The organism is Pararhizobium sp. DWP1-1-3 (genome assembly GCF_049896125.1).
Taxonomy (GTDB): Bacteria; Pseudomonadota; Alphaproteobacteria; order Rhizobiales; family Rhizobiaceae; genus Pararhizobium.
On record NZ_JAFCTR010000008.1, the window covers coordinates 115,344 to 173,014 of the forward strand.

The following is a 57,671-nucleotide window of genomic DNA, read 5'->3' on the forward strand; positions in this document are numbered from 1 at the left end:
TCGCCTGGCATATGGAAGACATCGCCGAACTCTATGAGTCGGCCGTGCGTGAAGCAAAGGCGGCCTTTGGCCGCGGCGAGTGTTTCCTGGAACGGTTCCTCGACCGTCCGCGCCATATCGAGGCACAGGTCATCGCTGACAAGCACGGCAATGTCGTCGTGCTCGGTACCCGCGATTGCTCGCTGCAGCGGCGCAACCAGAAGCTCGTCGAAGAGGCCCCCGCCCCCTTCCTCAGCGACGCGCAGCGCCAGTCGATCCATGATGCCGCGAAAAAGATCTGCGCTGCTGCCGGCTATTCCGGCGCCGGCACGGTCGAATTCCTGCTCGGGGTCGATGGCACGATTTCCTTCCTCGAGGTCAACACCCGCCTGCAGGTCGAGCACCCGGTTACCGAAGAGACGACCGGCATCGATTTGGTCATCGAGCAATTCCGCATCGCCGACGGCCTACCGCTGCTGGTCACTGAGACGCCAGCCCCGCGCGGCCATTCGATTGAGTTCCGCATCAATGCCGAAGATCCCGGCCGTGGCTTCCTGCCGACGCCGGGCACCATTACCACGTTCGAAGCTCCGTCCGGTCCCGGCGTGCGGCTCGACAGCGGCGTCGTGTCCGGCTCGACCATTCCCGGCACGTTCGATTCCCTGATGGCGAAGCTGATCGTCACTGGCGCCACCCGCGAGCAGGCACTGACCCGCGCCCGCCGGGCACTCAAGGAGTTCAAGATCGAAGGCATCGCAACGGTCCTGCCATTCTACCGCGCCGCGATGGAAGCCGCTGATTTTATCGGCGAAGACGGGTTCAAGGTTCACACGCGCTGGATCGAGACCGAATTTGCAGACACCCTGACGGCTGAAGCCCGGCCCGACCCGGGCGCCGATACATCGCTCATCCGCACCCATGTCGAGATCGACGGAAAACGTCACGCGCTCGGCATTCCGGCCTCGCTGCTTGCCGGCCTTGGTGGCCTGAAAGCACAGGATTCCGATCCGGCGAAAACCGCGGATGTTGAGGACGCCTCAACCGTTGTGGCTCCCATTTCCGGTACGCTGCAAGCCTGGAAATGCGCCGATGGCGACACCGTCAAAGAGGGCGATCTGATCGCCGTGATGGAAGCGATGAAGATGGAAACGCAGATTCTCTCGACCCGCTCCGGCGTGTTGCGGATCAAGGCTGCGGAAGGCGCTTACGTGAATGCCGGATCCGCACTCGCCCGGGTCGAGTAAGGCCCGGCCCTGCAGGTCAGTCTGAAGAGCGCTCGCAGCTTACATCAAGCCGCGAGCGTTTATTGTTTGTGATGCGCCTCGCTTGCAGCGACACTCTCGGTCGTACCCGCCGTTCCCGTCGCCGTCATGGCGCTCATCCTCGGCATCGACCGCGTCATGTCCGAATGCCGGGCGCTGACCGATCTCGTAGACAATGCCGTTGCAACCATCGTCGTCGCCCGCTGGGAAAATGAGCTCGATACGGAGCAATTGGCAAGTGCGTTGCAGGGGAATGCCGGCCAGGCACCATCGATAGGTGCTTTGCAGCCCGCAGAATAAAGACCAGACCGCAATCGCATCAGCGAGACACGACACGCAGACAACACGCCGATTATGGTGGGACATTTCGTGTTGCATCGCCGCAAAAATGCGGTCTATAAACCCTGTAATCACCACGGACCCGGTGAAACTCCGGGTGGCTCTTCTGGCCGCCGATCCGCCAGACAACGCAAAACCCGCGTGCCAACTCGATAACCGCTTTGAGAAGCGCGTTGGTCATGCTTTGCGAGAACTCATCCCATGCAATTTTCATCCATCCGCCGGGATTGGTCCGCCAATCCCATGCGCGACATGCTCGCGGGAGCGGTCGCGACATTCGCACTGATTCCCGAGGTCATCGCGTTTTCGTTCGTTGCCGGCGTCGATCCGCAGGTCGGCCTGTTTGCCTCGTTTGTCATCGGCATCGTCATCGCGTTTACCGGTGGGCGTCCCGCAATGATTTCCGCCGCCGCAGGCTCGGTTGCGCTGGTTGCGGCACCTCTGGTCCACGCACACGGGCTGCCATACCTGTTCGCCGCCGGTTTGCTGGCCGGCGTTTTCCAAATTCTGTTTGGGATATTGCGCCTTGGCGTTCTCATGCGGTTCGTTTCAAATTCCGTTCGCACCGGCTTTGTTAACGCGCTGGCCATCCTGATCTTTGCGGCCCAGCTCCCACACATAATCGGCGGGGACTGGATTGCCTATGCGATGCTGGCCGCAGGACTGGCAGTCATCTACGGTGTTCCAAGGATCACCACCGCGATCCCGTCGCCGCTGATCTGCATCCTTGTTCTGACCGTTGCCTCGGTCACATTACAGCTGCCGGTCATGACTGTTGCAGACCTCGGGAAGTTGCCGGATACACTTCCGATCTTTGGCTGGCCCGCAGTAACGCTGAATTTGGAAACGCTGGCAATCATTGCCGGGCCAGCGCTTGCCATCGCCATGGTTGGCCTGCTCGAATCGATGATGACCGCCAGCGTCGTGGACGACCTCACCGGCACTGCAAGTTCAAAGAACAGGGAGTGTACCGGTCTCGGTATCGCCAATGCTGCAGCCAGCCTGTTCGGCGGGATCGCCGGATGCGGCATGATCGGCCAGACCGTCAGCAACGTGAAATACGGTGGACGCGGCCGTCTCTCCACCCTGTTTGCCGGTGCCTTCCTGCTGATTTTGATGGTCTTGCTCAAGCCATGGGTTTCTCACGTTCCGGTGGCGGCCTTAGTTGCCATCATGGTGATGGTGTCGATCGATACGTTCGACTGGTCGTCATTGCGCTCGGTGGTCGTTCATCCCAAGATGTCGAGTGCCGTCATGGTGGCGACCGTTCTGGTGACCGTGTTGAGCTCCAATCTGGCGCTGGGCGTAACGGTGGGCGTCCTTCTGAGCGGTGTGTTCTTCACGTTCAAGGTCGCCCGTCTGCTGCAGGTGGAGACAGAGACAGATGCGCAGGCTGACCGCGTGTCGTATCGCGTATCGGGCCAGGTCTTCTTTGCATCCGCAGACATCTTCATCGAGGCGTTTGAAATTCAGGATGCCGTGGGCATGGCAGTTCTGATCGATGTGACGGAAGCTCACTTTTGGGACATCACCGCAGTCGCAGCGCTCGACAAGGTGGTGCAGCGGTTCAAACTGCATGACATCCCCGTGGACGTCGTCGGCCTCAATCAGGCAAGTTCGGCGCTGATCGGCAGCCTCGACGGCGCGGTGGAGCCGAAAGCGGTTTGAGCCGAGCCGGAGCTCCGGCGGCATTGTTTCAAAAGCGGGACGTACGGCAAGCGAGGCGTCCCTCTTCACCCGTTTTCGCCATCTCGCCCAGCCTTGGCCAAGATCGCGCGGGCGCGTGACAGTACCGGTGCATCGACCATTCTGCCTTCGAATGCAAAGGCTCCACGGTTCTCTGTGGCTGCCTTGTCGGCTCCAGCAATCAGACGCCTTGCCCAATCGCATTCCGCTTCGGTGGGCGAAAAACCAGTGTTCAGAAACGGAATGGCGGACGGGTGGATGCAGGTTGCGCCGTCAAATCCGAAGGTCTTGGCTTCAATGGTTGCCGTCTGCATGGCGCCGCTATCGGCGTAATCTGCGATGCTGCGGAGAAGACCGAAGGATAGTTTGCCATGCGCCTTGGCCGCCATATGGACAAGGAGTTTGGGTAGCCGCAGGACATCCGGGCTCGGCTCGGCGCCCATCATCGTGGCAAAGTCCTCACTGCCGAGCGCCATGCCAAGCACACGGGGATGCGCGGCCAAGGCCCGCGCGTCAAACACCGTGGCCGGATCTTCGATAAGGCAAATGAACGGCAGGGGATTGCGGCCCAGGTCATGCTCCAGCGGCGCAAGATGGGCAACGAGGCGGTCAAGCCCCTCCACACTCTGTACTTTTGGAACAACGATCCCACAGGCGCCGGCTTGGCATGCCACCGCCGCATCATCCAACTGCAGATCGGGCTCGGAATTGATCCGCACGAAGATTGCTGCGCCCGATTGCCCGGTTTTACGGACGGAGTCGGCCAGCGATTGGCGAGCGCTAAGCTTGCTCGCTGCGGGTACCGAATCCTCGAGGTCGAGGATAATTGCATCCGCGCCGCGTTGATGCGCCTTGTCGATAAACCGGGCGACATGGGCCGGGACGTAAAGCTGCGAGCGCAATTTCATTGAGCAGCTCCGGCAACGATTGAAGCTATGGCTTCAGGGGAAACGCCCGCCTCCACCAGAACCTCGGCAGTATGTTCGCCAAGCGCGGGGGCCGGGCGCCGGAAACCTCCGGGGGTTGCCGACATACGCGGGACGATGTTGTGCATCGGCAGCACGCCGTGGTCCTCGTCGTCCAGCGAAACGATCACCTCGCGCTTGGCGAAATGCGCGTCGACGGCTGCATCGGCGATGCTGTAGATCGGCCCGACGGTCGCGCCGCTGTCGCGCATGATCGCCAGTGCCTCGTCATGCGACCGGGCTGAAAACCAGGCGCCGATGGCTTCATCGACGAGGTCCCGATGTTTCAGCCTTTCGCTATTGGTGGAAAAGCGCGGGTCTTCATTCATATCCGCCCGGCCGATGATCTCGAAAATGCGCCGGGCGACGGCCGGCGTCGAGCCGGAGAGCGCCACATACTGGCCATCGGCACAGCGATAGACATTGCGCGGGCATGCGGTGTTGGAGGCACTGCCGGTGCGCTCCTTGACCTTGCCGGTCAGCGCGTAGATGCCCGCTTCCGGGCCGAGCACGGAGAAGATCGGTTCCAGCAGCGACAGATCGATCACCTGTCCGCGTGCTTTGCCCTGCTGCCGGGCGAAAAGTGCCGTGACCGTGGCCGACATGCCGTAGATGCCGGCGATCATGTCGGCCAGCGCCAGCGGTGGCAGAACCGGCTCGCGGTCCGGAAAGCCGGTGCGATAGGCATAGCCGCTCATGCCCTCGACGATGGTGCCGAAGCCTGGAAATTCGGCATAGGGACCCGTCTGGCCAAAACCTGAAATACGAACGAGGACCAGATCGGGATTGCGCGCAAGCAGGAGGTCCGGGCCGAACCCCATCTGTTCCAGCGTCCCGGGGCGATAGTTTTCGATCAGCACATCGGCACCGTCGATCAGTGTCCAGAGGGCCTCGCGATCCGCTACTTGGCGCAGGTTGAGCACTACGGACCGCTTGTTGCGGCCATAGGTCTTCCAGAATAGCGACAGGCCCTCCTCCTTCCATTCACGCAAGGGGTCGCCGATCGGCGGCTCTATCTTGACGACATCGGCACCGAAATCGGCGAGTTGCAGCGACAGCATGTTCCCGGCCACGAGCCTTGAAAGATCAAGCACCTTGATGCCTTCCAGCGGACCTTCAGCACTTGGATCCCAATGCTTCCGCGAAAAGCCGGTCATTGGATGCGTTCGCCGGAGGATTCATCAAACAGGAGCACATTGCCGGGGTCGATGCCGATCCTGACGTGTTCACCCGGCAAGAGTGGCGGGTCGTCGCCCAGCACCATGGTGATGTCGGCCGCAGCCAGCCGGAGCGTGACTTCCTGTGTGTCGCCGGTTGGCTCGACCAGCGCGATCTCGGCGGCGATGCCGTCGTCGCTGAGGCGGATATGCTGCGGGCGGATGCCGTAAGTAACTCTACGCCACTGCGCCAGATTGAGGCCGGGCGGCAGCGGCAGTGCGGTGCCATCGGCAAGCCGCAGCATCGCGCCGTCGATCTCGCCTTTCAAGAGATTGATTTCCGGCGATCCGATGAACCCGGCGACAAAGAGATTGCACGGATTTTTGTAGAGCTCCAGCGGCGGCCCCATCTGCTCGATCTTGCCGCCGTTCAGCACGACGATCGTGTCAGCCATGGTCATGGCTTCGGTCTGATCGTGGGTGACGTAGATGGTCGTCTTGCCAAGGCGCTGGTGCAGCTTCTTGATCTCGCCACGCATCTTGACGCGCAGCTTGGCATCGAGATTGGACAGCGGCTCATCGAACAGGAAGGCGCGCGGATCACGCACGATGGCGCGCCCCATGGCAACGCGCTGGCGCTGCCCGCCGGAAAGCTCACGCGGCAGACGGCTAAGAAGATGCTCAAGGCCGAGGATTTCGGCGGCGTCGTTGACGCGCCGGGTGATCTCCGCCTTGGATACGCCAGCGAGTTTGAGCGCAAAACTCATATTGTCGGCGACCTTCATATGCGGATAGAGCGCATAGCTCTGGAACACCATTGCAAGGTCGCGCTCCTTTGCCGGCATGTCATTGACGATCTTGCCGCCGATGGTGATCTCGCCGGCGCTGATATCCTCCAGCCCGGCAATCATCCGCAACAGCGTGGACTTGCCGCAGCCCGACGGACCGACCAAGACCACGAACTCGCCGCTGCTCATGTCCAGCGAGATATCGTTGAGTACGGACAGGCTGCCGTAGCTTTTGCCGACGTTCCTGAGTTCGATCTCAGACATGCATGTTCCTCCCAGTTGATCCGCCAAGGCTACCATCGCCCGCCCTTCTCGGTGTTGAGAAGGGCGGGCACGGCTTACTCAGACGGCTTCGACGATCTCGACCGTGCCCACGCTCATGCGCCCCAGCGCACCCAGACGAAGACCGGCCATGCCATAGATGTACTGATCGTCTTTTGCCTCGATCAGCGTCTTGCCATCGACCGAGAATGACAAGGCATCGCCTTGCACCGAAAACGCGAACGCATAGTTGCGGCCGAATTCACGCTTGAATGGCGCCCGGGCCAGAACGGTGGTGCCGAAATCTTCCTTCAGGATCACCACGTCATCGCCATCGAACCCGGCCGCATAGAACTGGCTGGTGCCCTGAACGCGGGCGGTGACCAGGTGTGATGTTCCTGCCAGCGGCTGGATATCGGCCGAAACGGTAACGGAGCGGGCATAATAGTGCCCCGTCCAGATATCGGCATCGCTGGCCGTGTGGGCGTGAATGCGACCATTCTGCAGGGTCCAGTGGCCACGGTTCCAGGTAAAGCGCGAAATCGCGCCCCATTCCTGCACTTCGGTCTTTGGGTAGATCACCGTGTGCCCGGCACCCTCGACCTTGAAATCGGCAAGGAACAGACGGCCGAGAAATTTCAACCGGCCGAAATATTCCACCTGGATGCCGATTTCGTCGATGGCTTCCAGGCCGTCCGGCACGGTGAACGCATAGTCCTGCCAGCCCTGATGATCCGGCACATGCCAGCCGCCGATTTCCTCGATTGTTCCGGACATGGCGCGGCGAACATAAGGAACGGCGCGCAGATTACCGTCGCCGTTCCACGGATCGAGCAACAGCTTGAACGAGACTTTCTGTCCCGCATCGACCAGTGGCGTGAACATCGGACGATAACGCTCGTCGTCAAAATCCTCGCGGCGATAGAACGGCTTCCAGAAGATGCGGCCGCCGTGCCCGCGCTCAAGCCGGTCGAGCTGGATTTCCAGCGAACCGCGTGAGCCTTCGACATGTCTTTCGGTTGATGCCTTGACGCTGATCTGGTTGAAACCCGCGGTGCGGAAGGCATGGGTGGAGCCGGGCAGATCGAAGTCGAAGCGAACGCCACGGCGGGTGAAGTCTTCGAGCCAGAGAGCCGGCACCTCTTCGCCGCGAAGCTGCAGCGCCAGCACCGTCAGTTCGCGCGCGAAGGACGGAATATCGACGATGTTGATCGAGCCGACGACGCCGGATGCGATGACGAAATCGTTGATCGGCGTCCGGTAGCGATCCCAACCCGGCTGCACACCCTGGAACGTGCCGACGATGGCACCGGCATTGCCGGCATTGCAGTCGGTATCCCAGCCGGCCATCGTGGCAATCTCTGCGGTGCGCGGCAGATCGCCCTCGCCGTAGAGGATCGCCATCACGGTGACGCCCGCATTCGGGATGATGTGGCAGACGCCCGGATAACGGTCATAGCCCCATTCGGCCATCAGCATGTCGCGGCAGGCGCGCCAGTTGCCGGGATTGGCCTTGTGGAAATCGATGACTGCCTGGGCGACACGGGCATAGGTGGATTTTGCCGATATCGTCGCCATGGCAGTGGCGACGATATCGGCAATCGACGTTGCTTCAAACGCCGCAGCAATCGCGGCAGCGCAGAAGCGAGCGCCATTCAAACCCTCGCCGTCATGGGCGACGCTTGCCGCGCGAGCGGAGGCGTCGGCAGCTTTCTGCGGTTCGCCCGGATGTACCCAGCCCCAGCTGTCGATGAAGATCTGTCCGCCGATCTGCTCGGCGACGGATGCGCCGTTCTGGGCGATCGAGCCGGACTGCGGTGCTGGTATCCCGGCACGCAGGTTGCGATAGGCCGTGTGTTCGGTGGATACGCCGAAGCCGCCCCACCAGTACATGCCATGTTCTTCTGCTGCATAGTTTACCCAGGTCCGGCCGACATCGGCAGCACTCGCCTTCAGGCCGTAGTCGCGCAATGCGCGGATGAAGTAGACCGGGCCATTGGTATCGTCATCGGCAGCGAAATTCTTGAAGTCCCGGAGATATTGTGTGACTTCGCCATAGGTCTTCTGGATGCGCTCATAGCTCCAGATCGTCGGTTCGACCGGCGCGCCGAGACGAACGCCAATCGCCTTGCCGATAAAGCCGGCATAGATCTTCTCGTAAATCATCTCTTTGGTCAGCTTGGACATTATGGGTCTTTTTTTGCAGTTCTAATTCAGGAGAGCAGCGCGGCTTGCGGCGCGGCTGTCGGCAGCAGTCTGGTCGGCGGCGAGGATGGCTTTGACGGTTTCGGTAAACGCATCGGCCGATGCGATGAGGTCGAGCCGGTTTGCCGCGTCGAGCAATTGGCAATCGGCCTTGCCGATAACCTCTTCGCCATGCATGGCGCCGAGGATGGCGCCGGCCATCACGCCGATCGAGTCGGTATCGCGGCCGGAATTGATCCCGTCTTCGATCGATCGGCGGAAATCGCCGTCATTGACGAGGCAGAAGCCCAGCGCCAGCGGCAGCTCCTCGATCGAACCCAGGCGGTTTGGCTGATAGGCAGCGGTCAACCGCCCAGCCTTGGCGGGCGTGTGGTTGACGTCGTCGCCCATCGGCGAATAGGGCGCGATAATCCGGTGGAAGTCGGCAACGACGCTTGAATGGTCCGCACCCTGTGTTTTGAGCTGACGGGCACTCTGCGCGATATCGGCGATGGCATTGCGGGTGCCGTCCTTTGCCAGTGCCAGCGCTGTTTCGACCACGGCATCGATGGTCGTCTCCGGAACGAAGGCCGCCGCGACTGCGGCCGCAAACACGCCCGCCGCTTCGAGGCCATAGCTTTCCTGGTGACCAGAGGCAAAGGCGATCGCCTCGTCATAGGCTGCCTTCGGATCGCAGGCATTGACCACGCCGATCGGCGCCACGTACATGGCTGCGCCGCAATTGACCATGTTGCCGATGCCACCCTGCCGGGGATCGCAGGAGGTCAGCTGGTGACGCTGGAAGATCCATTTTTCCGGATAAAACAGCCGCTCGATCAGCATCGCCTCGCGCTGCAATTCCGGCACGTAGCGGGGTATCCAGGCGATCTGCCGCACCATGCCATCGGCCATGTCCCAGGCGTCCAGATGCCTTCCGACCTCGGCATAGATATCCATCAGGCAGAGCGTCATCAGCGTATCGTCGGTGACGATGCCGTTGCCGCGCACCCTGCCGTTGCGCGCCGTGTCGTCGAGCGACATCTTGTGCCATTGCGTGTCGAGCGAGGAAACCCGGCCATACCGGGCCGCGATATCGGCCACCGGCAGTTTTTCGACCGGAGCCCCCATGGCGTCGCCTAACGCGACGCCATGGATGAGCGCGCGGACTCTCCCCTTGAGAGAGAGCCCGGAAGCACTATTTTTTTGCATCGAGAACAGTCCTTGCATAGTCGTTGAGACGTGTGCCGCCAGCGGCTTCCCATTCGGCAATATATTGATCCCACTGATCCATTGTCGCCGCGCCGGAGATGAACTTGAAGACCCAGGAGCGGTAGACGTTTTCCGTGGCATCGAGATCGGCGGCATAATCGGCCGGCCAGACGAATGTGTTGTCCGGCTTGAAATCCTTCTGGATCGTCGCCAGCGACTGCTGGGCGGCCTCCGATTGCCAGACCACCGGTGGCGTCCAGTTTGCCGCTACCATGAAGCGCGCATACCAGGTGGCGATCTTGTCGGTCACCTTGTAGGTGTCGCCCTCCTTTGTGAATTCCTGGCCTTCAAAACCCAGCCGGTCGAACATCTGCCCTTCTGGGCTTGCCATGAAGTCCAGGAGCTTCATCACTTCGGCCTTGTGTTCTGAGGTCGTCGAGATGGCAAAGCCGCGCGATTCCTTCGACACATCAACGGCAGACAGACCCTGACCGCCCGGCCCCTTCGGGGGTGCCAGAAGAACGAGTTCGGTGCCCGGATGAACCTGCCGCATCTTGCCGCCGTAGATGTCGATGACTTCACCGGAGGAGCCGAAGATCACGCCGGCCTTGCCGGTGTAGAACTTGTCTTCCTTCACATCGAACTTGGTGGTGATGTATTCCGGATCATAGAGCCCCTGTTCGCGTAGCGAGGCATAGAAGGCGATCTTGTCCTTCTCCTGGCTGGTGATCCGGGCGCTGACCCATTCGCCGGCCGGGTTCTTCATCCATGTGCCGGTGATCCCGAACGCCTGGTTGAAGATCGAATCCAGTTCGTTGGTGTTGTCGGCCGTGGTCACGCCATAGGTATCTGCGACGCCGTTGCCGTCGAGATCGCCGTCCTTGATCGCCTTGAACAGGGTCACGTAGTCTTCGACGGTTTCAGGTGCCTTGAGGCCGGTCTTTTCCAGCCAATCCTTGCGGATCACCGGCTGCGGGCCACGGACCGGATAGACGTAGAGAAGGTATGGGTAGTTCTTCAGCCGCTCGACATTGTGCGGCCAGAACGCATCCTTGAGATAGGTCGTATCTGCGATCATCGGGCCCAGATCTTCAAGCACGCCCTGCTCGACCATCTTGGCATCGCCACCCTGGAAATAGATCAGGTCCGGGATATCGCCCGACAACAGCATGACTGAAAGCTTGTCGGCATAACCAGACGACGGCAGGTCGACGAGTTCGATGTCCAGATCGGTGCCCTGCGCCTTCAGCGCTTCCTCAATGCGCTTGATATGCTTGACATCGTCCGGATTGTTCGGGCCGAAATCCTTGGACACGATCCGGATCTTGATCGGTTCGGCCATGGCAGGCACGGTGATGCCAAGGCACAGCGCCAGGGCGGTCGAGGTCGTCAGGACCAATTTTCTAAGCATTTCGTCTCCTCCGTTAGATTTGCTTTTTTGGTTATTGCGTCGTCACGATCATCCCTTGAGCGCGCCGCTCATGGTGCCCTTCGTGAAGAATTTCAGAATCAGCGGGTAGATCGCCAGGATCGGAGCGATGGTCAAAAGGATCATGCCAGCCTTGAGCGCCCGCAGATTGAGCTGGCCCGCACCGGTATTGTTGTTGGCGCTGTCTGCGCCAACGATGGCGATCTTGTCGCCATCGATGACGAACTGGCGCAGCACCACCTGCAGCGGCCATTTCCCCTGGTCGTTGAGATAGATCATCGCCCGGAAGAACTCGTTCCAGTGAAAGACCAGATAAAACAGCGAGATCGTTGCCAGCGCCGGCTTGGCGAGCGGCAAAACCAGATGCCAAAAGACCTGGAAGGGATTGGCGCCGTCGAGTTCGGCCGCTTCCAGAAGCTCCTTTGGGATTTCCTCGAAGAACCGGATGAGAATGATCAGGTACCAGGCGTTGACCGCCTTGAAGAGGATCACCGACCAGTAGCTGTCGAGCAGCCCAAGCCGCTTGTTGACGAAATAATCCGGAATGATGCCCGGTTCGAAGACGATGGTGACGAGCACCAGGATGAACAGCGCCTTGCGTCCCGGCAGGTTCGGCCGTGAAAGCCCCCAGGCCATCAGTGCCGTGCCGACCACGCCGATCAGCGTGCTGACGCCAGTAATGAAGATGGAGTTGATGATGCCGCGCTGAACATTGGGATGCTGCAGCAGGACGCTCCACACCTCGAACGACAAACCGTCCGGCAGGATAGCCAATCCGCTCATGCCCGGCACTTTGCCCGGCGCCGACAGCGAAACCGCCAGAAGGTTGAGGATGGGCTGAACGGTCACGACGACCAGCAGCAGCAGTGTTGAAACGATGATCGCGTATTCGATGCGTTCGATCGGGGTCTTGCGCGACAGGGCCATTACCAAACTCCCTTTCCGGTCAGGCGTTTGGAGATGAAATGCGCGACGACGATCATCATCGTCCCGAGCACAGCCTTGAACAGGCCGGCCGCCGTCGCCAGCGAATATTCGCCGGTCTGCAGGCCGATCCGGTAGACATAGGTATCGACGATATCGATCTTGCTGCGCACCACGTCATTGGACAGGTTGATGACCTGATTGAGATCGGCATTGAGGAACATCCCGGCATTGAGGATGAACAGGGTGGCAATCGTCGGAACGATGCCCGGCAGCGTTACGTGCCAGATCTTCTGCCAGCGGTTGGCGCCATCGACCTCGGCCGCATCATAGAGCTGCTGGTCGATGGCAATGATGGCGGCCAGATACAGCAGGCTGTCCCACCCGGCCGACCGCCAGATTTCCGTAAACACCAGCACCCAGCGGATGGCGCCGGTGTCGGTCATGAACGACCGCGGCGCAATGCCGGCCATGCCGAGCAGATTGTTGACCGCGCCATCCGTCGGCGACAAGGCGGCGATGAAGATGCCGGCGATGACCACCCAGGAGAGGAAATGCGGCAGGTAGATCGCCGACTGGATGAACTTGCGCAGCGAGCCGCCGCGTACCTCGTTGAGCAGCAGGGCCACAACGATCGGGACCGGCAGGAAGAACACCATCTTCATCGTCGAGATGATCAGCGTATTGGCCAGCACCTGCCAGAACACCGAAGACGAGAACAGCACCTGGAAATGCTTGAGCCCGACCCAGACGTTCGGCGGTACGATACGGACCTGTTCGAAGGCGATGCGGGTTTCCCAGATCGGCAGGTAGTGAAACACCAGAAAGAACAGGATACCCGGCGCCATCATGACGTAATATGGCCACCAGCGGCGCCAGCCATCGGCGAACGCGGACGCCCGTCCCGGCTTTCGGCGGATTAAATTAGTGGGAACGTTCCCAATGCTGGACGAGGACAACGTGCGTCGGTGGTTAGTCATGAATTATCCCCTCCCGGCCGCGGCTGTCCGCCTAGGCTGGTGTAACGACAGGTCGGCCAGCGAGCCGCGCTCGATCAACCGGCACGGCATGAAGACCCGGCCATGTTCGGGACGGCCGGCAATTTCATCGAACAGGCAGTCGACCGCACGCATGCCGATCTCGCGGCCTGGCTTGGCGACGGTGGTCAATCCCGGCCATGAAAACGCGCCGGCCGGAACACCGTCGAACCCGAGGATGGAGACATCTTCCGGGCAGCTCAGTCCTGCCTCACGCACGGCGACCATGGCACCGAGCGCCATCATGTCGTTGGCAGCAAACACCGCCAGATGCCCGGCGCGGTCTCGCGCCAGCAGCCGCTTCATCGCCGCATGCCCGCCTTCAACGGTATATTCTCCATCTTCCATCGGCAGGGCTGCCGGGTCGATGTCCCGCTCGACACAATGCTCATGGAACGTCCGCAGGAAGCGCGCCCGCGCGATACGGGACTTGGGTCCGAGGATGAGTGCCGGCGCGTGATGCCCTTTGGAGACGAGGTGATCCATGCCGATCCGCACCGCCTGGGCGATATCTGAGCCGACACTGGAGGTAGCAGGGAAGCGCTCGGCGCTGGAGCCGATCAGCACGAAAGGCAGCCCGAACCGGTCGAGATCGTCAAAATTATCGGCGACCGGATTGATGATCGCGCCATCGACGCGTGCCTGCCGCAGAGCGCGCAGATGACTGGCCTCGCGGCCGTGATTCCAATCGGATGAAAACACCAGGAGCGACATGCCATTTTCGGCGGCGCGATCCTGCGCGCCGCGGGCAACATCCGCCCAGAACGGGTTGGTAATGTCAGGAATGACGAGACCGAGCAGTCCGGTCCGCCCAGACCGCATGCCGACCGCAAGATCGTTGCGTTCGTAGCCTACGGCCCGTGCGGCATCCAGCACGCGCTCGCGCGCCTCGTCCGTCACGTTGGAGGCGCCTGACAATGCGCGACCAGCCGTGCTCTTCGACACGCCAGCCTTTTGCGCAACATCAATAATGGTCGGCCGCCGCCTCTGCATCCAAACACGCCCTCCTCAGCATGATTTCATGGGAACGTTACCACGAGGCTGCACTGGAGAACAAGGGGCAATTTTTGGAAAACACTGCAAGACTGCAGCCGCCGGCATTGCCGGCTTTGTAGACAGCAGAAACGGCAAGGTGGATGGCAGCCTGACGAACCCGCCTAATCAGGCTTAGGTGAGACGACCCTGGTACGGCTCGACAAAGCGGGGGGATGTCGGTTCGCGGCGATATTGGCTGCCTTTTTTGCTCAAAACGCTATCTCTTTAACCGCACATTTACCATGATGAGCGTCACTGGTGGAACAGCACTTTCCGCGCCGCACAATAGCCCCATCCCGGCTTTCAAAGCGTTGCAGTTGCTCTTGAAGGGATTGGCATATGAAAACGGACAAAGGAATTACGCTCGCCGTCATCGCATTCACGATCGTCGCGATGTTCACCCTGAACGTTGCGATGGCCCGTTATGGCACGCCGGTCACCAATGATGGCGTCTCCGGCGAAATCACATCGTCGATACCAAAATAATCCGCTGCTTTTGACGGTTGGCAGCTGCTATCGAACCTTATAGGGAACTTTTTGCCGATCCGACCTGTTCTGCCGCAGAGGAGAACTGCGATGGACAACAGGAGCCTTGCCCTTAGACTGATACGGCTGCAGAACGGTACTTTGGTGCCGCTAACCTGTCAACAACTTGGCGCACAGCCAAACCACGCCTTAACCTCATTCCGGATCGCCGCGATCGGCGATACCGGTGACAGGCCATGACCGCGCGAGATGTTTTGCTGGTCTTGGTCACGGCTTTCTTTTTGACCGCCCTGCTCCTCATACACAATGCGTTCTATCGACCTGTTTCAACCAGCGCCATCGAGCCGCCTGGCACGGTCACTGGTGAAACGCACCCCTATAGTTGAGGTGTATTCCGGCTCTTTGGAACTTTGAGCACATCTGTCGCGTTTTGCCCCTCGGAGGAGAGACAAATGGCCAGTGTAACGTGGATCATCGCACTGTTGGCAGCGCTCGCTGTCTGTGGCATAGCCATCGCCTACGGCATTCTCAGTCAACGGCGGTTCAACTCAAAAATGAGCCCGACGCAGCAGGACCGGATCGATGAGATGTCCTGGCGTGAAAACCTGCTCGATCAGTGAGCCCATTGGCGTTCAGCATCAGCTAGCGGGGTTGCATAGACCTCTGGTCAGGCAGGTGCGTTGTGGCGTCAACTCACATGGCTGGGGTGATTTCCTTGCAAGTACATTACTCGGCCGCCTCGCCGGATCATTGGCTTGCAAGTGTTTGACCGCGAAATCCTGCGCATCCTGCAGTTCTGCGAGGGCGCCATCATAATCAAGATGAAGCACCTTTCCGCCTACAACCACTGGCCGCCCATCCACATATACCGCGTCAACAGCGCGTTCCGCTGCGCAGTGAAGCAGGTTTCGCAGCGGGTCGTAGACAGGCTGCATGGCCGAATGTTTCAGGTCCACCAACAGGAAATCCGCCTTCGCACCTGGCTCTATCCGGCCGATATCACGCCGGCCGAGAGCACGCGGCAGATGACCACCGTTTGCTAACTGAATCTGATCAATGGCCTACTGGACGACTGGATCGTCGAATCGACGACGATCCAGTCGTCCGCCGAACCTCATGCCACCCGTGTATTGAGGTAAGCGGAAATCAAGAATTCTGCATCGGGCATCATTTGCCGCTGGACGCCGTCTCCGGTTTCGCATCCGGCTCTCCGCTCATATCCAGAGCCCGCGTGACGCTGAGCGCCACGATCGTGCAGATCGCACCGGATATCAGATAGCCGCCGATGAAGATGATGCCGAAATTGCTGGCAAGGCCAAGCGCGACCAGCGGAGCAAAACCGGCACCGATGAGCCAGGCCAGGTCGGAGGTCAGTGCCGCCCCGGTGTAACGGTAATATTGGCCGAACCGCGACGAGACGGCGCCGGATGCCTGGCCGAAAGACAGGCCGAGAATGCCGAAGCCGATGATGATGAACGCATCCTGGCCCGAACGGCCGGCATCCAGCAGGAACGGTGCCGAGAACGAGAAGATGGCGATGATGATAGCGCCGATCATCAGCTGGTTACGGCGGCCGATCCGGTCGGCAATGAGGCCGGAGAGGATGATGGCGACAAAGCCGACGGCAGCGCCGGCCACTTGCACCCACAGGAACTGTGCCGCCGATTGACCGCCGAACAGCGTTACCCAGCTCAACGGAAAGATCGTGACGAGGTGAAACATCGCAAAGCTGGCCAGCGGCGCGAAGGCTCCAAGCAGCACATCGGATGAATGTTTGCTGAGCATTTCGAAAACCGGCCGTGCCTGCAGCTCGTTGTTTTCAAGCGCCGAACCAAACTCTTGGCTGGCAACGATGCGCAGACGCGCGAATAGTGCCACGACGTTGATCGCGAAGGCCACGAAGAACGGGTAGCGCCATCCCCAGGACAGGAAGTCCGCGTCGGACAGATTGGCGACGAAATAGCCGAACAGGGTGCTTGCCAGCGCAAATCCGATGGGCGCGCCGAGCTGCGGGATCATCGCATACCATCCGCGGCGGTTTGGCGGTGCGTTGAGGTTGAGCAGCGATGCAAGGCCGTCCCACGCGCCCCCGAGTGCAAATCCCTGGCCGAGCCGGAACAGCGCCAGAAGCGCCACCGACCAATACCCAACGGTTTCATAGCCGGGCAGGAAGGCGATGGAGGCGGTGGAGCCGCCGAGAATAAACAGCGCGATCGTCAGCTTCGTGCCGCGACCGTAATTGCGGTCGATCCACATGAAGACGAAGGAACCCACCGGGCGCGCCAGAAAGGCCAGCGAGAAGACGCCAAAGGACATCATCGTTGCCGCCACCGGATTGGGCGCAAACGAAAAGATCAGCCGCGGAAAGACCAGGACGGAGGCAAGGCCATAAACGAAGAAATCGAAGAACTCCGACATGCGGCCAATAATCACGCCGAGCGCAATGCTGCCGGCCGAAAGCGGCTTGTCGCCATGCATGCGCCGGGCGTCTTGCTCAAGCCCCGATGACGAAGGATTTGCCACTACGCCCATAATCTTTTCTCCTCGCGGGATTCCGATTTCATCACTGTGTGAACCCAGGCCGGACCATGATCAAGAATATGGTGCAAAAACGCTGCGGTCCATCCCAGAAAACATCGCCCCGGCACACAAATGCAGAGATGGTTTGATCTCCGCCCAAGACCGTTTATACCTTAGTTTAGCCAGACGCTCGATTTCGATCGCAGCCATACTTTTTGCAACGCGACAAATTGCTGCACTGCGACGAAGCACCTCATTCCTTGATCACAGTCGCTTCGTTAGTGCGGTACCCACGGAACGCAAAATTCGAGCCCGCTATGTCTCTATGGAAATCCGCCAGCCGTTTTCTCGCCCTGTTGCCGCTCCTTGCCTTGGCCGGGTGCAACTTGGTTGTCATGGCCCCGTCCGGCGACATCGCCATGCAGCAGAAAGACCTCATCATCATCTCGACGGTGCTGATGCTTCTGATCATCGTGCCTGTCCTTTTCTTGACGGTGTTTTTCGCCTGGCGGTATCGCGGGTCCAACACCAACGCCAAGTATGACCCCGAATGGCATCATTCAACGGCGCTGGAAGTGGTCATCTGGTCGGCGCCGCTGATCATCATCATTGCGCTTGGTGCTGTGACCTGGATCAGCACGCACAAGCTCGATCCCTACCGTCCACTGGACAGGATCGACGCGGAACGCACCGTTCCGGCCGATGTGAAGCCGATCACCGTCGAAGTGGTGGCGCTGGATTGGAAATGGCTGTTCTTCTACCCGGACTATGGCATCGCCACCGTCAACGAGATGGCGGCCCCGGTGGACGTGCCGATCAACTTCAAGATCACCGCATCCTCGGTGATGAACTCCTTCTATGTGCCGGCTCTGGCCGGGATGATCTACGCCATGCCGGGCATGCAGACACGCCTTCATGCCGTGATCAACAAGGAAGGCGAGTATGATGGCCTTTCCGCCAACTACTCCGGCGACGGCTTTTCCCATATGCGGTTCAAATTCCACGGCCTGCAGCAGGCTGGCTTCGACCAGTGGGTTGCACGGGTCAAGGCACAGGGCACGGCGCTGAACCGCGACGCCTATCTGAAGCTCGAGAAGCCCAGCACCAAGGAACCGGTGCGCTACTATGCCACCGTCGATGACGGCCTCTATACCTCCATCCTCAACATGTGCGCCCATCCCGGCAAGATGTGCATGAGCGAGATGATGCATATTGACATGATGGGCGGCGGCGGCGCCGAAAGCGCCGAAAACCGGGCGCGGCTGGATTACGACAATCGCCACAGCACCGAAGAGGCGCCGGCAGCGACGTTCCCGGCAACCGGCAATCCGGCCCGCAGCGAAGAGCCCGCCGAAGGCGTGGATGACGGGCAGCCGATGGACCATTCCATGCATGAGGGCCATTCCATGCCCGAAAACGATCAGAACAGCCCCGCTCCGGCGCAACTGAACACCAACAGCACGACGCAGCCATAACGCAGCGTCCGGGACATTTTGGACAAAACCATGTTCGGCTATAGCACTTTGACGGAATTCATCTTCGGACGGCTCACCTGGGAAGCCATTCCCTATCACGAGCCCATCCTCGTCGTGACGTTCCTCGGCGTAGCGCTCGGCGGCATCGCCGTTCTCGGGCTCGTCACCTACTTCAAGCTCTGGGGGTATCTCTGGACGGAATGGTTCACCAGCGTCGATCACAAGAAGATCGGCATCATGTACATCATTCTGGCGATCATCATGCTGCTGCGCGGCTTTGCCGATGCGATCATGATGCGTGTCCAGCAGGCAATCGCCTTCAACGGCAGCGAGGGCTACCTCAATCCGCATCACTACGACCAGATCTTCACCGCGCATGGCGTGATTATGATTTTCTTCGTGGCAATGCCGTTCGTTACGGGCTTCATGAACTATGTCGTGCCGCTGCAGATCGGCGCGCGCGACGTGTCGTTTCCGTTCCTCAATAATTTTTCGTTCTGGATGACGACGGCGGGCGCGATCATCATCATGATGTCGCTGTTCGTCGGCGAATTCGCCCGCACCGGCTGGCTCGCCTACCCGCCGCTGTCCGGTTCGGATTACAGTCCAGGCGTCGGGGTCGATTATTATATCTGGGGCCTTCAGGTCGCCGGTGTGGGAACGACATTGTCGGGCATCAACCTGATCGCCACCATCGTCAAGATGCGCGCGCCAGGCATGACCTTCATGAAGATGCCGATCTTCACCTGGACGTCGCTCTGCACAAACATCCTGATCGTCGCCACCTTCCCGGTCCTGACCGCGACGCTCGCCCTTCTGACGCTCGACCGTTACGCCGGCACCAACTTCTTTACCAATGACCTCGGCGGCAATCCGATGATGTATATCAACCTCATCTGGATCTGGGGGCATCCGGAAGTCTACATTCTTGTCCTGCCTGCCTTCGGCATCTTTTCCGAAGTCGTTGCGACCTTCTGCGGCAAGCGCCTGTTCGGCTACGCCTCGATGGTCTATGCGACCTGCGTCATCATGATCCTCTCCTACCTCGTGTGGCTGCACCACTTCTTCACGATGGGTTCGGGCGCTTCGGTGAATGCTTTCTTCGGCATCACCACCATGATCATCTCGATCCCCACCGGTGCGAAGATGTTCAACTGGCTCTTTACAATGTACCGCGGCCGCATCCGCTACGAACTGCCGATGTACTGGACGATCGGCTTCATGATCACGTTCGTTATCGGCGGCATGACCGGCGTTCTGCTCGCGGTACCACCGGCGGACTTCGTGCTGCACAATTCGCTCTTCCTAATCGCCCATTTCCACAACGTCATCATCGGCGGGGTGCTGTTCGGGCTGATGGCGGGTATCGTCTATTGGTGGCCGAAGGCCTTCGGCTACAAGCTCGATGATTTCTGGGGCAAGATGAGCTTCTGGTTCTGGCAGATCGGCTTCTTCTTCGCCTTCATGCCGCTCTACGTGCTCGGCCTGATGGGCGTGACGCGCCGAGTCTCCCAGTTCGAAGATCCTTCGTTGCAAATCTGGTTCATCATCGCCGCCTTCGGCGCCGTCCTGATCGCGCTCGGGATCGCGTCCTTTGTCATCCAGCTCGTCGTCAGCTACCTCAGGCGCGACCAGCTGGCCTGCAGCGGCGACCCTTGGGACGCCCGCACGCTCGAATGGTCGACCTCTTCACCGCCGCCGGATTACAATTTCGCCTTTACGCCGGTCGTGCATGATCATGACAGCTGGTACGACATGAAGAACCGCGGCTACGAGCGGCCGCTCACCGGCTTCAGGCAGATTCATATGCCAAAGAACACCGGCACCGGCGTCATTTTGGCTGCGATCAGCATCGTGTTTGCCTTTGCGATGATCTGGTACATCTGGTGGCTGGCTGTCGTCTCCTTGATCGGTCTCCTCGCCGTCGCGATCGGCCATACATTCAACTACAACCGCGACTTCTACATTCCGGCGGAAACCGTTTCCGCGACGGAAGATGTGCACACGAAGCTGCTCGCGGAGCGGATCTGACATGGCAACAGACATCCAAACGCAAGACGGCGAAAAGCCGGTCTTCTACCTCACGGACGATCACCATCCCGAAGGCAGTACCAATCTGGGCTTCTGGCTCTACCTGATGAGCGACTGCCTGATCTTCGCCGTGCTGTTCGCCACCCACGGCGTGCTCGGCCGCAACTATGCGGCCGGCCCCTCGCCGGCAGACCTGTTCGACCTGCCTCTGGTCGCGATCAACACGGCGATGCTGCTGTTCTCCTCGATCACCTATGGCTTCGCCATGCTGCAAATGGAAAGAAATGCCAAGGCGGAGACGCTGTTCTGGCTTGCCGTCACCGGCCTGTTCGGAGCAGCCTTCCTTGGACTCGAGCTTTATGAGTTCGCGCACCTGATCCACGAAGGGGCCGGGCCAACCCGCAGCGCCTTCCTGTCGTCCTTCTTCACGCTGGTCGGCACCCACGGCCTGCACGTCACTTTCGGCATCATCTGGCTGATCACGCTGATGGTCCAGGTCTCCAGGCACGGCCTGATCCCGGAAAACCGCCGCCGGCTGATGTGCCTGTCGATGTTCTGGCACTTCCTCGACGTCATTTGGATCGGCGTCTTCTCCTTTGTCTATCTGATGGGAGTCCTCGGATGAGCTCACAGCCGCACGCACCCGCTCATGAAGATGCCGCCAACACCCATCACGCTCACAGCCATGGCCACGAGGCTGGTCACGGCTCGCTGAAGGGCTATATGATCGGCTTCGGGCTTTCTGTCATTCTGACGGCCATTCCGTTCATTCTTGTCATGGCCGGCGTTTTCGACAGCAAGCTTTTGACGGCCTTCCTGGTCATGGCGCTGGCCGTCGTGCAGATTATCGTGCACATGGTCTACTTCCTGCACATGAGCCCCCGCTCTGAAGGCGGCTGGACGATGATGGCGCTGCTCTTCACGCTCGTTATCGTCGGCATCACGCTGGCCGGCTCGCTCTGGGTCATGCACCATCTCAATGCGAACATGATGCCGATGTCGCCGGAGATGATGAAGAACATGCCCTGACGGGTGACAACCGTGACCACAAAACATCCAGCCATAACGGACGCCAGCGGCCATCCGCGCAGCGCCCGCCTGGTTTTCGTCGGCGCCATGCTGGTGCTGACGGTTGTTTTCGTTGCGCTTGGAACCTGGCAGGTCCAGCGGTTGTTCTGGAAGCTTGACCTCATCGCGCGCGTGGACGCGCGCGTTCACGCCGATCCGGTGGCCGCGCCCAGCGCCGGAGACTGGGCTGCCATCAGCGCCGAAAAAGACGAATATCGTCACGTCACCGCGACCGGTACCCTCGAGCATGGCAAGTCGGTGCTCGTGCAGGCCGTCACCGAGCGCGGCGCCGGCTTTTGGCTGGTGACCCCCATGCATCTTGCGGATTTGTCGACGATCCTGATCAATCGTGGCTTCCTTCCCGCCGGTCATCGCGATTCTACGGCACGCGCGGCGAGCGAGATTGCCGCCGGACCTGTCACGGTCACCGGCCTCCTGCGCATCAGCGAGCCCGGCGGCGCTTTCCTGCGCTCAAACGACCCGGCCAATGACCGTTGGTATTCCCGAGATGTTGCCGCCATTGCGCGCGCCAAAAATCTTGGTTCCCCGGTCGCGCCCTATTTCATCGATGCCGATGCTGCACCCGTTCCTGGCGGCGTTCCGGTTGGCGGGTTGACGGTGATCAACTTCCGCAACAGCCATCTCTTCTATGCGCTGACCTGGTATGCCCTTGCTGTGATGACAGCGGCCACGACCATCATCCTGCGCCGGCGCCGGCTGATCTGATTTCTTCTGGCGCACTGATAGGGACCCTATCCAATCGGCGCAGTCCTCTGGTTGGGGCTTGATTTTGTCGCGACGGTCGTGAGGATGGCGCCCAACAATGTCCGCCAATATCTCGTCAGGAAACACGATGAAACTCCAGTTGATCCGCAATGCCACGTTGAAGCTCGACTATGCCGGGCGTACCGTGCTGATCGATCCCTATCTGGCGCCAAAACACACCCTGCCATCGTTTACCGGCCGCTCGCCCAATCCGATGGTGGACCTGCCGGTGGGGATTGACGATATTCTGGATGGCGTGGAACTGGTTATCGTGTCGCATCTGCATGACGATCATTTCGACAGCGTTGCCATGCAGCGCGTGCCGAAACATCTGCCGCTTTTCTGTCAGCCGGGCGACGAGGCAACGATCCGCGAGGCTGGGTTTACCAACGTGACACCGCTGACTGGCAGTGCAACATGGGAGGGCCTGACGCTGACGCGCCGCGAGGGCAGCCATGGGCTTGGGCCGGTGGTTGACCTGATGGGCTCGGTCATGGGGTTCAGCCTCGAGGCGGCGGGCGAGCCTTCGATCTACTGGGCCGGCGATACGGTGCTTTACCCGCCAGTTGCGGCGGTGATCCGCGACACCAAACCGGATATCATCATTACCCATTCCTGCGGTGCGCGCTGGGATGGCGACCTGATCGTCATGGACGCTGTGGAAACCGTTTCCGTGTGTGAAGCGGCGCCGGACGCAGTCGTTATCGCCACCCATATGGAGGCGCTCGATCATGCGACGATCAGCCGTCAGGATTTGCTCCAGGCGGCGGAAGACAAGGGTATTGCCCCATCGCGGTTGCTGATCCCTGCGGATGGCGAGACCGTGGTACTGGGCAGGAGTTAACCGGACCGCATTTCCGATCACTGCCACCTCAGCGCATCGTGTAGCCGCCGTCGCTGTAGATCGTCGATCCGTTCATATTGCCGTTGTCGAGCAGGAACAGGGCAGCTCCCGCCGCGTCATCGACAGTGCCGACCTCGCCGGTGAGTGCAAGCGCCCGCCAGCTATCGAAGACCGGTTCGCGGATGGAGGCGTCGCGGTTGCGCCAGAGATTGCTGTCGATAGGCCCCAGTGACAGGCAATTGACCCGGATCGGCCGCAATTCCACCGCCAGCGCCCGGGCAAGCCCCTCGATCGCTGCGTTGCAGGCCGAGTAGGCGGGATTGCCGGCAGGGCGAACCGAGGCGGCTCCCGACATCAACACGATGGCAGCATCCCTCGCAAAATAAGGTAGCGCTGTGTGCACGGCCCAGTATTGCCCCCAGAATTTTGCCCTGAACGGGCTCTCGGCTGTCTCCGCATCGGCCTCCCGGAAAGAAGCGGTACGATAGGTGGTGCCGGGGGTGAACAGCCCGGCCAGTTCCTCCTGACCTGCGAAAAAGGTGGTGAGGGACGCCCGGTCCTCGATATCGACAGACCGTGCGGTTGCCAGCGGACCGAGTTTCCGGGCCGCCGCCTCCAGCCGCCCGGCGTTTCTGCCGCCGATCAGGACGCGGTCGCCTCGCTCGACAAGCCGTTGCGCGAGGCCGAGGCCCATTCCCGAGGTGCCGCCGATGACGGCATATGTCTTTATTTTTCTCATGGTGCTGACTGTATTGACGACTTCGTCGACAGAGAAGCGACGTTTAAGCGTGACACTCACGACTTATTTTCATTAAATGCGTCATGTCGAAGAATGACCGTACCGGTTCGATCCGCATTTTCCTTGCCGTTTGCGGGGCGCAATCCTTTGCTGCGGCTGCCACCCGGCTTTACCTGTCGCCGTCCGCCGTTGCCAAGTCGATAGCGGGGCTGGAAGCCCGGCTCGGGGTGCGCCTGCTCGAAAGGACGACGCGGCGGCTGCAATTGACACAGGAGGGCGAACGCTATCTCAGCGTTTGCCGTTGGGCGCTCGACGAAATCGACCGGGTGGAATTGGAACTCGCGTCAACGCGGACGGAACCGAGCGGGCTGGTGCGGATCAGCCTGCCGCCGCTGTTCGGCATGTCGGTCATCGCTCCGGCTCTCTTTGCTTTGGCGGATGCCCATCCCCTGCTTTCCTTCGACATGACGCTCAAAGGCGAGAAGGTCGATTTTCTGGCGCAGCAGGTGGATCTGGCCGTCAGGATCGGCCATCTCCCCGACACTTCCGAATTGACCGCCCGCCGCCTTGGCACTCAAACGATCGTGCTCTGCGCATCCTCCAGCTATCTCGACCGGCGTGGAACGCCGCAATCGATATCCGATCTTTCGGCGCATCGGCTGGTCGCAACCAGCGGTGAAGGAGGCGTTGTTCCGTGGTCTATCGCCCGGCCTGATGGTGGGGTCGAGACGTGGACACCCCCTGCCCGGCTGCTGCTTGACGGCAGTGCGCTGACGCTTGCAGCGATCAAGGCCGGTCACGGTATCGGCTTGCTGCCGCAATGGCTGGCCGCACCGGAGCTCGGGTCCGGGGCGCTAAAACAGGTGATGGCTGGCCGGATCGAGAGTGCCCTGCCCATTCATGTGGTCTGGCCGAGTACGCCGATGATGCTGCCGCGCTTGCGGTCGACGATCGATGCGATCGTTGCGGCCACCCGCCATTCGGTGATTTCGGACTCCGCTCAGTAGGCGGATCCTGGCTGGTTCGGTTTTTATTTGCCCTGAAATTGCGGTGGCCGTTTTTCGATGAAGGCTGCCATGCCTTCCTTCTGGTCTTGGGTGGCAAACAGCGCGTGAAAAATGCGGCGTTCGAACAGGATGCCTTCGCGCAGGCCGCCTTCGAGCGCACGATCGACGGCTTCGCGCGCCGCCATGGTAGCAGCCTTGCCGTGGCCGGCGATGGTTTTGGCCGCCGTCAGTGTTTCCTCCAGCAGCTTTTCTGCCGGCAACACGCGGGCAACGAGGCCGCAGCGTTCGGCCTCGGTGGCGTCCATCATCCGTCCGGTCAGGATCATGTCCATCGCCTTGGCCTTGCCGACCAGCTTTGTCAGCCGCTGCGAGCCGCCCATGCCCGGAATGACGCCGAGCTTGATTTCAGGCTGGCCGAACATGGCGGTGTCGGCGGCAAAGATCATGTCGCACATCATCGCCAGCTCGCAGCCGCCGCCGAGCGCATAGCCGGAGACTGCAGCGATCTTCGGGGTGCGGAACGATGCGAACCGGTCCCAGGCGGCAAAGAAGTCTTCTCCGAACATATCCGGGAACGATTTGTCAGCCATCTCCTTGATATCGGCGCCTGCGGCAAAGGCCTTTTCGGAGCCCTTCAGCACAAAACATCCGACGCCCGGATCCCGATCGAGCGGCGCGAGCTCGGCCGCAAGCGCGTGCATGATCTCGGAATTGAGTGCGTTGCGGGCTGCAGGCCGGTTCAGCGTGACGATAACGACCCGGTCTTGCTGCTCAATGATGATCGGTTTTTCCATGGGCGTAATCCTCTTGCGGACGAATAGTAGGGCTTGGTCAGGCAGTGCTATCTGATTGTTGCCGTAACATCTCGATGATGCCGGAGAAATCCCTGTCGGCGTTCCCAAGCGCGTTGAACAATGCGTAGAGTTCGGCGGCCTTGGCGCCAAGCGGCGTTGTCGCGCCCGCAGATTGCGCTGCCTCCTGCGAAAGCTTTAGATCCTTCAGCATCAGCGCACCGGCAAAGCCCGGCTTGTAGCCGTTGTTGGCAGGCGATGTCGGGACCGGGCCAGGGACCGGGCAATAGGTGGACAGCGACCAGCATTGGCCCGAAGATACCGAGGCGACATCGAACAGCGCCTGATGCGAAAGGCCGAGCTTTTCGCCAAGCACGAAGGCCTCGCCGACGGCGATCATGCTGATGCCGAGGATCATGTTGTTGCAGATCTTCGCCGCCTGCCCGGCCGCCGAGCCACCGCAGTGGATGATCTTTTTGCCCATCGCTTCGAAGATCGGCTGAGACTTTGCGAAAACATCCTGTTCGCCGCCGATCATAAAGGTCAGCGTCCCGGCGAAAGCGCCACCGGTTCCGCCGGATACCGGTGCATCGAGCGATGGGCAGCCCTTGCCGGCCGCCAGTTCATGCGCTTGGCGGGCGCTGTCGATGTCGATGGTCGAGCAATCGATCAGCAGCGTGCCGGATGGCATCGTCGCTACCAGTTCCTGCCAGACGGACAAGACATGCTTGCCGGCGGGAAGCATGGTGATGACTGTGTCGGCGCCAGCGACCGCTTCGGCAAGCGAAGTGCAGGCGGTGACGCCTTTCCCTTGCGCTTCGTCCAGCAATGGCTGCGAAAGGTCGAATCCCCTCACCGTATGGCCTGCCTTGACCAGATTGGCAGCCATCGGGCCGCCCATGTGACCGAGACCGATGAAACTGATCGTCATGTCGGTGATCCTTCCTTGATCTTCGCCGCAAAGAGCGGGTGGGCGGATGGCTGGAAATAGGCATCGATATCGGCTGCGGTAACATCGGCAAGCCGCGCTGGCCGCCATTGCGGATTGCGGTCCTTGTCGATCACGGCAGCCCGCACACCCTCGTAGAAATCATGACTGCGCAAGACTGCAGCAGTGGCTGAGAATTCCCGTTCGAGGCACTCTTCCAACGTCTCGGTTTTGCGGCCAAACCGCAGCAAACGCAGCGTGACGGTGAGGCTGAGCGGCGATTTGGTAGACAGAATGGCGAGAAGCTTTTTGGCGAAAGGACTGTCATCTGCACGCAGGGCTGCGAAAATCTCTTCGATGGTGTCAAAGGCGAAGAGGCGATCGATGATCCGCTGGTGCGGTTCCAGAACGCCGGCCGGCGGCACGTCTGAAAAGCCTGCGATCGTGGTTGAAATTTGCTCACTTGAGCTGTCCGCGGGCAGCGATGCCAGTGCCGCGATCAATGCGTCGAGCCTTTCGGATCTGACGAAAACATCCGCAAGACCGACGAGGATGGCGTCGGCAGCACCCAGCGGTTCGCCTGTCAGGCCGACATAGGTGCCGAGTTCGCTGGCTTGGCGTGTCAAAAACCACGATGCGCCGACATCCGGAAAAAAGCCGATGCCGGTTTCGGGCATGGCGAAACGGGTGCGTTCGGTGACGATCCGGTGGCTGCCATAGACCGAGATGCCGACGCCGCCGCCCATGACGATGCCGTCCATGATGACGATATAGGGTTTCGGGTAGGGACCGATCCGGGCGTTGAGTGTGTACTCCTCGCGCCAGAACGTCGTTGGTGCGTCCGATCCGGCTTTCCCGCCATCATAAATGGCGCGGATATCGCCACCGGCGCAGAGGCCGCGCTCCCCCTCGCCCGTGACAAGTACGGCGGCGATGAACGGATCACGTTCGAAATTGTCGAGCGCCGCTTCGATGTCGCACACCATCTGCAGCGTCAGACTGTTGAGCGCCTTCGGCCGGTTGAGCCGGATGCGGCCGAGTGCGCCCTGGCGCTCGACCAGCGTTTCGGCGTCTGCCGCGCGGGTTTCAGATGTGGAGGGCATGGCCAAGCGCTTTCAAGGCGGCTTCCTGGAAGCCTTCGCTGCGGGTTGGATGGGCGTGGATCGTCGCCGCAATGTCTTCCAGACGAGCACCCATTTCAATCGCCAGCGCGAAAGCGCTCGACAGTTCAGAAACGCCAGAACCGACGGCCTGGATACCGAGAACGAGGTTGCTGTCCGCACGTGCCACGATGCGCACGAAGCCTTCTTCCGAAAGCATGGTCATGGCACGGCCATTGGCATTGAACGGGAATTGCCCCACGCGAACCTCGTAGCGCTGCGCCCGCGCCTCATCCGGCGACAGGCCGGCGGTGACGATCTCCGGGTCGGTGAAGCAGACGGCCGGAATGCAGCGCTTGTCCCATGTGCGCTTCTTCCCGGCAACGATTTCGGCGACCATCTCGCCGTGCGCCATGGCGCGGTGGGCCAGCATCGGTTCGCCGGTGATATCGCCGATGGCATGGACACCGCGCATCGATGTGCGGCAGCGGTCGTCGATGCGCAGGAATTTGCCAGTGCGGTCGAGGTCGAGTTCGTCCAGCCCCCAGCCTTCCGTGCGCGGCTTGCGGCCGACGGTCACGAGGATCTTTTCGGCGGCAAGCTGTTCTTCCGCGCCTTCGGCGGTTTCGATCAGCAGCGCGTTGCCCGAAAGGCCCTTGGCCTTGGCGCCGGTCAAAACACGAATGCCGAGATCGGCAAGGCGCTTGGCCACCGGCTTGACCAGTTCGGCATCATATTGCGGCAGGATCTGCGATGTCGCTTCGACCACGGTGACCTTGGACCCTAACTTGGCAAAGGCGGTGCCCAGCTCAAGGCCGATATAGCCGCCGCCGACTACCACCAGCTTTTGCGGCACGGTTTTCAGGGACAGGGCTTCGGTCGACGAGATCACCGGTCCGCCGAAGGGCAGGAACGGCAGTTCCACCGGTTCCGAACCAGTGGCAATAACAATCGTTTCGGCGCGGATGACCTGCACCCCCGTTTCCGTCTCGACCTCGACGGTCTTGCCGTCCCGGAATTTTGCCCGGCCATGGACGATCTTGACCCGGGCCTTGCGCAGCAATGCCAGCACGCCGCTGTTCAGACGGCTGACGATGCCGTCTTTCCAGGAGATGGTTTTGGCAAGGTCGAGCTTTGGTGCCTCGAGGGAGATGCCAAGCGGGCTTTTGGTGCCCGCAAAATGGCTGACCTTCTCGAACTCTTCTGCGGCATGGATCAGCGCTTTGGAGGGAATGCAGCCGATATTGAGGCAGGTGCCGCCGGCCTTGACCGCTTCAACGATGACAGTGTCAACGCCGAGCTGCCCGGCCCGGATGGCGCAGATATAGCCGCCTGGACCAGCGCCGATGACGAGAAGTTTGCAGACGATCTCTTTCATGGGCTCAGCTTTCAATGAAAATCAGCGCGGGGGTTTCGAGCAGGGCCTTGATCCGCTGGACGAAGGTCGCGGCATCCCATCCGTCCACCACCCGGTGATCGAAGCTGGATGACAGGTTCATCATCTTGCGCGGGATGAACTGACTGCCGTCCCAGACCGGCCGGGTCATGATCTTGTTGACGCCGACGATCGCCACTTCCGGATGGTTGATGATCGGCGTCGTGACGATACCGCCCATCGCGCCAAGCGAGGTGATGGTGATGGTCGAGCCGGACAGTTCTTCACGCAGCGCCGAGCCCGTGCGGGCGGCTTCCGCCAGCCGGACGACTTCGGCTGCACAATCCCAGATGCCGCGCGCTTCCGTATGGCGAACGACAGGCACGGTCAGGCCCGCCGGCGTCTGGGTGGCGATGCCGATATGCACGGCTGCGTGACGGCTGATGATGCCTGCGTCATCGTCGAAGGTGGCGTTGACGACGGGCTGTTCGTCGATGGTTTTCACCATCGCCCGCATCAGGAACGGCAGGATCGTCAGCTTCGTCTGGTCCGGCTTGCGCGTCGCATTCATCGTCGCGCGCAAGTCCTCCAGATCGGTGACGTCGATTTCCTCGACATAGGTGATGTGGGGAATGCGCGAGGTTGCCAGCACCATCTTCTCGGCGATGCGGCGGCGCAGGCCGGTGACCTTGATTTCTTCGACGGCGGTTTTCTTGGCAAGGCCGGTCGGCGCCGGTTGCGGCTGCGCCCCACGGGCAAGGAACTGGTCGAGGTCGTCATGGGTGATGCGCCCCGCCGGGCCGGTGCCTGTTACTTGCCGCAAGTCGATGCCACCGTCTTGCGCCCGAAGACGGACGGCAGGCGAAGCAAGCGGCTTGTCCCCAGGTGTTTCAGATAGGGCACGCCTTCCCTTCTCCCCCGCGGGGAGAAGGTGGCCCGCAGGGCCGGATGAGGGGGACGGCTGAACAGGTGGGGGCGGAGAATCTCCTTCATCCGCCCTTCCGGCACCTTCTCCCCGCTGGGGAGAGGAGGAAGTGGCCGTCACGGTTTCCGCCATCGGAACCGCCTCTGCCTCACCGCCCTCGCCTGCGACCTGAATGCGCACCAGCGGCGCCTTGACGGCGACGGTGTCGCCGATCTCGGCGCCGAGCCAGAGAACGGTGCCTGTGACCGGCGACGGGATTTCGACCGTCGCCTTGTCGGTCATAACGGCGGCAAGCACCATGTCTTCGCGGATGGGATCGCCGACCTTGCAATGCCATTCAACGAGCTCGGCTTCCGCCACGCCTTCGCCGACATCCGGCATCTTGATGATGAATTCACCCATGCTCACGCCTCCATCACTTCGGCAAGCGCCCGGCCAACGCGGCCGGGGCCGGGGAAATAATCCCATTCCTGCGCATGCGGGTAAGGTGTGTCCCAACCGGTGACGCGCACAATTGGGGTTTCCAGATGATAGAAGCAATGTTCCTGCACCAGTGCCGCAAGCTCGGCGCCGTAGCCCGATGTCAGGGTCGCTTCGTGGACGACGACGCAGCGGCCGGTCTTGGTGACCGATTGCACGATCGTATCGAGATCGAGCGGCAACAGGCTGCGCAGGTCGATCACTTCGGCATCGATGCCCATTTCCTCGGCGGCCGCCAGCGCCACATGCACCATGGTGCCATAGGCGATCACGGTGACCGCAGCACCTTGCCGGCGGATTTCAGCCTTGCCGATCGGGATGCTGTAATGGCCTTCCGGCACTTCGCCCAGCTCATGCTTGGACCATGGCGTCACCGGCCTGTCGTGATGGCCGTCGAAGGGGCCGTTGTAGAGGCGCTTCGGCTCAAGAAACATCACCGGATCGGGGTCTTCGATAGAGGCGATCAGCAGACCCTTGGCATCATAGGGATTAGAGGGCACGACGACTTTCAGGCCGCAGACATGGGTAAACAGCGCCTCCGGGCTCTGGCTGTGCGTCTGGCCGCCAAAGATGCCACCGCCGGTCGGCATGCGCAGCACGATTGGGCAGGTGAAATCGCCGTTTGAACGGTAGCGGATGCGGGCGGCTTCCTGGGTGATCTGGTCGTAGGCCGGGTACATATAATCGGCGAACTGGATTTCGACGCAGGGTTTCAGGCCATAGGCGGCCATGCCGATCGCCGTGCCGACGATACCGCTTTCGCTGATCGGCGCGTCGAAACAGCGGGTCTTGCCGTATTTTGCCTGAAGGCCCTGGGTGCAGCGGAAGACGCCGCCGAAATAGCCGACGTCTTCACCGAACACCACCACATCATCATCGCGCTCCATCGAGACGTCCATGGCGCTGCGCACGGCCTCGATCATCGTCATTCTGGCCATGTCAGTATCCTGCCTTCTGCCGCTGGCGGCGAATATGGGGCGGCATCTCGGCATAGACGCCTTCGAAAATATCGCGCACCGAGGGTTTTCCGCCGGCATGCAGGGTGCCGTGGGTCTCGGCGTGCTTCTGCGCCTGGATCACCTCGTCAAGAATTTCCGCCTCCGCCTGCACATGCCGCTCCTCGGACCAGACGCCGCGGACAATCAGGTGCTTCTTCAAGCGCAAGACGGGGTCGCCGAGTGGCCAGGCTTCGGACTCGGTCTTCGGGCGGTAAGCGCTCGGGTCGTCGGAGGAGGAATGCCCCCCGACCCGGTAGGTCACATATTCGATCAGGGTAGGCCCGAGATTGCGCCGGGCGCGCTCGGTCGCCCAGAGGGAAACGGCATAGACCGCGAGATAGTCGTTGCCATCGACCCGCAAAGCGGGGATGCCGAAGCCGAGGCCGCGCGCGGCAAACGTGCCGGAGCCACCGCGGGCAATGCCCTGGAAGGTCGAGATCGCCCACTGGTTATTGACGATGTTGAGGATGACCGGCGCCTTGTAGGTCGAGGCGAAGACAAGTGCCGAATGGAAATCGGATTCCGCCGTCGAGCCATCGCCGATCCAGGCGGCGGCGATCTTGGTGTCGTTCTTGATGGCGGATGCCATGGCCCAGCCGACGGCCTGGACATATTGGGTGGCGAGGTTGCCGGAAATGGTGAAGAAACCATGCTCCTTGGAGGAATACATGATCGGCAACTGGCGACCGCGCAGCGGGTCTTTTTCGTTGGAGAAGATCTGGTTCATCATCTCGACCATCGGATAATCGTCGGCAATGAGCAGGCCTGCCTGGCGATAGGTCGGGAAGTTCATATCGCCCTTTTTCAGCGCCTTTCGGAAGGCGCAGCTGACGGCTTCTTCGCCCAGATGCTGCATGTAGAAGGACGTCTTGCCCTGCCGCTGCGCCATCAGCATGCGGGCGTCGAACGCCCGCAGCTTCATCATGTGCTTGAGGCCGGTCAGCAGTTCCTCATCCGACAAAAGCCCGGCCCACGGACCTACCGCTTCACCATCCCGGTTCAGCACGCGGATGATCGAATAGGCGAGATCGCGGATGTCTTCCGACGCCGCATCGACCTCGGGACGCGGCACGGAGCCGGCCTTGGCGATGTTGACATTGGAAAAGTCCGGCATGCCACCGGGCCGGACGGCCGGTTCCGGAACATGCAGGCTCAATTGCGGGAACTCGGTCATGCCGTGCTCTTCCTCCCATTTTTGCCTTTGCCTTCCAGTCTCCTCCCGGAAGTAGGGCTTATTTTCTTATAGACTACGTGCAATGACGATGCGTTGCACGTCGCTTGTACCTTCATAGATCTGGCAAATGCGGACGTCGCGGTAGATGCGCTCGACCGGATAATCCGACATGTAACCGTAGCCGCCATGGATCTGGATTGCGTCCGAGCAGACCTTTTCGGCCATTTCCGAGGCAAACAATTTGGCCATCGACGCCTCCGTCAGGCAGGGCTCCCCGGCCTCTTTCAGCTCGGCCGCATGTAGCACCATCTGCCGCGCCACTGCTATCTGCGTCGCCATGTCAGCAAGGCGGAAGGCAACAGCTTGATGCTCGATGATCGGCTTGCCGAAGGCGATGCGTTCGCGGGCATAATCGCGGGCTGCTTCGAAGGCCGCACGCGCCATGCCGACCGATTGCGAGGCGATGCCGATGCGGCCGCCTTCGAGATTGGCGAGCGCGATCCTGTAGCCCTCGCCCTCGGCGCCCAGTCGCAGGTCGGCCGGGATGCGCATATCGGTAAAGGCAATCTGGCAGGTGTCGGAGGAATGCAGGCCAAGCTTGTGTTCGACGCGCACAACCTCATAGCCCGGCGTGTCCGTCGGCACGATGAAGGCGGTGATGCCTTTCTTGCCGGCATCCGGATCGGTGACCGCAAAGACGATGATGACATTGCCGTTCTTGCCGGATGTGATGAACTGCTTGGCACCATCAAGTACGTAGTCGTCGCCATCGCGGCGGGCGCGGGTGCGGAGATTGGATGCGTCGGAGCCTGCCTGCGGTTCGGTCAGCGCAAAGCCGCCGATCCATTCGCCGGAGGCGAGCTTCGGCAGAAAACGCTGCTTCTGCTCTTCCGTGCCGAATTTCAGGATCGGCACGCAGCCGACCGAACTGTGCACGCTCATGATCGTCGAGCATGGGCCATCGCCGGCGGCAATCTCCTCAAGTGCGACCGCATAGGCGACGGTACCGGTTTCCGAGCCGCCATAGGCTTCCGGCACCAGCATGCCGAGGAAGCCGAGTTCGCCCATCTCTTTCAGCTCGTCCTTCGGAAACGCATGCGACACATCGCGTTCGGCAGCGCCCGGCGCCAGCCGTTCGCGGGCGAAATCGCGGGCCATGTCGCGAATCTGGATCTGTTGTTCAGACAGGATCATGTGTGGGTCTCCCCCCCCTGCCCGCTCAATGCCGCTCGACGGCGATGGCCGTTGCCTCGCCGCCGCCGATGCAGAGCGCGGCCATGCCGCGCTTCAGATCGTAACGCTCAAGGGCTGCCAGCAATGTGACGATGACGCGGGCGCCGGATGCGCCGATGGGATGGCCGAGCGCGCAGGCACCGCCGTGAACGTTGACCTTGTCATGCGGCAGGTCGAGGTCGCGCATCGCCGCCATGGCAACGACTGCGAAGGCCTCGTTGATCTCGAACAGATCGACATCCTTCAAGGCCCATCCGGTGCGTTCACTGAGTTTTTTGAGCGCGCCGATCGGTGCGGTGGCAAACAGATTGGGTGCCTGCGCATGGGTGGAATGGCCGGTGATGGTCGCAAGCGGCGTCAAACCCCTGCGTTCCGCCTCGGAGCGGCGCATCAACACCAGTGCGGCGGCGCCGTCGGAAATCGAACTGGCATTGGCGGCCGTCACTGTGCCGTTTTCACGGAAGGCAGGCTTCAGCGTCGGAATCTTTTCGAGCCTTGCCTTGCCCGGCTGTTCGTCGCGGCTGACGACCTGTTCGGTCTTTCCGGCCTTCACGGTCACTGGCGTGATTTCACCGTCGAACGCTCCGTCCTCGATGGCCTTCTTGGCACGGGTAAGCGAGGTCACGGCAAAATCGTCCTGGGCGGGCCGCGTGAACTGGTAGGCCTCGGCGCAGTCTTCGGCAAACGTGCCCATCAGCCGTCCCTTGTCATAGGCATCCTCCAGCCCGTCGAGGAACATATGGTCGATGACGCGGCCATGGCCGAGCCGGTAGCCACCGCGGGCACGATCCAGCAGATAGGGCGCATTGCTCATGCTTTCCATGCCGCCGGCAACGGCAATGTTGGCGCTGCCTGCCAGGATCAGGTCATGCGCCAGCATCGCCGCTTTCATACCCGAGCCACACATCTTGTTGACGGTGCTGGCGCCGGTTGCAAACGGAAGGCCTGCACCGATGGCCGCCTGACGCGCGGGTGCCTGCCCCTGCCCGGCGGGCAGCACGCAGCCGAACACGACTTCATCCACCAGCTCCGGCGCCAAGCCGCTTCGCTCTAATGCGGCGCGGATGGCTGCAGCCCCGAGTTCCGGCGCGGTGGCGCCCTGCAGGTCACCCTGGAATGCACCCATGGCGGTGCGGGCGGAACCGACGATGACGATGGGATCATGTGATGTCATTTGAAACCTCCCGAACTGCTCTCAGCGCGGCCCCATGCGCAGGGCGCCATCCAGACGGATGACCTCGCCGTTCAGCATGATGTTCTCACAGATATGGCGCACCAAAGCGGCAAATTCATCGGGCCGGCCAAGACGTGGCGGAAACGGCACGCTCTTGCCAAGCGCTTCCTGCGTTTCGGGCGGCATGCCGGCCATCATCGGCGTTTCGAAGATGCCGGGCGCGATGGTGACGACGCGGATACCGTAGCGGGCAAGCTCGCGAGCAATCGGCAGGGTCATGGCGACGACGCCGCCCTTGGAGGCCGAATAGGCGGCCTGGCCGATCTGTCCGTCGAAGGCAGCAACAGAGGCTGTGTTGACGATAACGCCGCGTTCGCCTTCGCCGTCCGGTTCCTGTGTCTGGATGGCGGCAGCGGCGAGACGGATCATGTTGAACGTGCCGACCAGATTGATGCCGATCGCCTGCGCAAAACTCTCAAGACGATGCGGGCCATCGCGGCCGAGAACCTTTTCGCCCGGCGCGACGCCTGCACAATTGACCAGGCCGTGCAGGTGGCCAAAGCTCTCAATTGCTGCCGCAATTGCGGCCTGTCCGTCGGCGTCGCTGGTGACATCGGTGCGGATGAACCGGACGCTCGACCCCAGATCGGTGGCAATTTTCGTGCCAGCACCCTGGTTGATATCGGCGATAACAATGCGAGCGCCAGCCTCAGCCAGCATGCGCGTGACAGCCGCGCCAAGGCCGGAACCGCCGCCGGTCACCACAAACACTTTACCGGAAATCTTCATAGCGCTGCCCTTCCTGTGCGAAGGTGCGCGGCGGTCGGTCCTTGATCCGTCATGCAGCCTCCCCGCCGCGTTCCGTCCATCATGCCTGATTTCGATCATAGCATCTTGCAGGACTCTATCCTTGCGCGATATTGCAAGCGATGACAGAACTGTCCTTCATTTTTCGGCCAGTTTTGCCATATGAGAGGAAAATCGATGGTGGATGCTGACCGGCGGATGATCTCGCCTTCGTTTGTCGAGGAGGCGCTCGATTGCCTGCGCCGGGCGGGCAAGCCGACAGCGCCGCTTTTGGCTTCGCTGGGTTTGCCGCCCATCGTCGAAAAACCGATTTCCGCCGAAAGCTACGGTGCTCTCTGGCTGGCGGTCGCGGCAGAAGTGGACGACGAGTTCTTCGGCATGGGCGAGCGGCCGATGCGGCGCGGCAGTTTTACCCTGCTCTGTCATTGCGTGCTGCATGCGAAGACGCTGGATCAGGCGCTTCGCCGGGCACTGCGTTTTCTCGGCGTGGTGCTGGAGGACCCGACCGGCGAACTGGTGATCGGCGACGGGCTCGCTGAAATCGTGCTGGCGGACAAGGGAAACGCCCGGTCGGCCTTTGCCTATCGCACCTACTGGATCCTGCTGCACGGCATCACCTGCTGGCTGGTCGGCCGCCGCATCCCGATCCGCCGGGTCGATTTCCGTTGTTCCGAACCGCTCGAGGGCGCCGACTACCGCCTGTTCTTCGGAGCGCCGGTGCAGTTTTCACAACCCGTCAGCCGCCTTGTGTTCGATCGTGCAGTGCTGAAACTGCCCATCGCTCGCACCGAACAGGCCTTGAAGCAGTTTCTCCGTGGAGCGCCTGCCAACATTCTCGTGCGCTACCGGTACGATGCCGGACTTGCGGCGGCCGTGCGCAAGCGGCTCCGGCAACAGGCACCGGCGGCGTGGTCCGGGTTTGACGATTTGGCCGTGCAGATGCACATGTCGCCCTCGACGCTGCGTCATCGGCTGCAGGCGGAAGGCCACAGCTATGCCGGGATCAAGGACGAAATCCGTCGCGACCGCGCCATCGAAATGCTGCTGAGCAGTGCAACAAGCGTCGGCGAGATAGCCGCGCAGCTCGGCTATTCCGAACCAAGCGCCTTCCACCGCGCGTTCCGGAAATGGACCACGAAGAGCCCGGCGGCTTTTCGGCGGCAGACGGCCGTGTCCGGCAGCGAATAGGATCGCAAGTCTGTTCAAGGCTAGTGCGACAATGGTCGGCTTAAATCAGAGCGAATCGCGCACCCGGTCCCAAGCGTTGAACAGGTGCCGGCCGAGAACTTCGGAGAGCCCTGCCTTGTCGCGGGCTTCGAGCGCTTTGATCATCTCCTCGTGCTCGCTGACAGCGGCGGCCCATTTTTCCGGGCCTTCATGACCGATGAAGCGGATGCGCTTCAGTCGCGTTTGCAGCATGGCATGAATGTCGATCAACGAGCTGTTCTGCGCAAGCCGAACGATCGCAGTGTGAATGTCCTGGTTGAGCTTGTAATATTGCAGGCGGTCGGCAGCCTTGTAACGGTCTATCATCGCGTCATGCAGGGTCCGCACATGCGCGATCTCGGCGTCGGTTGCTGTTTCGCAGGCGAGACGGCCGGCAAGTTCTTCCAAAGTGCGCAGCACCGTCAGCATGTCATGGACATCCTTTTGGCTGAAGCGCTTCACCACGGCACCCCGGCTCGGCACCAGTTCCACCAGACCTTCGCTGGCCAGATACTTGATCGCCTCTCGCAGCGGCGTGCGTGAAACACCGAGCTGTTCGCCAAGCTGGCCTTCATGCAGACGTGTGCCGGGCTCCAGGTCGCCCTCGATGATCATGTCGCGCAGGTGATTGACCAGTGTGTCATGCAGCGCGGTGCGCCGGATTGGTCCAGCGCTGCCATCGGCGCGGCGTTGCAGTGAGGATGTCTCGTCCATGTCTTGATGCCTGTTCCGCTCGGGCGCTTGCGTTCTGAATCGTTTTTTAGCGCATTGCGAACATGAAGACTGCCTGATCAGACGTCAACAAAAAATGCTGCATACAGAATACAAAAGACTTGATGCTGAATTATGAATGCCGTATGACGATTTCAACAGCATGAAGCGGAGGATCTTCACTATGACCCTGAGCACCAACGACGCGCGTCCTGTCATTGCGCTGGCCATGGGCGATCCGGCAGGCATCAGCCCGGAACTGACCGCCAAGCTCCTTTCGATGGATGATATTCGCGATGCAGCCCATCTGATTGTCATCGGCGATCGCCGCATCCTCGACGAAGGCGCGCAATGTGCCGGGTTGACGCTCGATCTCGCTTCCGCATCGCTGGAAAATTTCGAAAGTGCCGGCACTGACCGGCATGTTTTCATCGATCTCGCCCATCTCGATCCGGCCGATGTCGATCGCGGCGAGGCAACACTTGCTGGTGGCACCTTCGCTACCGCCAATTTCCGCACGGCACTGGAACTGGCCGACAACGGCCGGGCGCAGGCCGTCTGCTTCACGCCTTTCAACAAGAAGGCGATGCGCTTCGCCTATCCGGGCTATGACGACGAGATCCGTTTCGTTGCCGATGTCATCGGTTTTGCCGGCAAGGTGCGTGAGTTCAATGTTCTGGAGAAGGTCTGGAATGCGCGCGTCACCTCGCATATTCCGCTGTCTGCCGTCGCGGCCAACCTGTCCGTCGATGGCATTCTCGCCGAAATCGAACTGACGCGGCAGTGCCTGAAGGCGGCCGGCTATGAAAACCCGCGCATCGCGGTCGCGGGCCTCAATCCGCATGCCGGCGACGGCGGCAGCTTCGGCATGGAAGAAATCGACATCATCGAGCCGGCCGTGCAGTTTGCCCGCCAGCGCGGATGGGATGTCGAAGGCCCCTTCCCGGCCGACACCGTATTCCTGCGGGCCCTGAAGGAAGGGTTCCAGGCGGTTTTGACCATGTATCACGATCAGGGTCAGATCGCGATGAAGATGATGGGTTTTGACAAGGGCGTGACGATGATGGGCGGACTGCCATTCGCTCTATGCACACCCGCTCACGGCACCGCATACGACATTGCCGGCAAGGGTATCGCCGACGTTGGCGCGAGCCGTGAGGCCATTCTTCTGGCGGCACGCATGGCGATAAGAACTGCGGCACAGGCCGCTGCGGCCTGAATTCGACCTGTTTTGGTTTCTACCGGCGTGGAGGAGGTCCACGCCGTTCATTCAACGGAGGAGTTTTTTATGAAAACATCAGTCTCAATCGCGTGCATCATGGTTGCCGCATTCGGCGTTGCAGCCCCGGCAATGGCTTTCGAGCCGAACCGTCCGGTCGAGTTCGTCGTCACGGCTGGTCCCGGCGGCGGCACGGACATCTTCGCGCGCACCATCCAGTCGATCATTGCCAAGTATGAGCTGATGAAGGCGCCTGTCGTCGTCACCAACAAGGGCAGCGCCGGCGGTGCGGAAGGCTTCGTCTATGCGGCTGGTTACAAGGGTGATGCCTACAAGCTCGCCTTCGGCACCAACAATGCCTATCTGCTGCCGGTCCGCGCCAAGGTTCCCTACAAGTCGGAAGACCTGACGCCGGTCGCAGCGCTTGCAGCCGACGAGTTCGTGCTCTGGGTCAACGGCAAGGCAGACATCAAGACGGCCGCCGATTTCGTCGCCAAGGCAAAGGAATCCGGCAATTACAAGGTTGGCGGCAGCCAGTCCAAGGATGTCGATCAGATCCTGACCTCGATGATCAACGATGCGGCGGGTACCAAGCTTGGCTACATTCCGTTCAAGAGCGGTGGCGAAGCAGCCGTTCAGCTGGCCGGTGAGCACATTGCCGCCAACGTCAACAACCCGAGCGAAAACCTCGGCCAGTGGCAGGCAGGCATGGTCAAGCCGGTCTGCGTCTTCAAGTCGGAAAAACTGAAGAGCGAAGGCAAGGTTGCCGGTGAACAGGGCTGGGGCGATATCCCGACCTGCAAGGATAGCGGCATCGCGATCGACAACTATTCCATGCCGCGCACCGTCTGGCTGCCGGCTGGCGTCGAACAGGACGTTGTTGATTTCTACGCCAGCGTGCTGAAGAAGGTGTCGGAGACGCCGGAATGGGCCAAGTATCTCGCTGATACCTCGCAGTCGGCCGATTACATGAGCGGCACGCAGCTTGCCGATTTCATCAAGACCAACGAGGCTTCGGTGACGCAAGTGCTGAAGCGCGAAGGCTGGCTGGCCAACTGAACCCATTAAGGTTCCCTGCGGACGCTTCGACAGCGTCCGCACCCACCGGAAAGGTTTGAACGATGAGCGAGAACAGCGCCAAGGGATTGTCCCGTTTCGCGATGGAAACCGGCGTCGCCCTGTTGACCGGTGCCTTCGGGGCTGCCGTCTGCTACGGATCGGTCGAGGCGGGAACGGGCTGGACCGACATGGGTCCGGATGCAGGCTACTTCCCCTTCTATATCGGTCTTCTGATCATGCTGGGCAGCGCCGCCAATCTTGTAGGCGCCCTGATCAAGCATCGCGGTAGCGGTGAAATCTTCTTCGAGGCTTCGCGCTTCAAGGTCGTTTTGTCGTTCCTGCTGCCGCTTGTGGCCTTTGCCACAGTCTCCACCTTTCTCGGTCTCTATGTCGGAACGGCGCTCTATATCGCCGGTGCCATGACATTCCAGGGCCGCTACAAATGGTGGATCGGTCTGCCTTCGGGCATCGCGGTCTCGGTTCTCTTCTTCGTCATCTTCGAAATCGGCTTCAAGGTTCCGCTCCTGAAAGGTCCGGTCGAGGCGTGGCTCGGGATCTATTGATCCCGCCGCCTTGTTGTCTTTAGGAGGAAAGACATGGAAAATATCGGTCTGCTGATCGACGGCTTCGGCCATATCCTGAGCTTCAACCATATCCTGCTGATGATGCTCGGCGTGACACTCGGCATCCTGGTCGGCGTGCTTCCCGGGTTGGGGGCTCCCAACGGCGTGTCGCTGCTTTTGCCGCTGACATTCTCGATGGATCCGATTTCGGCGATCATCCTGTTGTCCTGCATGTACTGGGGTGCGCTGTTCGGCGGATCGACGACATCCATCCTGTTCAATATCCCGGGAGAGCCTTCGTCTGTCGCCACGACATTCGATGGCTACCCGATGGCGAAATCCGGCCAGGCGAGCCGGGCGCTGACGCTTGCTTTCGTGTCCGCCGGTATCGGCGCGCTCGCCGGCGTCGTGATGATCACGCTGCTTTCCGGCTGGGTTGCCAATTTCGCGCTGCGCTTCTCGTCGCCGGAATATTTCGCGGTCTATTTCCTCGCCTTTGCCAGCTTCATCTCGATGGGTGCACAATCGCCGTTCAAAACGCTGGTCTCGATGATGCTTGGCTTCGCGCTGGCATCGGTCGGCATGGACACGATCTCCGGCAACCTCCGCCTCACCTTCGATATTCCAGAACTGATCAAGGGCGTTTCCTTCCTGATCGCCGTCATGGGTCTGTTCGGGATAGGCGAGCTGCTGTTGACCACCGAAGAAGGCCTGCGGTTCGAAGGTATCAAGGCCCGCGTCAAGCTCTCCGAAATCGGCGGTACGCTGAGGGAAATGCCGCGCTATTGGTTCACCATTCTGCGCTCGACTATCATCGGTATCTGGATGGGCATCACGCCCGCTGGCCCGACGGCTGCGTCCTTCATGAGCTACGGCGTTGCCCGCCGCTCGGCCCGGGACAAGTCGATGTTCGGCAAGGGTGACCCGCGCGGTATCGTAGCACCTGAAACGGCCGACCATTCGGCTGGTACCTCGGCGCTGCTGCCGATGCTGGCGCTCGGCGTGCCCGGCTCGGCAACCGCCGCCGTCATGATGGGCGGACTGATGATCTGGGGCCTGACGCCCGGTCCGACACTGTTCACCGACCGGCCGGATTTCGTCTGGGGCCTGATCGCCTCGATGTATCTCGGCAATATCGTCGCCGTCATACTGGTGCTTGCCACCGTGCCGCTCTACGCGTCGATCCTGCGCGTGCCGTTCGCCATCATCGGCCCGATCATCGTCGCCGTCATCTTCTCCGGCGCCTATCAGGTGGCGAATTCGGTGATGGATATCTGGCTGGTCATCGCCTTCGGCCTGCTTGGCTACATCTTCAAGAAGCTCGACTATCCGCTGGCACCGCTTGTTCTGGCCATGGTGCTCGGCGACAAGGCGGAGGATGCCTTCCGCCAATCGATGCTGATGTCCAATGGTGAGTTCTCGATCTTCTGGTCGAACAGCCTTGTTTCCGGCCTGATGGCATTGGGCCTGGCACTGCTTCTCTCGCCGCTGGTGTTCTGGCTGATTGGTCTTGTCCGTGGTGCCAAGACGGAAACGCCGGCATCGGCCAATGATGGAAAACCGGCGGACTGACCGGCCCGCGCATGTCCCGGAAATTTCAAGGATGGAACCATGACCGCTGAACCGCGCCGATGGAATAGAGATACCTGGCCGATCGCAGCCGCGATGATCCAGTATCCGAACACCCTGCCCGACGGACGCTCCGTTCAGGATCAGTCCGTCGAGGAATGGGCCGAGACGCTCGCAGATGTCGTGGATGCCGGGTTCACCGACCTCGACCCGACCGACAGCTGGATACGGCTTGCCGACCTGTCGCCCGCACGGCTCAATGCCTTCGTGGCGTTGACGCAATCGCTGGGCCTGACGATGCCGGCGATCTCGACGGCGCGCCGCAGCGTCATTGACCCGGAGTTTGGCGACGACTATCTCGCCTACGGTCACCGGGTCATCGATACCGCCAAGGCGATCGGCGCCGGTTCGGTATCCTTCGGCCTGTTCGAGGCACTGACCGATGCGCAGAAGAATGCGCTGTGGTTCTGGACCGTCGATGGCGCGAAGAACCCGGACGATGCAGCGACCTGGAATAAGGCTGTGACGCGCATCCGCGAACTGGGCCGCCATGCCGAAGAGCTTGGTATCGAGTTGGCGCTGGAAATGTACGAGGACACCTATCTCGGCACGGCGGAAAGCTCGGTCCGCCTCGTCGAGGATATCGGCCTTGCCAATGTCGGCATCAATGCCGATCTCGGCAATCTCATCCGCCTGCACCGGCCGGTCGAGCACTGGCAGGAGATGATGGCCAAGGTCGCTCCCCATGCGAAATACTGGCATGTGAAAAACTACACCCGCACTGAGGATCCGGCGTCCGGCGTCACCGTCACCCACCCGGCGCCACTGGAGTCCGGTATCATCAATTATCGCGCCGCCCTTCGCATGGCGTTGGCACATGGCTTTTCGAGCCCCTTCCTTTGTGAACATTATGGCGGCGACGGGCTTTCCGTCAGCGCAGCGAATCGCGATTACCTGAGGCGCATCCTGCCTCGCGACCAAGGACAGACGTCATGACCACCATTTTCGATGAGCCAGAGGATTTCGCAACGACCGCTCTTGCAGGCTTCGCCGCGATCTACAGCCGCTATGTCCGGCACGTGAAGGGCGGCGTTGTGCGCGCGACCAAAGTGCCGAATGGTAAGGTATCGGTGGTGATCGGTGGTGGCTCCGGCCACTATCCGGCGTTTGCCGGTTACGTCGGCCCGGGCCTTGCCGATGCGGCGGTTGCGGGCGACGTGTTCGCCTCCCCTTCGACTGCTGCCGTGGCACGCGTTTGCCGCCATGCCGATCAGGGCGGCGGCATCCTGCTTGGTTTCGGCAATTATGCCGGTGACGTGCTGAATTTCGGCGTTGCGGCAGAGCGCCTGCGGGCCGAAGGTATCGATGTCCGCATCGTGCCAGTGACCGACGATGTGGCGAGTGCGCCAGCCGATGCGGCCGAAAAGCGCCGTGGTATCGCTGGCGATCTCGTCGTCTTCAAAATTGCCGGCGCTGCAGCCGAAGCCGGAATGAACCTCGATGACGTCGAGCGTGTGACGCGCCATGCCAATGATCGTACTGTGTCCTTTGGCGTCGCCTTCAAGGGCTGCACGCTGCCGGGTGCCAACGGCCCGTTGTTCACGGTTCCGCATGGCCAGATGGCACTGGGTCTCGGTATCCACGGTGAGCCGGGCATCAAGGAAGAGGCGATCGTTCCCGCCAGTGACCTTGCCAGACTGCTGACGGAAAAGTTGCTGGCCGAGCGTCCGGCCGGGACGACGAGGGTCGGTGCTGTCCTCAACGGTCTGGGCGCGACGAAATATGAAGAGCTGTTCGTGCTCTGGACGACGGTCTCGACGCTGCTGAAGGATGCCGGGCTGGACGTCGTCGCACCGGAAGCCGGCGAATTCGTCACCAGCCTCGATATGCAGGGATGCTCGCTGACGCTTCTCTGGCTCGACGAAGAACTGGAACCGCTGTGGTCGGCAGCCTGCGATACGCCGGTCCTGCGCCGTGGCGCGACGTTTTCGACGGAACCGGCAACCGATGCGCTGGAAGACCTCGAAGGAAAGATGGTGTTTGCCCCCGCCTCCGAAGCATCGCAGGAAGCCGGTAAATGCGTGGCTGGCCTGCTCTCGGGCATCGCTGCGGCATTGAAGGATGCGGAAGAGGAACTTGGACGGATCGATGCCCATGCGGGCGATGGCGATCATGGCCAGGGCATGCGCCGCGGCTCGGCTGCGGCACTCGCCGCCGCCAATGCTGCCGTCGCTGCGGGGGCGGGCGCCGCAAGTGTTCTGGCCGTTGCCGGTGATGCCTGGGCTGACCGCGCTGGCGGAACATCGGGAGCAATCTGGGGCCTGCTGCTGCGTTCATGGAGCAACGCATTGAGCGATAGTGATGCGATCGAGAAAGATGCTGCCGTCACAGGCGCCCGGCTTGCACTCGATGGTGTCACCCGGCTTGGCCGCGCGCGGCTTGGCGACAAGACGCTGGTCGATGCGCTGATCCCATTTGTCGAGGCGCTGGAGCGAGAAGCTGCTTCAGGCAAATCGCTGCCGGAGGCCTGGTCACTTGCGGCAGTCGCTGCAAAATCCGCAGCCGATGCAACCTCGGCTCTGACCCCGAAACTTGGCCGCGCCCGGCCGCTGGCTGAAAAAAGCATCGGCCATCCCGATGCCGGAGCCGTATCCCTGGCGCTCGTCGCGCGGGTTGCGGCGGACTACATTTTCAAGTCTGCTGCGAAGTAAACCGCACCATAGCGAGTTCGACCGGCCATGATTGAACGCATGGCCGGTCGTTGCCGTTCAAAGCCCTTCTGTTTCAGTTTCGCTGTGCCAGTTCTTTGTCGATAGCGGAAACAAGGCGTCCGTCCTCAGCCGTGACATCCGGTGAAAAGCGGGCAGCGACCTTGCCGTCACGGCCGATCAGGAATTTTTCGAAATTCCACAATATATCGGCTTTATTTTCCGGCTCAACGCCGTAGCCCTTCAGCCGGTCGCGCATGGGGCCTTCGCCGATCGAGTCGGGTGCAGTCGCCGTCAGGCTGCGATAGAGCGGGTGAGCGGCCGCCCCCTTGACCGAGATTTTCGAAAAGATGGGAAACTGCACATCATAGGTGCTGGTGCAGAATTCGACGATCTCGGCTTCGGTCCCGGGTTCCTGCCCCATGAAATCATTGGCCGGAAAGGCAAGCACGACAAGGCCTGCATCACGCTTGGCTTTATAGAGCTTTTCGAGGCCTTCATACTGTACAGTCAAGCCGCATTTCGACGCCACATTGACGACCAGCATCACGCGTCCGCGAAACTCGGCAAGCGTCGTCTGACGCCCGTCCGCAGACTTGACAGGAATATCCAAAGGGGAAGATGTCACGTTGCCACTCCGCTCCCTGATGGCGATACCGGAAAGCCGGGGGGAGCCTTGCGTCCCGGTCAATTCTTATCGTTGAATATCTGGTAGAGAATACCAAGTCCACGCTGGCCGTCGCGATTGCCTATGGCGGCCAGCGCCTCAAATACCCGCCGCGCATCGGCGTAGCGTTTCAGCTTCAGATAGGCATAACCGCGGAGCGAGAGGAGGTCTGTCCTTTCGGGTGCGATCTGCTTCAGCTGATCAAGAACCAGGAGCGCTTCGCGAGAACGGCCGGCGTCGAAAGCCGCTACGGCCTTGTCGGCGAGGATGGCCTGCTGCAGCTCGAAAGCGCGTTGGCGGTTCTGCGGCGCTTTGACTGCAGAGACGGCGGCCTTGCCTGACAGACCGGCGCGCAGATAGGCGAGACTTTGGCCATAGGCTGCGTCCTCGCGGGTTTTTGCAGACGAGCCGAGCATACCGACCTCGAAGGCTGCGGCCGCTTCCATCGGCCTGTTCCGCTCCATCAGACACCAGCCGCGGGTCAAGGCGGCTTCCGGTGCAAGGGTCTGCGGATTGACCGTGGACTTGCAGCCCCGGTCCACCGCAACGGTTCTGCGTGGCCGTGTCACTGCGGCTGGCTCCGCCGGAACGTGTTGCGCATCTTGCGGCACCGCAGTCGCGCGCTCCTGACTGCTGATGACGACTGTTTCGTTGGCAATAGGCAACGGCCTCTTTGCCGTTTCTGGCTTTTCAACTTCGCCGACTTTAGCAATGCGCTCCGACCGGCCAGCCCAGAGGCGCTGGATCTCGGCCAAGCCTTTCAGGTCGTCGAGTTGCAGATAGGTGACGGCCAGTCCGTAGGCGGACGGCTCGTCGTCGAGCTTCCAGCTGAGTGCGGTCCGGAACCATTGCAAGGCCGTTTGCGGCTGGTTCAACGCGCGGGCATACCAGCCGAATTGCTGGGCAGTGGACGCGTCGCGGGATTTTATTACCTCGGCGGCGATCCGTTTCAAGACATCGCCGGAGATGGCAACCGGTGGCTCCAGTGCCAGCAGGTTGGCTGTGGCCGCCAGATAGACAGCCTTTGCCTCCTTGGAATCGTCGCGCCAGCGATACATGGTGTCTTCGGCTGCAAGCTGGTCGTTGCGGTCGATCAATGTAAGTGCCAGGCCCTGCGACGCTGACGCTGTATCTTCCTTGTCCCGCGCCTTGCGGAACCATTTTTCCGCCGCCTCCATGTCGCCACGCGGCAGGTAGTACCAGCCCAGCAACAGGGCATCGGAGGCAAGGCCGCCCGTTTCGGCAAGTTGCTCCACGCGCGCCAGATATTGCGGCGGGACGACGAGCTTTCCGTCCGCATTGGCTTCGGCGAGAAACCGGCGAGCGAGATCGTCGCGGATGCTGTCGAATTCCATCCTGCCGTCTGCCGAAGTCTTTTCCTTGGCGAGAAGGTCCTCGACGTTTTTGGCGGGAAGAAGTGCGGTGGCCTTTTGAACCGTGGCGAGACGCTCGGCGGCATTGTCGCAATTGTTCAGGATATAGGAATAGGCGTCTGTCGCGCGCTGTGCCTTGTCGGTGCGGAAAAAGGCCTCAGCCACGCGCCACAGAACATCGACTTCGCTGCAGGTCAGCAGGCTCGGCGTTTCCGATCCGATCCGCACGACGGTCTCATATTGTTTCAGATCCGAGGCGTTGATCAGCCGCGTGCGTGCTTCGGCAACGATCAACCGGTCGAGCAGATCCGCCGGCGGCTTCCACGCAGGTTCCGCCGCCTGGCGTTCGGCAATAGCTTTGCGGACTTCAGCGTAGCGGGCTTGCGCATATAGCTCCCACATCGCCTCCAGTTGCTTGTCCTCGTTTTGAGGAACGGCCAGAGGATCCTTTGGCGGCACCCAATCCGGATAGAGTGCTTTCAAACGGGATATTTCTGCCTGCAGTCTTGCCGTGTCGCCACGGCTGGCAAAATAACGCAATGCGCTCTCATCGACAGTCGCCGTCGTTGCGGCAGTCACCACCGTGTCGAGTACCGGCCGGGCAGAGCGCTTGATTTCCCGGAACACCGGCGTTTTTGCGCCAGCGATGCCGGTATCCGATTGCTCAGCCACGCGGGAGGATCGCACAACAGGTTCTTCTGCATCCGTCAGCGAAAGAGACTGCATCGCATGCTTGATATAATCGGGCTTGTTCATCCCGACGACGCCGATAGCGATGACCGCTGCTGACAATGCGATGAAGGTAGACTTCATGAGCACTCCGGCTGCTGAGCAGCGATAAAAGATAGCCCCAGCAAGTGGAGCGTCGAAGGATAATAGCGGGTCGGCACGAATTGCTTCAAATCGTCGGGCACCGTCGTCTTGTCCACCACACAGGCCAGAATATGGTTAATTATTCGATAACCCGGATCGGAGAGGTTGTCCTTCGGTAAGCCGGATACTATATCTATAGTTGCGTATACTCCATTTGCACCGGATGCTCCCCGCATCAATCGTGTCAACAGATCGCGATCCCTTACGTTCCCGCGTACGAGATAGAGGGGGATGCGCAGGGCATTATAGCCAAACTCGGCGGGGAACCCAGTTGCGGGTGCTGATGGTGATTTTAACGAAACCCAATCCGTAGGGAGTTGTTTCGGGCCAAAGCGAAGTTCACCGAGAAGTGCAATGCCATCGTCACGCAGCTTGGCCCAAACCGGGGACGGTGCCAACTGATCGAGCACCGGAAAGGCTTCGAAAACCCAATAGGAGGGATTGATGATCGGGCCATCATCGCGGTCTTTAGCGGAAAAGCCCGTGGCGGCCGGTAAGAGCAGGGTCCGCCCCGAAATTTGAATGACGGTTTTTTCGAGGATGGCACGCGCGATGCCGGCGCCGTTTTTGATGTAGTCCGGCCGGTTCCATTGTTTCCCGGCCAGACCCAGTGCGTAGGCAATCAGAATATCACCATCAGTCGCATTGTTGATGTCGGTGACATGCGGTTTGGTGGCGGGGTTCCATTTCCACGCCGCCAGGCCGTCGCTCCGCAACAGCAGTTCGGTGCGGGTGAAGGACCAGATCAGTTCAAAATCTGCAGGACTGCCAGCAAGGACCGATAGCAGCAACCCATAGCCCTGCCCTTCGCTATGGCTGATATTGCCATTGGCATCGTCGATGATACGGCCACCGGGATCGAGAAACTTCGCCTTGTAGGCCTGCCAGGCTTCGGCTGCGATCATGGGTTGCTGAGCGGTCGCCGCGGTGGTCGTCAGACAGAAGCTGAAAAGTCCCGCAAGAAAGGCCGCCAGCAGTTTTCCTCTCATTGACGCCGTCCAAGATTGCTCAGCATCGATGCGGTTGCCAAACCCAGAATGAGGCCGAGTACCCCTAGCAGCACAGCATAGGACAGGATGTTGGTCGACAACCAATTGGCGGCGATGAGCCTGTAGTTAAAAAAGGATCCGGGCTGCGTCGGCATGAACTGGAAGCTATTTACCGGTACGGTCTGCACAGTCTTGGTGCCGCCTTCATAGGTCGAAATGCGTCCGGAAAGCTGTGACCAATTCGACTGCCCGCTCATCGACAGCATGCTGTCGCGAAGATCTTTACCAGTCGGTGCAGCCACGACAGTCCACGTCCCCGTCCCGTCGGGGCTGGATGCCTGCGCCATAAGCAAGGATGCTTCGTTCGATGGCATAAAGCTGCTTTCGGATCTGGGCGCAAACCTCAGGGATGTCAGCGTGATGTCAAAATTCTGCTTCAGCCATCCCTCCAAGGCGCTGATCTGGCCGCTGAACAGACCACCCTTCAATTTGTCGCGCCATTCGTCGTAGGCGGCCTGCGTATCGACGCCCTGGGCCTGGGCGCCTGTATTCGGCCCCCACGTATTGCGGCTCGCCTCCGAAATATTCATCTGGGTGAAGACCGCCAGCGGCATCTGGGATAGGGATCCGATAAAGATTGCGCTTCTGTTGCCGATCAATGCCGGGGACGCGACGGTCTCCACAGCAAGCGGATGTCCAGCGCCGGCGGCAAGCCGCCCAAGGAATGTTGCCGCCGCCGAAAGAGTATTGGTATCGATGCGATCCATGAACAGCGGAACGGGAACAACGCTCCTGTTGTAAGGCGCTCCGGTTCCCGCTGTCGCTGCTAGATTGGGCAGCTGGCCTACACGGGCAAAATCCGGCATGTGAAATTCGGATGTATCGAAGAGCGCAAAGCGTGGGGCATCAGTGCCGGTTGCTCCCGGCGCGCAGACCTTGTCGCTATCGGTTTCCAGAATGGCTTCGATCGCGATGGTATTCACGCCCGGACGAAAGTGGCGCATCGTTACGTTGATCGGCAGATGACGAAGGAGCCCGCCGCCCGACGAGGTGATCGGAACGGTGGAGGCGATGCTGTCATTGACGTAGATATCGATATGGCTGCCCGGCAGGACAGCGGCCGTATAGGCTGCATCCAGCAGGATCACGGCTTCGCCGTAAGCGGCGGCGTAAAAGTCTGCCGGGATACCGATGGTGAAATCCGTGCGGAAACGCCTGCCGGTGAATTCCTCGGTCTTCAGGCCAAGCTGCGAAAAAGGAAGACGGCTATCGGCGAACAAGAACGGCGCATCGGGAGCGCGCCAGCGCTGCGTGGCAATCACGTCGCGGCGAACCGGCACGGCGACATCGGTTGGCGCGACAATGCTTTCGATGGCACTGCGGATCGCCTGCCATGTTGGACCGGTGATCACCAGAACCGGCAATCCTGTTTTTGCATCCTGGACGAAACCGGCAACCGGTGCGGAAGCGGCGCCATCAGGCAAGGATGGAAACAGCGGCGACAATTCGGCGGGCGTGCCGACGAGGACGGTCATTTCTCCGGGTCCGGATGGCGTCAGTTTGTTCGTTTCAAAAGAGAAGGACTGGTTCGGCATGTCGGCGAGAACCGCCAGGCCCTGTGCAAGGCGCATCAATGGGACGGTGGAGCCTGGCTGTTCCAGCGCCGGAACGACAAAATTGAAACGGGTAAATCCGCCTTCATCGACGCCGATGGCCCTGATGTCATCAAGGCTCTGCATCGTTAGTGGATCGCTGCCTGCAAAGCTGAGATAGGTTTTCTCCGGATCAATGTTCGACCAGAGCTCGTAGGTCGATTGAACGGAGCAGTCGGTGCGATGTCGCTGGTCCGAGCGCAGGCGGATCAGGTTTGATCCCGGCTTCAGCAGGTCCTTCGGAAGATTGAGGCTGAGATCGGAAACGGATTCCGGTGATCGGATGGCCTCCTCGGCGATCTTGGTGTTGTTCACTTCGACGGTCAGGCGGGAGGTTTCCGGGGCAACGAAAATCGAATTCTGATAGCCGAGATGGAGCTTTGTTCCAGCGGCCGCCTGCTGAGGCGTAAGATAGACAGACCACAGCCGATCTTCAAATTCCCCCGTCAGCCCAAGACTGCCTTCCGGAAGAACATACCGCTGGAAGGGCACGGGTTCGACCGCTTCGGCAACGGGCGCGACTGTCACCGGCTGGGCTCCGGGTTGATTTTTCCCCTGATCTCCCGGCGGTGTCGTCACCACGGGGCTTTCCGATGCCGGGCGCTCCGGCGTCATGTCGAAGGGAATCGTCTGGGCGTGGAGTGGACCGGCCGGCAACGCAAGAAGTGTGAGAGCGAGAACCACGGACTTCGTCATTTTTTCGCTCCCGCAGAAACCCGGGGCTTGCCGCCTGCCCCGCGATTGCTGAAGAAATAGGCGAGTCCACGGCTCGTCTGATAGAAAGCCAGCCCGAAGAACCAGACCGTGCCCCGGAAAAGCCCAGGATTGCCGCGACGCGACAATTGGAATTCGGTCCATTGCTGCGAATTTGCAAAAATCAGATCGGCGACGAGACTGTGATCGCGCGCCGCTTCCGGCAGGTATTGGCAACCCATCGTGACGATATCGCCGGCGACCTGCGTGTTGCGGACGGCGACGGGAAGGATTTCTGCGGTCTCGCGCCCATGCGGCGTGAAACGGATCAAGCCGCGCGTATCGACCGCGGGGGAGCCGATAGTCTTTGCGTAGACGTTGATGCGGGCGCCATAGACGGAAACGTCGTCGATCGTTGCCGGATACCATTGCTCGCCGAGGCCGAATTCGCACTGGCGCGTGACCTTGACGCGGCGCGTTGCCGATAATTCCCCGCGCTCCGAAACGACGCCGAGTGCGCATCCCGCCAGGATGAGGTTGAGCAGGTTCCAGCCGCCGACCACCAGTGTGACATCCGCCTTGTAAGGTTCGGTATAGACACGATAGACGGTCACCAACAAGGCGAGCAGCAGAACGGCGAAGATGATGAAAAACGGTCTGCTGATTTCAGACAAGCGGCTAACCAGTACGGATTCGTCCTTTGCTGTCACCTTGAAGCTCGGTTTTCTCGGGTTGACGATCGCCGAGACAACGGCCGGCAGAAGATGAACCGTCTGAACATATTCATACAGCTCGGAGATCCATGGCCAGCGGAATGAACCGTACAGATAGTTCTGCATCATCAGGTTCACGAGCATGTAGGCGAGCGTGTAGCCCAGGAACTCGCCGCCGGATGCGGTGAAGATTTCGAGATCGAAGAACAGATAACAGAGCGGCGCGAACAGGAAGATCGTGCGTGGAAACGGAAACAGCCAGAACAAGGTCGACGACATGTAGCAAAGACGCTGCGGGATCGACAGGCCGCGCTTAAGTGGCGGGAATTTGAACCGCAGGATCTGCATCATGCCCTGCGCCCAGCGACTGCGTTGACCGATGAAGCTGGCAAAGGTCGCTGGCTGCAGTCCGGCGATCAGCGGCCGGTCGACATAGACGCTGTTCCAGCCGCTGGCATGAAGATCGATCGCTGTTTCGCAATCTTCCGTGATGCTGACGCCGCTGAAGCCGCCGGTCTGGTCGAGCGCCTGACGGCGCAACACCGCAGCCGAGCCACAGAAGAACGAGGCATTCCATTTGTCGAGGCCGCGCTGGATGATGCCGTAGAACATCTCGTTCTCGCTCGGCATCTTTTCGAAGGTCCGCAGATTGCGCTCGACCGGATCGGGATTGAGAAAGAAATGCGGTGTCTGAACAAGGAACAGTTTCGGGTCGTCTTCGAAATAGCCGACGGTCTCCCGCAGAAAATCGCGCGCTGGCGCATGGTCGGCATCGAACACGGCGATCAGTTCGCCCTGGGAGTGCTCCATTCCATTGTTGAGATTGCCGGCCTTGGCATGCTCGTTGCGGTCGCGCGTCAGATATTTGACGTCAAGATCGGTACAGAGTGTCTGCAATTCCTGATGCCGGGATTTTGCCATCTGGCTTTCGAGCAGGTTTGCCGAGGTTCGCTTTTGCAGAGTACCGCCATCGTCGAGCAGCCAGACCGTCAGCTTGTCAGCGGGGTAGTCCAGAGCTTTTGCTGCGGCCAGCGTATTGGCAAGGAGATGCGTGTCCTCATTATAGGTCGGTACGTAGACATCGACGCTCGGATATTTTCCCCCGGAGGCTGCCCGAGACGGGCGCGACGGCAGCGGCATGGAGACGACAAACAGGCTGAGCGCTAGCATCATCACGCTGTACATTTCAGCGAGATAGAGCAGGAAACCGGGAATGAAGTTTTCCAACTGATTGACCGGCGGGAGCGTGCTGGTGGTGCGCCAGTAGACGTAGCGCATCACGATTGCCGTACCGAAGGCAAGCGCCGTGAGACGCCAGGTTCCTTCCGCCCTAAGAATCTTCAGGACAGCCATGAACGTGACGACGGCGATGCTGGCGATCAGCTGGGTCTGAAGGTTGATCGGCAGGGTGACCAGCGCAATGACGCAAAGGGAGGCAATCGCCCAGAAAAGAATGATACTCGCCTTGCGCATGGTTGGTGCCCTTCAGGAGGCCACCCGGTGACACGCAAATGCCGCCGGAAGCCCTCAAAACGCCATGGTCAACTCAAACTGCAGTCGGCAATTCGGATCATGCCGGTGTTATTTGCATTGTCCGGTGCCAGCTGACTGGTTCACACAATCAGGCGAAGGAACAACGATCCCATTCATATCCCCTGTTGTTGGTAAAGGAATGGTTTCTTCCGGCGCCGGTTGTTTGATCGGCGTGACTTTTTCCGTTGCGACCACGACCTGCCGTGGCTGCATGGCAGGGCGCGCCTTCTCGACTTCAACGGCCGGCATAATAACGGCCGGCATCATATTGTTGCGCACATCATTCGTCTTGGGATAGATGGGATGTCCGGTTCGGCCCAAACCCGGTTCCACGCTGGGAGGCTCGCCGTAGGGGTTCCAGCCCGCAGCATTGAACGCGCCGCGGATCGTATAGCCGTACATGGTGCTTACCAGTTTTTCCTCGCTGGCGTTCTCTTCGCAGAGCCGCAGGCGGACCTGGATCGTGCCTCCGTTCTGAAAGGCTGTTCTTGCATCTTCGGGCGAACGGATCTGTTGCCAGGCATAAAGGCATGCATCGTTGCCCCGGCCATGGCCGTAGGCATAGCTGAAGGGGCCGTAATTGTTCTGCAGGTAGATGGGGGATTGCCTGAGTGCGATGCCCGGAAGCTCGCGGCGCATTTCCTTGGCGATTTCGCTGACTCGCACGGAAGAGTAGCCAAGCGACTTCGTCCCTTCGAATTTTGATCCGACCGGCCCGAACAATTGTACGCGCATGACATTCTGGCCGGGCGTGGATGCAGTTGTGAACAGGAAGATATCCTGCTGGGTCGCATTCCTGAAACTGCGCTCGACAATATTGACGATGGCCGGCCCTCCGGGGCCTGGAAGCGCAAAGGCCGCATCTTTGGGCACCGTGGTTGCGGTATCGGATAACCTCACGCCGTCACGCCCGCCACAGCCTGCAAGACCGAGCGTCAGAATGATGCCGGCAAGCGTATAACGAACGGTTGAGGTGAGCGGGAAAGACAACATGCCTCCGTCAATTTCTTCGCGGAGAGCTCCTGGCCAAGCGCGATTTCGAATCAGATCGGATAGAATCATCACTTACTGATAGATCATGAGGCCAGATTCGGGAATCCCCATTCATGACAGAGGATTATTCAGAGTTGCCCATTTTTGTTGCGGTGGCGGCTTCAGCTCTGAAAACAGGGATAATTCTAGTTGAGGAAGACCCGCACGCTCGCGGCCCGCCCGGCGGCGTCGATGACGGTCAGCGTCGAATAGCCGGCGCCATCCGGCACCCACTGATTGACCCTTCGCCGCGAAGTCTCGGGCAGCGGCCTGCCATTGGCGAGCCAGCGGAAAGGAGCCCGCCCGCCTTGCAACTTGAGAACCAGTGGCATTGGTGCACCGGCAGTATCAATGCCAAGGTCAACGTGGGCGCCCTCCGGAGGATAGACAATCTGCGGCGCGGCCTCGCGGACAGTTGCCGATACCAGGCCATTTACGGTCAATGAAAACCGGCGCTGGCTGATCGGCAATTCCGCCTGGGCAATACGCACAGCGCCAGCCGGAGCGCGCGGCAGCGGCGTCATGGCAACGCCCGATTTGGCAAAGCCTTCAAACAGGATGGGGGCTGCCGTCCCATAACCGGTGAGGCCAGGCACCGCGCCATTGTCCGGGCGGCCGACCCAGACGCCGAGAACGTAGCGGCCATCGAAGCCGACAGACCAGGCGTCACGGTAGCCGTAGCTTGTTCCAGTCTTGTAGGCGATGCCGCGTTGGACAGCACCCGCAGGCGGCAGCACGCCGGACAAGATATCGGCGATCTGCCACGTGGCGAGCGGATCGAGAAGCGGTTCGTTTTCGATCGTGCCGGGCTGATCGCGGATACCGTCGCCGAGCCGCACCGGCTTGCCGCGATTGGCAAGGGCGGCATAGAGCTGCACGAGGTCCTTCAGGTTGACACCCAGCCCTCCGAGACCGATCGCCAGACCCGGTGCCTCGTTCGGCGGCAGGATCGGCCGGACTTCGGCGCGGCGGAAACGCACCATCAGCCGCGTTGGCCCGACGGAATCGAGCAGCCGCACGGCTGGAACATTGAGAGAGAGCTGCAGCGCCTGGCGGATGCTGACATCACCCTGATAGGTCATGTCGAAATTGCGCGGCCGGTAACCGAAGAAATCCGCCGGACGGTCTTCGATGATGGTTTCCTGGGAAACCAGTCCTTCCTCGAAGGCGAGGCCATAGATGAACGGCTTCAGCGTCGAGCCCGGCGAACGGGAGATGCGCGTCATGTCGATCCAGCCGGAGCGGCTGGCGTCGAAATAATCGGCGGAGCCGAGTTCGCCGACGATCTCGCCCGTGCGCGCATCGGCCATGACCATGGCGATCGATACTTTCGGTCCAAGCCGGCCAGCTGCCTCCTTGGCAACCGTTTCCAGCCCTTTCTGGATGTTCCGCCGCAGCGTCGTCTGATGCTGGATGATCTTGGGCTCCTTGCGCCGCGCCGCTTCGGCGACGTGAGCGGCAAAGGCCGGCAGTTGTAGGCGGCGGGCCGGTACTGAAACCAAGCCGGCGCGTTCGGCCTCCCCTTCCCCGATCACTGCGGAAACTGCCATGCGTTCCAGAACCCGTTGACGTGCCGTTTCCGCCGCCTTCAAATAGCGATCGGGGCGCCGTTTTTCCGGCAGTTGCGGCAGCGCCACCAGCAGCGCTGCTTCGGACACAGTGAGACGGCGTGGCTCCTTTCCGAAATAGGCAAGGCTCGCGGCACGGATGCCTTCGAGATTGCCGCCATAGGGCGCGTGGGTGAGGTAGAGATCGAGGATTTCGGCCTTGCTCAGGCGGCGCTCGATCTGCACGGCGCGGGCAAGCTGGCGGAGTTTTGCTGCAAAGGAACGCCCTTCGCGGGGTTCGATCAGGCGCGCCACTTGCATCGACAGCGTCGAGGCGCCCGAGACGATCCGCCCATGGGTGGCGAACTGCCACGCAGCGCGCGTCAGGGCGTAGGGATCGACGCCCTTGTGTTCCCAGAAGCGTTGGTCCTCATAGGCGATGAGCATGCGGACGAATTGCGGATCGACGTCTTTGGCGGTCGTCTGCAGCCGCCAGCGGCCTTCCGGGGTCGCAAAGGCGCGCAACAGCTGACCGTCGGCACCCAGCACTTCGGCCGAGACCGTGCGTGCGTCTTCAAGCGGCGGCGGATAGGCACGGTCCGCTACTTCCAGGCCAAACATGATGGCGACGCACAGAAGTGCGGAGCCCAGCAATGCGGCGCAGGTTTTCGCCCAGAGATACATTATTCGACCGCCTGAACCTCCATGCGCCCCATGGCGGAGCGCGCGGAGAATTGCGGCCGGTACATGTCCTCGATGCTGGCCGCTGGGTGATCGTAAGTGCCCGGCGTGACGGCGCGGACGACATAAGCGACCGTGATCGTGCGGTTGTCACCGGCCGTGCGATCAAAGGCTGCAACCAAGCGGTCGCTGCGGAACTCCGTGTGAGCAGCCTCCACTTCGCCGATCCATTCGAAGTTCGACAGCTTGGCACTATCGACCAGGGTTGGATTGTCGATCTCGAAACCGGCAGGCAGCAGATCGGTGATCAGCACGCGCGACGGCCAGGTGTTGCTTTCGGTGGCGTTGATGACGACCACATAACGCTCGTTCTGTTTGGCCTGCGTGACATTGGCCGCCTCGCCGTCGAGCGTGTAGTAGGTGCGCTCGATGGTAAAGCCGTTGCCGCCGGCAGGCAACGAAAACGCCGGCGCCGCAACCGTCGTCACCACGGCGGCAACCGGTTCGCTCGACCGGTTGGTGATCGTCACCGGCTGGTCGAGAACCTCGTCGCCGGTGAGGCGTGCCGCATAGGCGCCAGTGCGCTGCGTGCCATTGATATCGAGGTTGAGGTCATTGTCGCCGCCCTGGATGGCGCGGGCCGCCATCAGCGTCCACATCTGCTCCTGCGTGCTCGTATAGGATTTCTGCTCCCATTCACGGGCAACG

Annotated in this window: 48 protein-coding genes, 3 pseudogenes and 1 other annotated feature (2 of these 52 cut by a window edge); of the genes and pseudogenes, 20 read left to right on the plus strand and 31 right to left on the minus strand. The window is 60.9% G+C overall.

The window, feature by feature from the left end:
* The 3 genes and pseudogenes from ACP7BS_RS17520 to ACP7BS_RS17530 all read left to right on the plus strand — a co-directional run.
* Window positions 1-1,223, plus strand: partial view of an acetyl/propionyl/methylcrotonyl-CoA carboxylase subunit alpha gene (locus tag ACP7BS_RS17520; protein WP_426239126.1) — the 3' portion only. 505 nt of this gene lie to the left of the window's left edge; 1,223 of the gene's 1,728 nt are visible here — the last part of the coding sequence; the start codon falls outside the window, past its left edge; it ends in the stop codon at window positions 1,221-1,223.
* A gap of 78 nt (window positions 1,224-1,301) precedes the next feature.
* Window positions 1,302-1,541, plus strand: a pseudogene (locus ACP7BS_RS17525) (C4-dicarboxylate transporter DctA); the annotation flags it as partial.
* Between the two features lie 114 nt (window positions 1,542-1,655).
* Window positions 1,656-1,711, plus strand: a sequence feature (sul1 is cis-regulatory element that is thought to sense ions involved in sulfur or methionine metabolism; They are found in Alphaproteobacteria).
* A gap of 70 nt (window positions 1,712-1,781) precedes the next feature.
* The gene (locus tag ACP7BS_RS17530; protein ID WP_426239127.1) at window positions 1,782-3,248 is read left to right on the plus strand and encodes a SulP family inorganic anion transporter; all 1,467 of its coding nucleotides are present in this window, start codon (window positions 1,782-1,784) and stop codon (window positions 3,246-3,248) included.
* A 65-nt stretch (window positions 3,249-3,313) separates the two neighbouring features.
* Here ACP7BS_RS17530 and ACP7BS_RS17535 read toward each other — a convergent pair whose 3' ends face one another.
* The 9 genes from ACP7BS_RS17535 to ACP7BS_RS17575 all read right to left on the minus strand — a co-directional run bounded on the left by ACP7BS_RS17535 (window position 3,314) and on the right by ACP7BS_RS17575 (window position 14,213).
* A complete protein-coding gene (locus tag ACP7BS_RS17535) occupies window positions 3,314-4,174 on the minus strand; it encodes an HpcH/HpaI aldolase/citrate lyase family protein (RefSeq protein ID WP_426239128.1) in 861 nt (286 codons plus the stop codon).
* The gene (locus ACP7BS_RS17540) at window positions 4,171-5,388 is read right to left on the minus strand and encodes a CaiB/BaiF CoA transferase family protein (RefSeq protein WP_426239129.1); all 1,218 of its coding nucleotides are present in this window, start codon (window positions 5,386-5,388) and stop codon (window positions 4,171-4,173) included. The genes ACP7BS_RS17535 and ACP7BS_RS17540 overlap by 4 nt, the downstream gene beginning before the upstream one ends.
* Window positions 5,385-6,440, minus strand: a complete 1,056-nt coding sequence (locus tag ACP7BS_RS17545) for an ABC transporter ATP-binding protein (protein WP_426239130.1) — start codon at window positions 6,438-6,440, stop codon at window positions 5,385-5,387. Before ACP7BS_RS17545 ends, ACP7BS_RS17540 begins: the two co-directional genes overlap by 4 nt.
* A gap of 78 nt (window positions 6,441-6,518) precedes the next feature.
* Window positions 6,519-8,624 (minus strand): ADP-ribosylglycohydrolase family protein, encoded by a 2,106-nt coding sequence (locus tag ACP7BS_RS17550; protein ID WP_426239131.1) that lies wholly within the window; start codon window positions 8,622-8,624, stop codon window positions 6,519-6,521.
* Window positions 8,625-8,645: 21 nt separating this feature from the next.
* A complete protein-coding gene (locus ACP7BS_RS17555; protein WP_426239132.1) occupies window positions 8,646-9,830 on the minus strand; it encodes an ADP-ribosylglycohydrolase family protein in 1,185 nt (394 codons plus the stop codon).
* Window positions 9,817-11,241, minus strand: a complete 1,425-nt coding sequence (locus ACP7BS_RS17560; protein WP_426239133.1) for an extracellular solute-binding protein — start codon at window positions 11,239-11,241, stop codon at window positions 9,817-9,819. Before ACP7BS_RS17560 ends, ACP7BS_RS17555 begins: the two co-directional genes overlap by 14 nt.
* Before the next feature lie 48 nt (window positions 11,242-11,289).
* The gene (locus ACP7BS_RS17565; RefSeq protein WP_426231593.1) at window positions 11,290-12,186 is read right to left on the minus strand and encodes a carbohydrate ABC transporter permease; all 897 of its coding nucleotides are present in this window, start codon (window positions 12,184-12,186) and stop codon (window positions 11,290-11,292) included.
* Window positions 12,186-13,163, minus strand: coding sequence for an ABC transporter permease (locus ACP7BS_RS17570; RefSeq protein ID WP_426239134.1), 978 nt, complete (start codon window positions 13,161-13,163; stop codon window positions 12,186-12,188). Before ACP7BS_RS17570 ends, ACP7BS_RS17565 begins: the two co-directional genes overlap by 1 nt.
* Window positions 13,164-13,166: 3 nt before the next feature.
* Entirely contained in the window at window positions 13,167-14,213 is a 1,047-nt protein-coding gene (locus ACP7BS_RS17575; protein WP_426239135.1) for a LacI family DNA-binding transcriptional regulator, read from the minus strand.
* Window positions 14,214-14,594: 381 nt separating this feature from the next.
* On the opposite strand from ACP7BS_RS17575, the gene ACP7BS_RS17580 reads away from it, so the two are divergent.
* From ACP7BS_RS17580 to ACP7BS_RS17590, 3 genes are all read left to right on the plus strand, one after another.
* A complete protein-coding gene (locus ACP7BS_RS17580) occupies window positions 14,595-14,741 on the plus strand; it encodes a hypothetical protein (protein WP_426239136.1) in 147 nt (48 codons plus the stop codon).
* Between the two features lie 452 nt (window positions 14,742-15,193).
* Window positions 15,194-15,361, plus strand: a complete 168-nt coding sequence (locus ACP7BS_RS17585) for a hypothetical protein (protein WP_426231588.1) — start codon at window positions 15,194-15,196, stop codon at window positions 15,359-15,361.
* 135 nt (window positions 15,362-15,496) lie between these two features.
* On the plus strand, window positions 15,497-15,784 hold the full coding sequence (locus tag ACP7BS_RS17590) for a hypothetical protein (RefSeq protein WP_426239137.1): 288 nt from the start codon (window positions 15,497-15,499) through the stop codon (window positions 15,782-15,784).
* Window positions 15,785-15,908: 124 nt separating this feature from the next.
* Here ACP7BS_RS17590 and ACP7BS_RS17595 read toward each other — a convergent pair whose 3' ends face one another.
* On the minus strand, window positions 15,909-17,273 hold the full coding sequence (locus ACP7BS_RS17595) for an MFS transporter (RefSeq protein WP_426231583.1): 1,365 nt from the start codon (window positions 17,271-17,273) through the stop codon (window positions 15,909-15,911).
* Between the two features lie 305 nt (window positions 17,274-17,578).
* On the opposite strand from ACP7BS_RS17595, the gene cyoA reads away from it, so the two are divergent.
* From cyoA to ACP7BS_RS17625, 6 genes are all read left to right on the plus strand, one after another.
* Window positions 17,579-18,736 (plus strand): ubiquinol oxidase subunit II, encoded by a 1,158-nt coding sequence (cyoA, locus tag ACP7BS_RS17600; protein WP_426231582.1) that lies wholly within the window; start codon window positions 17,579-17,581, stop codon window positions 18,734-18,736.
* Between the two features lie 30 nt (window positions 18,737-18,766).
* Entirely contained in the window at window positions 18,767-20,767 is a 2,001-nt protein-coding gene (gene cyoB / locus ACP7BS_RS17605) for a cytochrome o ubiquinol oxidase subunit I (protein ID WP_426239138.1), read from the plus strand.
* Window position 20,768: 1 nt separating this feature from the next.
* Entirely contained in the window at window positions 20,769-21,392 is a 624-nt protein-coding gene (gene cyoC / locus ACP7BS_RS17610; RefSeq protein WP_426239139.1) for a cytochrome o ubiquinol oxidase subunit III, read from the plus strand.
* Window positions 21,389-21,796, plus strand: coding sequence for a cytochrome o ubiquinol oxidase subunit IV (gene cyoD / locus ACP7BS_RS17615; protein ID WP_426231579.1), 408 nt, complete (start codon window positions 21,389-21,391; stop codon window positions 21,794-21,796). The genes cyoC and cyoD overlap by 4 nt, the downstream gene beginning before the upstream one ends.
* Window positions 21,797-21,883: 87 nt before the next feature.
* Window positions 21,884-22,561 carry an SURF1 family protein gene (locus ACP7BS_RS17620; protein ID WP_426239214.1) on the plus strand — a complete coding sequence of 226 codons (678 nt, stop codon included), beginning with the start codon at window positions 21,884-21,886 and terminating at the stop codon, window positions 22,559-22,561.
* A gap of 127 nt (window positions 22,562-22,688) precedes the next feature.
* Complete coding sequence (locus ACP7BS_RS17625; protein WP_426239140.1) at window positions 22,689-23,444, plus strand: MBL fold metallo-hydrolase; 756 nt, start codon at window positions 22,689-22,691, stop codon at window positions 23,442-23,444.
* Window positions 23,445-23,472: 28 nt separating this feature from the next.
* On the opposite strand, the gene ACP7BS_RS17630 is transcribed toward ACP7BS_RS17625, so the two are convergent.
* Window positions 23,473-24,243, minus strand: a complete 771-nt coding sequence (locus ACP7BS_RS17630) for an SDR family oxidoreductase (RefSeq protein WP_426239141.1) — start codon at window positions 24,241-24,243, stop codon at window positions 23,473-23,475.
* A 23-nt stretch (window positions 24,244-24,266) separates the two neighbouring features.
* Here ACP7BS_RS17630 and ACP7BS_RS17635 point away from each other — a divergent pair, with 23 nt between their 5' ends.
* Window positions 24,267-25,190 (plus strand): LysR family transcriptional regulator, encoded by a 924-nt coding sequence (locus tag ACP7BS_RS17635; protein ID WP_426239142.1) that lies wholly within the window; start codon window positions 24,267-24,269, stop codon window positions 25,188-25,190.
* Window positions 25,191-25,213: 23 nt separating this feature from the next.
* Here ACP7BS_RS17635 and ACP7BS_RS17640 read toward each other — a convergent pair whose 3' ends face one another.
* From ACP7BS_RS17640 to ACP7BS_RS17690, 11 genes and pseudogenes are all read right to left on the minus strand, one after another.
* Window positions 25,214-25,984 (minus strand): enoyl-CoA hydratase, encoded by a 771-nt coding sequence (locus ACP7BS_RS17640; RefSeq protein ID WP_426239143.1) that lies wholly within the window; start codon window positions 25,982-25,984, stop codon window positions 25,214-25,216.
* A gap of 37 nt (window positions 25,985-26,021) precedes the next feature.
* Window positions 26,022-26,912, minus strand: a complete 891-nt coding sequence (gene mmsB / locus ACP7BS_RS17645; RefSeq protein ID WP_426239144.1) for a 3-hydroxyisobutyrate dehydrogenase — start codon at window positions 26,910-26,912, stop codon at window positions 26,022-26,024.
* A complete protein-coding gene (locus tag ACP7BS_RS17650; RefSeq protein ID WP_426239145.1) occupies window positions 26,909-28,012 on the minus strand; it encodes an enoyl-CoA hydratase/isomerase family protein in 1,104 nt (367 codons plus the stop codon). Before ACP7BS_RS17650 ends, mmsB begins: the two co-directional genes overlap by 4 nt.
* On the minus strand, window positions 27,996-29,387 hold the full coding sequence (lpdA, locus tag ACP7BS_RS17655; RefSeq protein WP_426239146.1) for a dihydrolipoyl dehydrogenase: 1,392 nt from the start codon (window positions 29,385-29,387) through the stop codon (window positions 27,996-27,998). Before lpdA ends, ACP7BS_RS17650 begins: the two co-directional genes overlap by 17 nt.
* A 4-nt stretch (window positions 29,388-29,391) precedes the next feature.
* A pseudogene (locus ACP7BS_RS17660) lies at window positions 29,392-30,264 on the minus strand (dihydrolipoamide acetyltransferase family protein); the annotation flags it as partial.
* A 189-nt stretch (window positions 30,265-30,453) separates the two neighbouring features.
* Window positions 30,454-30,711 (minus strand): annotated as a pseudogene (locus ACP7BS_RS17665) (biotin/lipoyl-containing protein); the annotation flags it as partial.
* A gap of 2 nt (window positions 30,712-30,713) precedes the next feature.
* Entirely contained in the window at window positions 30,714-31,727 is a 1,014-nt protein-coding gene (locus ACP7BS_RS17670; RefSeq protein ID WP_426239147.1) for an alpha-ketoacid dehydrogenase subunit beta, read from the minus strand.
* Window position 31,728: 1 nt separating this feature from the next.
* Window positions 31,729-32,961: a thiamine pyrophosphate-dependent enzyme gene (locus tag ACP7BS_RS17675; protein ID WP_426239148.1), complete on the minus strand. Its 1,233-nt coding sequence runs from the start codon at window positions 32,959-32,961 to the stop codon at window positions 31,729-31,731.
* A 66-nt stretch (window positions 32,962-33,027) separates the two neighbouring features.
* Complete coding sequence (locus ACP7BS_RS17680) at window positions 33,028-34,155, minus strand: acyl-CoA dehydrogenase family protein (RefSeq protein ID WP_426239149.1); 1,128 nt, start codon at window positions 34,153-34,155, stop codon at window positions 33,028-33,030.
* Between the two features lie 25 nt (window positions 34,156-34,180).
* Entirely contained in the window at window positions 34,181-35,368 is a 1,188-nt protein-coding gene (locus ACP7BS_RS17685; protein ID WP_426239150.1) for an acetyl-CoA C-acyltransferase, read from the minus strand.
* A gap of 21 nt (window positions 35,369-35,389) precedes the next feature.
* Window positions 35,390-36,157: a 3-hydroxyacyl-CoA dehydrogenase gene (locus ACP7BS_RS17690; protein ID WP_426239151.1), complete on the minus strand. Its 768-nt coding sequence runs from the start codon at window positions 36,155-36,157 to the stop codon at window positions 35,390-35,392.
* Between the two features lie 195 nt (window positions 36,158-36,352).
* Between ACP7BS_RS17690 and ACP7BS_RS17695 the strand changes: the two genes are divergently transcribed.
* Window positions 36,353-37,363 carry an AraC family transcriptional regulator gene (locus tag ACP7BS_RS17695; protein WP_426239152.1) on the plus strand — a complete coding sequence of 337 codons (1,011 nt, stop codon included), beginning with the start codon at window positions 36,353-36,355 and terminating at the stop codon, window positions 37,361-37,363.
* Window positions 37,364-37,408: 45 nt separating this feature from the next.
* Here the strand turns inward: ACP7BS_RS17695 and ACP7BS_RS17700 are convergent, their stop codons facing one another.
* On the minus strand, window positions 37,409-38,095 hold the full coding sequence (locus tag ACP7BS_RS17700; RefSeq protein WP_426239153.1) for a GntR family transcriptional regulator: 687 nt from the start codon (window positions 38,093-38,095) through the stop codon (window positions 37,409-37,411).
* A 181-nt stretch (window positions 38,096-38,276) separates the two neighbouring features.
* On the opposite strand from ACP7BS_RS17700, the gene ACP7BS_RS17705 reads away from it, so the two are divergent.
* From ACP7BS_RS17705 to ACP7BS_RS17730, 6 genes are all read left to right on the plus strand, one after another.
* Window positions 38,277-39,311, plus strand: coding sequence for a 4-hydroxythreonine-4-phosphate dehydrogenase PdxA (locus ACP7BS_RS17705; protein WP_426239154.1), 1,035 nt, complete (start codon window positions 38,277-38,279; stop codon window positions 39,309-39,311).
* Between the two features lie 69 nt (window positions 39,312-39,380).
* The gene (locus ACP7BS_RS17710) at window positions 39,381-40,370 is read left to right on the plus strand and encodes a Bug family tripartite tricarboxylate transporter substrate binding protein (protein ID WP_426239155.1); all 990 of its coding nucleotides are present in this window, start codon (window positions 39,381-39,383) and stop codon (window positions 40,368-40,370) included.
* A gap of 62 nt (window positions 40,371-40,432) precedes the next feature.
* Window positions 40,433-40,933, plus strand: coding sequence for a tripartite tricarboxylate transporter TctB family protein (locus ACP7BS_RS17715; RefSeq protein ID WP_426239156.1), 501 nt, complete (start codon window positions 40,433-40,435; stop codon window positions 40,931-40,933).
* Between the two features lie 33 nt (window positions 40,934-40,966).
* A complete protein-coding gene (locus ACP7BS_RS17720; protein WP_426239157.1) occupies window positions 40,967-42,505 on the plus strand; it encodes a tripartite tricarboxylate transporter permease in 1,539 nt (512 codons plus the stop codon).
* Between the two features lie 39 nt (window positions 42,506-42,544).
* On the plus strand, window positions 42,545-43,498 hold the full coding sequence (locus tag ACP7BS_RS17725; RefSeq protein ID WP_426239158.1) for a sugar phosphate isomerase/epimerase family protein: 954 nt from the start codon (window positions 42,545-42,547) through the stop codon (window positions 43,496-43,498).
* Window positions 43,495-45,213: a dihydroxyacetone kinase family protein gene (locus tag ACP7BS_RS17730; protein WP_426239159.1), complete on the plus strand. Its 1,719-nt coding sequence runs from the start codon at window positions 43,495-43,497 to the stop codon at window positions 45,211-45,213. The genes ACP7BS_RS17725 and ACP7BS_RS17730 overlap by 4 nt, the downstream gene beginning before the upstream one ends.
* A 73-nt stretch (window positions 45,214-45,286) precedes the next feature.
* Here ACP7BS_RS17730 and ACP7BS_RS17735 read toward each other — a convergent pair whose 3' ends face one another.
* The 8 genes from ACP7BS_RS17735 to ACP7BS_RS17770 form a co-directional block, all read right to left on the minus strand.
* Window positions 45,287-45,838, minus strand: a complete 552-nt coding sequence (locus tag ACP7BS_RS17735; protein ID WP_426239160.1) for a glutathione peroxidase — start codon at window positions 45,836-45,838, stop codon at window positions 45,287-45,289.
* A 59-nt stretch (window positions 45,839-45,897) separates the two neighbouring features.
* The gene (locus ACP7BS_RS17740) at window positions 45,898-48,063 is read right to left on the minus strand and encodes a cellulose synthase (protein ID WP_426239161.1); all 2,166 of its coding nucleotides are present in this window, start codon (window positions 48,061-48,063) and stop codon (window positions 45,898-45,900) included.
* A complete protein-coding gene (locus ACP7BS_RS17745; RefSeq protein WP_426239162.1) occupies window positions 48,060-49,112 on the minus strand; it encodes a glycosyl hydrolase family 8 in 1,053 nt (350 codons plus the stop codon). Before ACP7BS_RS17745 ends, ACP7BS_RS17740 begins: the two co-directional genes overlap by 4 nt.
* On the minus strand, window positions 49,109-51,460 hold the full coding sequence (locus ACP7BS_RS17750; RefSeq protein ID WP_426239163.1) for a cellulose biosynthesis cyclic di-GMP-binding regulatory protein BcsB: 2,352 nt from the start codon (window positions 51,458-51,460) through the stop codon (window positions 49,109-49,111). Before ACP7BS_RS17750 ends, ACP7BS_RS17745 begins: the two co-directional genes overlap by 4 nt.
* On the minus strand, window positions 51,457-53,643 hold the full coding sequence (gene bcsA / locus ACP7BS_RS17755) for a UDP-forming cellulose synthase catalytic subunit (protein WP_426239164.1): 2,187 nt from the start codon (window positions 53,641-53,643) through the stop codon (window positions 51,457-51,459). The genes ACP7BS_RS17750 and bcsA overlap by 4 nt, the downstream gene beginning before the upstream one ends.
* A 108-nt stretch (window positions 53,644-53,751) precedes the next feature.
* Window positions 53,752-54,693, minus strand: coding sequence for a cellulose biosynthesis protein BcsN (gene bcsN / locus ACP7BS_RS17760; RefSeq protein WP_426239165.1), 942 nt, complete (start codon window positions 54,691-54,693; stop codon window positions 53,752-53,754).
* Between the two features lie 188 nt (window positions 54,694-54,881).
* Window positions 54,882-56,966 carry a penicillin-binding protein 1C gene (gene pbpC / locus ACP7BS_RS17765; protein ID WP_426239166.1) on the minus strand — a complete coding sequence of 695 codons (2,085 nt, stop codon included), beginning with the start codon at window positions 56,964-56,966 and terminating at the stop codon, window positions 54,882-54,884.
* On the minus strand, window positions 56,966-57,671 hold the end of the coding sequence (locus ACP7BS_RS17770) for an MG2 domain-containing protein (RefSeq protein WP_426239167.1). The gene runs 4,745 nt beyond the window's last position; only the last 706 of its 5,451 coding nucleotides appear in the window; the start codon falls outside the window, past its right edge; it ends in the stop codon at window positions 56,966-56,968. The genes pbpC and ACP7BS_RS17770 overlap by 1 nt, the downstream gene beginning before the upstream one ends.

Excerpts from the sequence above, each read along its gene's own strand:
- ACP7BS_RS17530 (WP_426239127.1), top strand. The coding sequence starts at position 1,782 with ATGCAATTTTCATCCATCCGCCGGGATTGGTCCGCCAATCCCATGCGC.
- ACP7BS_RS17535 (WP_426239128.1), bottom strand. The coding sequence starts at position 4,174 with ATGAAATTGCGCTCGCAGCTTTACGTCCCGGCCCATGTCGCCCGGTTT.
- ACP7BS_RS17540 (WP_426239129.1), bottom strand. The coding sequence starts at position 5,388 with ATGACCGGCTTTTCGCGGAAGCATTGGGATCCAAGTGCTGAAGGTCCG.
- ACP7BS_RS17545 (WP_426239130.1), bottom strand. The coding sequence starts at position 6,440 with ATGTCTGAGATCGAACTCAGGAACGTCGGCAAAAGCTACGGCAGCCTG.
- ACP7BS_RS17550 (WP_426239131.1), bottom strand. The coding sequence starts at position 8,624 with ATGTCCAAGCTGACCAAAGAGATGATTTACGAGAAGATCTATGCCGGC.
- ACP7BS_RS17555 (WP_426239132.1), bottom strand. The coding sequence starts at position 9,830 with ATGCAAAAAAATAGTGCTTCCGGGCTCTCTCTCAAGGGGAGAGTCCGC.
- ACP7BS_RS17560 (WP_426239133.1), bottom strand. The coding sequence starts at position 11,241 with ATGCTTAGAAAATTGGTCCTGACGACCTCGACCGCCCTGGCGCTGTGC.
- ACP7BS_RS17565 (WP_426231593.1), bottom strand. The coding sequence starts at position 12,186 with ATGGCCCTGTCGCGCAAGACCCCGATCGAACGCATCGAATACGCGATC.
- ACP7BS_RS17570 (WP_426239134.1), bottom strand. The coding sequence starts at position 13,163 with ATGACTAACCACCGACGCACGTTGTCCTCGTCCAGCATTGGGAACGTT.
- ACP7BS_RS17575 (WP_426239135.1), bottom strand. The coding sequence starts at position 14,213 with ATGCAGAGGCGGCGGCCGACCATTATTGATGTTGCGCAAAAGGCTGGC.
- ACP7BS_RS17580 (WP_426239136.1), top strand. The coding sequence starts at position 14,595 with ATGAAAACGGACAAAGGAATTACGCTCGCCGTCATCGCATTCACGATC.
- ACP7BS_RS17585 (WP_426231588.1), top strand. The coding sequence starts at position 15,194 with ATGGCCAGTGTAACGTGGATCATCGCACTGTTGGCAGCGCTCGCTGTC.
- ACP7BS_RS17595 (WP_426231583.1), bottom strand. The coding sequence starts at position 17,273 with ATGGGCGTAGTGGCAAATCCTTCGTCATCGGGGCTTGAGCAAGACGCC.
- cyoA (WP_426231582.1), top strand. The coding sequence starts at position 17,579 with ATGTCTCTATGGAAATCCGCCAGCCGTTTTCTCGCCCTGTTGCCGCTC.
- cyoB (WP_426239138.1), top strand. The coding sequence starts at position 18,767 with ATGTTCGGCTATAGCACTTTGACGGAATTCATCTTCGGACGGCTCACC.
- cyoC (WP_426239139.1), top strand. The coding sequence starts at position 20,769 with ATGGCAACAGACATCCAAACGCAAGACGGCGAAAAGCCGGTCTTCTAC.
- cyoD (WP_426231579.1), top strand. The coding sequence starts at position 21,389 with ATGAGCTCACAGCCGCACGCACCCGCTCATGAAGATGCCGCCAACACC.
- ACP7BS_RS17620 (WP_426239214.1), top strand. The coding sequence starts at position 21,884 with ATGCTGGTGCTGACGGTTGTTTTCGTTGCGCTTGGAACCTGGCAGGTC.
- ACP7BS_RS17625 (WP_426239140.1), top strand. The coding sequence starts at position 22,689 with ATGAAACTCCAGTTGATCCGCAATGCCACGTTGAAGCTCGACTATGCC.
- ACP7BS_RS17635 (WP_426239142.1), top strand. The coding sequence starts at position 24,267 with ATGTCGAAGAATGACCGTACCGGTTCGATCCGCATTTTCCTTGCCGTT.
- ACP7BS_RS17640 (WP_426239143.1), bottom strand. The coding sequence starts at position 25,984 with ATGGAAAAACCGATCATCATTGAGCAGCAAGACCGGGTCGTTATCGTC.
- mmsB (WP_426239144.1), bottom strand. The coding sequence starts at position 26,912 with ATGACGATCAGTTTCATCGGTCTCGGTCACATGGGCGGCCCGATGGCT.
- ACP7BS_RS17650 (WP_426239145.1), bottom strand. The coding sequence starts at position 28,012 with ATGCCCTCCACATCTGAAACCCGCGCGGCAGACGCCGAAACGCTGGTC.
- lpdA (WP_426239146.1), bottom strand. The coding sequence starts at position 29,387 with ATGAAAGAGATCGTCTGCAAACTTCTCGTCATCGGCGCTGGTCCAGGC.
- ACP7BS_RS17670 (WP_426239147.1), bottom strand. The coding sequence starts at position 31,727 with ATGGCCAGAATGACGATGATCGAGGCCGTGCGCAGCGCCATGGACGTC.
- ACP7BS_RS17675 (WP_426239148.1), bottom strand. The coding sequence starts at position 32,961 with ATGACCGAGTTCCCGCAATTGAGCCTGCATGTTCCGGAACCGGCCGTC.
- ACP7BS_RS17680 (WP_426239149.1), bottom strand. The coding sequence starts at position 34,155 with ATGATCCTGTCTGAACAACAGATCCAGATTCGCGACATGGCCCGCGAT.
- ACP7BS_RS17685 (WP_426239150.1), bottom strand. The coding sequence starts at position 35,368 with ATGACATCACATGATCCCATCGTCATCGTCGGTTCCGCCCGCACCGCC.
- ACP7BS_RS17690 (WP_426239151.1), bottom strand. The coding sequence starts at position 36,157 with ATGAAGATTTCCGGTAAAGTGTTTGTGGTGACCGGCGGCGGTTCCGGC.
- ACP7BS_RS17695 (WP_426239152.1), top strand. The coding sequence starts at position 36,353 with ATGGTGGATGCTGACCGGCGGATGATCTCGCCTTCGTTTGTCGAGGAG.
- ACP7BS_RS17700 (WP_426239153.1), bottom strand. The coding sequence starts at position 38,095 with ATGGACGAGACATCCTCACTGCAACGCCGCGCCGATGGCAGCGCTGGA.
- ACP7BS_RS17705 (WP_426239154.1), top strand. The coding sequence starts at position 38,277 with ATGACCCTGAGCACCAACGACGCGCGTCCTGTCATTGCGCTGGCCATG.
- ACP7BS_RS17710 (WP_426239155.1), top strand. The coding sequence starts at position 39,381 with ATGAAAACATCAGTCTCAATCGCGTGCATCATGGTTGCCGCATTCGGC.
- ACP7BS_RS17715 (WP_426239156.1), top strand. The coding sequence starts at position 40,433 with ATGAGCGAGAACAGCGCCAAGGGATTGTCCCGTTTCGCGATGGAAACC.
- ACP7BS_RS17720 (WP_426239157.1), top strand. The coding sequence starts at position 40,967 with ATGGAAAATATCGGTCTGCTGATCGACGGCTTCGGCCATATCCTGAGC.
- ACP7BS_RS17725 (WP_426239158.1), top strand. The coding sequence starts at position 42,545 with ATGACCGCTGAACCGCGCCGATGGAATAGAGATACCTGGCCGATCGCA.
- ACP7BS_RS17730 (WP_426239159.1), top strand. The coding sequence starts at position 43,495 with ATGACCACCATTTTCGATGAGCCAGAGGATTTCGCAACGACCGCTCTT.
- ACP7BS_RS17740 (WP_426239161.1), bottom strand. The coding sequence starts at position 48,063 with ATGAAGTCTACCTTCATCGCATTGTCAGCAGCGGTCATCGCTATCGGC.
- ACP7BS_RS17745 (WP_426239162.1), bottom strand. The coding sequence starts at position 49,112 with ATGAGAGGAAAACTGCTGGCGGCCTTTCTTGCGGGACTTTTCAGCTTC.
- ACP7BS_RS17750 (WP_426239163.1), bottom strand. The coding sequence starts at position 51,460 with ATGACGAAGTCCGTGGTTCTCGCTCTCACACTTCTTGCGTTGCCGGCC.
- bcsA (WP_426239164.1), bottom strand. The coding sequence starts at position 53,643 with ATGCGCAAGGCGAGTATCATTCTTTTCTGGGCGATTGCCTCCCTTTGC.
- pbpC (WP_426239166.1), bottom strand. The coding sequence starts at position 56,966 with ATGTATCTCTGGGCGAAAACCTGCGCCGCATTGCTGGGCTCCGCACTT.